Consider the following 56,724-nt stretch of genomic DNA (forward strand, 5'->3'; position numbering starts at 1 on the left):
TGCTGTCGTGATGGAAGTCGGGATCCAGGACCGCGTCACTGTCGGAAGCGGGCACCGGGTGGTGATCCGGGAGGGCGGCGCGGGCGGAGCGCAGCACCTGCTGGGCGTCGCCGGCCGGGCGCACCACGATCACCGTCTCGTCGTGGATGCGCACCTGGTGCGCCGGAAGGGTTTCGAGCCCGGCGGCTCGAAGGATCTTGTCCGCCACGTCACGGTAGCTGCCGGCGGTGAGGCTCGACGGACGCCCGCTAACCTCCGGTGACCGATGACGGCTGTGGCGTGGACTGGTCGCCGTGGTCGATCAGCGCTTCCGCGAGCTGGTTGCGGGAGGTGATGCCGAGCTTCGGGAAGATGCGGTACAGGTGTGAACCGACCGTCCGGTGCGACAGGAACAACCTCTGGCCGATGTCGCGGTTGGACAGTCCTTGCGCGGCCAGCTCGGCGATCTGGGACTCCTGCGGCGAGAGCAGCTCGCGCGGCTTCGCGGTGGGCCGCCAGCCGCGTTCGCCGGTCGCTCGCAGTTCCTGATCGGCGCGCTGCGCCCAGGTGTGGGCACCCACCGCGTCGAAGGTCGTCCGGGCCGCCCGCAGAGGTTCGCGTGACTGCACGACGCGTCGTTGCCGGCGCAGCCACAAGCCGTAGGCCAGCTGGGCCCGCGCGCGATGCCAGGGCAGTCCGGAGCCCGCACCGGACAGGGCGGTGTGGAACAGCGACTCGGCCGACGCGCGGTCGGCGAGCACGGCCCGGGAGTACTCCAGGGCGATGGTCGATCCCGTCGAGGGCGACGCGCCGGCCAGGCGCTCCAACGAGCTCAGCGCCGAGCGCGCCTCCTCCCGGCGACCGGTACGGACCGCAGCGTCCGACAGGTAGCTGAGCGTCCACATCTGCTGCATCCGCTGGAAGGCGGGATCGGCCGGGACGAACACCCGGTGCAGCTCGCTGAACGCCTGCTCGGGGCGGTTGTCGCCCAGTTCGGCCAGGCCCCGGGTGAGCTGGACGCCGGCCAGCAGGGACGACGTGGCGTTGGGCGTACGCAGGGCCGCACGCTCGGCCTCCAGGAGCAGGTCGTGCCGGTTGGCGCCGCCCTTGGCCACCGCGTCGACGAGGGCGACGGCGATCCGTGCGGTCGCGGCCCACATGGACTGACCGGTCTCGTCGGCGAGCCGCATGGCCTCGTCGGCGGACCGGGCCACGTCGAAGACGCCGAGGTAGATCTCGGCCCAGGCGCGTACGGCCAGGGCTTCGGCCAGCAGGCTCATCCGGCCCTGAGCGCGCAGCTCCTGGATGGGCGTGGACAGGAAAGCGACGGCACGGCGGAAATCGCCGGTGCAGAACGCGGCAATGCCCAGCAGGCCGGCCAGGTCCGGGCGTCCGCCCGCGTCGGCGGGCCAGCGCGCGAGCTGCTCGATGACCGCCGGCCCCTGCTCGTGGGACTCGGACAACGCGTAGATGGCCAGCAATCGCGGGTCGTCGACCGGTACGCCGGTCTGCTGGGCGGCCAGGACGATCTCGTGCCGCAGTTGTGCGCCGGGATCGCGCCACCACACTCTGCGGGCGGCGCCCACGAGCAGCTGCATGGCAAGTTCGATGTCCCGGGTACGCGTGGCCTGCGTCGCCATGTCGACCAGGCGACGCACTTCGGCCGGCTCGCCGGTGGAGCCGTCGTGGAAGACGCCCTCCAGCCAGGTCAGCCGGGACTGGTCCCGGTCCCGCAGCGTCATGGCGCTGACCTGCTGTTTTATCTGCTCGACGTGGTCGTACCGGCCCAGTTCGAACCCGAGCTCGGCGGCGCTGAGCAGCCGGGCGGCCTGGGCTTGCGGGTCCGGGCTGAGCGCGGCCGCCCGTTCGAGCCAGGCGGCTGCGACAGCGACGGCCCCGCGGCCCTGCGCGTGGTCGGCGGCCTCCTCGAGCTCGGCGGCGATCTCTTCGTCCCGTCCCGACACCGAGGAGGCCCGGTGCCACATCGCGCGGTCCGGGTACCGGGCCAGGACGCGGGCGATGGCCGCGTGCGCCTGCCTGCGGGTGGCGAGCGGCATGGCGTGCCGGAGGGCCGAACCGACCAGGGGGTGGGTGATGCGGTACCGCTCGCCGACCATGGTCAGCAGCCCGTGAGTGAACGCCGGCCGGGCCATGACCACGTCCACCGGCGATCCGTGCAGGATGCGGGCGGCGTCGAGGACGTCGTCGAGGTCGTCGCCGTCGTCGACCGCGGCGATCGTCAGCACCGCCCGGACGGCCGGGTCGAGATCCTCGGCCCTCGCGGCGAACGCGTGTTCCAGCCGCGTGGTCATCGGCAGGTCCTCGTCGCCCGCCGTGGCCGCGTACCGACCCGACTGCAGAGCGGCGGCGAACTCCAGCAGGGCCAGCGGATTGCCCCGGGCCTGGCGCAGCACCCGGTCACGCATCACCGACGGCAGCTGGGGGGCCCGCGCGTCCAGCAACGCGCCCGAGGCAGCCTCGTCGATGCCCGCCAGCTCGATGCGCTCGATCGCGGGCCCGTCGGCGAGCGGCGCCGATCCGGGCCGGGAGGCGCACAGCATGCTCACCGGTTCACCGGCGATCCGGCGGGCGACGAAGGCCAGCGCGTCGATGGACGGCTGATCCATCCAGTGCAGGTCGTCCAGGCACACCAGGACCGGCTGCCGCCCCGCCGAGTCGACGACGAGCTCCAGCACCGCCAGGAAGGCGAAGAACGGGTTGACGTCGCGCGAGTCGCTCATGGCGAAGCACGCCAGCAGGGCGTCGCGCTGCGTCGCCGGCAGCCGGTCGGCGCGCGGCAGCAACGGGCGGAGCAGCTGGTGCAGGCTGGCGAACGGCAGGTGCGTCTCCGACTGGTTGCCCCGGGCGGTGAGCACCGTGAAGCCCAGCGTCCGCGCCTGTTCGGCCACCTCGGCCTGCAGGGCACTCTTGCCGACCCCGGGGTCACCGACGAGCCAGATGGTGCGCCCGCCGACGTCGCTGCCGGCCAGCGACGCGAGGAGGAAACGCAGCTCGTCGTCCCGCCCGACCAGCGGCTCCCCCGGCGTTGTCCTCACCCGGTAGAGCATTCAGCCGGTGGCGCCCCATGTCCAGCTACTACCGGCGGCGTCCTTGCGCGCCGCGGGGACGCCGCCGGCGAAACCTCACAGGTTCTGCTGTTTCAGCCAGGTCAGTGCCGTCTCGGCGACCTCCCGCCAGCCGGAGTCGATGGTGAGGGAGTGTGCCTTGTCGGGGAAGTCGACGATGTCGGTGACGGCGTGCGAGTGGCGGTACTGCTTGAGGGTCGCCCGCACCACGGTCTCGGGCACGGTGTGGTCCTTGCCCCCGGCGATCAGCAGGAGCGGCCCACGGGACTCGTTGCCGGTGTCGACCTTGGCCGGCGAGTGCGGGTTGAAGTTGGCCGCGGCCGCCTCGAACAGTGGCTTGCCGGGGGCGGGAATCGACCACCGGTCGTACAGCTCGCGGGACTCCTGCTCGGTGACGGCGTTGCCGAACGCGTACCGGAATTGCTCGGGGGTGAGGGAGACCGCCCGGCTCTTGTTGGCCGGGTTGCCCAGCACGGGAAGGCCGGACCGCAGGGCCGACAGCGGCAGCGGCAGCACGCCCTTGATCTGGGCGGCGTCGACAGCGACCGCGGCGGCGCCGAGGTCGAGGCCGAGCAGCTTCTGGGCGATCATGCCGCCGAAGGAGTGCCCGATCAGGACCGGCTTGGTGGCGAGACCGCCGATGATGCCCGCGTAGTGCTCGACAACGTCGTCGATGCCGTGACCGGCCAGGGCGTCCGGGTTCTCCCGGGTCTGCTCGACCGTCGCGGCGTCACCCGGCCAGCCCGGTGCCGTGGCTTCGTAGCCGCGCTCGTTGAACAACTCGATCCAGGGCTGCCACGACGACGCATGCAGCCAGAGGCCATGGATGAAGACAACCGGAACGCTCATGGCGGCCAGTCTCCGCGACGCCGGACCGGCAGGCTTCAGTCATTCGACTGCATCCGGCTCCCCTTGACAGCACGGCGCAGGATATCGATTATCAATACATCGTTTATCGATAAGGAGATGGGTCATGGCCGAGCGCCGCCCGTTCACCCGCATCCGCGGCTTCCTCTGGGTCCTGATACTGACCGACCTCGTGGCCGTTCTGGGCCAGGTCCTCCAGCTCGACGGGCCGGCCACCCGCCGCTTCGATGTGCTGCCGTCGGCCCTGCCGGTCGGGCAACCGTCCACCGAGCTGCGGATCCAGGCCGTGAGCGTGTCGATCCAGGACCCGACCGGCTACCAGACCGTGCTCGACCTGCTCACCGGTCCGCTCCCGCTCGCGGTCGGCACACTGCCGATCATCTGGTACGCCCTGCGCCTGATCGACCGCATCACCGACACCCAGCCGTTCACCCGGTCCACCGCGACCGGCCTGCGCCGCCTCGGCGTGGTCGTCCTGATCGCCGGGGCCGCCTCCGAGATCGTCCGTGCCGTCGCCGCCTACCTGCTGGCGGCCACCGTGGTGCCGCCCGGCGCGCGGATGGTGCTGGTCGACTACACCCTCAGTGTCTGGTGGGTGATGCTCGGCCTGCTGCTGCTGGCTTTCGCCCAGATCATCGGGTACGGCCGGGGTCTGCGCGCCGAGCTCGACACGGTCATCTGATGCCACCCGAGGAACACCACCGCGTCGTCCTGCACCTCGACGCCCTGCTCGCTCGCCAGGGCCTGACCCTCACCGAGCTCGCCGACCGGGTGGGCCTGACCCTGGCCAACCTGTCGATCCTCAAGAACGGCCGGGCCAAGGCGATCCGGTTCAGCACACTGACGGCCCTCTGCGACGCCCTCGACTGCCAGCCCGGCGACCTGCTCGAGGTCAGCGACCGGACCGGCAGCCGCACGTAGCCTCCCCCGCGCTACGCAGATTTGCGTACGCGCAACGCCCGCCCCACGCGGATGCCGTCCCGGCCGTGGCCGACGAGGCTGGCGGTGAAGCGCGAGAGCGACCCGAGGGAGACGGCGACATGAGCAGCAACAGTCCCATCCGTTCCACCGTCAAGCCGCTGCGGACAGCGCTCGCGGCCGGCCTGATCGCGGCGGCCGCCGGCGTCCTGACCCAGTTCCTGGTCGGTGTGCCCGGCTTCCCCAAGATCCCGCCCGGCCCGATCATCCTGGGCGCGGCCGCGATCCTGGTCCTGGCCCTGACCGCCCGGCGCTGGACACTGCTCGTCGGCACGTTCGCGGCTCTGTTCGTGTTCGTCGGCGGCCTGATCGAGGGCTCGGTCTGGGGCCGCCTCGGCAACCCGGGCGCGTCCGACGTCTGGATCGGCGTCGTCCTGCAGTGGACCGGGCTGGTCATCGCCCTGGTCGCCGGGACGGCGGCGATCCGGCAGGCTTACACCCGCCCAGCTGAACGCACTGACAGTCAAGGCTCGCGGGCGGGCCGAACGCGGTGATCTGCGTGTTCAGGCGGGCACCGCCCTCTTCGGCGGGCGCCCCGGCCCCCCAGTCCGACCTCCTGGAGACGGTGGCCACCCCCGGAGGCCGACCACCTGACGTACCGGGTCCGCCGTTGCAGGCCGCCGGGCCGGCGGCGGGCCGGAACACCCGGTGGCGCCCGGGCCCGCGCTTATAGTTACTCGATGATCAAGGCGCGCGTACTGCTCGGCATCGACGCGGGTCAGACGGTCACCAAGGCGGCTCTGTACACCCTTGAGGGGGACGAGGTCGCGGCCGCGAGCCGAGGCGCGCGCGTGGACAGTCCGCATCCGCGGTGGGCCGAACGCGACATGGACGAACTGTGGCAGCAGGTGTGCGAGGTCGTCGGCGCGGTGATCGCGAAGGCCGGCCCGGGCTACGAGGTGGCCGGTGTCGGGGTGTGCGGGCACAACGATGGTCTCTACGCCGTCGACGAACACCTGCGTCCGGTACGGCCCGCCATCCTGGCGATGGACTCGCGGGCGCACCGGGAGTCCACGCGGTTGGGTCAGGCCGGAACGGGGGCGGCGGCGCTGGCGCTGACGGGCCAGCAGCCGTCGCTCGTGTCGCCCGCGTCTGTCCTCTCCTGGCTGCGAGAGCACGAACCCGGGGCGTACGAACGCACCCGCTGGACGCTGTTCTGCAAGGACTGGATCCGGCTGCGGCTCACCGGCGAGGTGGCCACCGACGTCACCGAGGCGAGTGCGGCCTTCACCGATCTCGCGACCCGGCGCTGGAGCCGGGCGGCCCTGCAGTTGTTCGGCCTGGCCGACGCCGAGGAGAAACTGCCGGTCATCCTCGACAGTGAGCACATCGCCGGCCGGATCACCGGCGAGGCCGCCCGGGCCACCGGACTCGCCGCGGGCACTCCGGTGATCACCGGAGTGCACGATGTCGATGCCGCCGCCGCGGGTGTCGACGCGCTCTCGCCGGGATCGGCGAGTCTGGTGCTCGGCACGTACTCGATCAACCAGGTGGTGTCCGATCGCCCGCTGCCGGATCCCCGCTGGCAGGCCCGGTCGTTCGTCCGTCCCGGCCGATGGCTGCACATGTCGACCTCGCCCGCCGGGGCCAGTTGTCTGGACTGGGCGATGCGCCGCCTCGGGCCGTCGCGGCCGGACGGCGAACCGGATCCCCGGGCCGCCATCGCCGAGGCGATGACCCGGTTCGAGCAGCCGGACCTCCCGCTGTTCCTGCCCTTCCTGTACGGCTCGCCGCACGGCCCGGATCTGCAGGGCACGTGGCTCGGCCTGCGCGGCCGGCACGACCGCGCCGACCTGCTGGCCGCGGTCCTGGAGGGCGTCGCGTTCAACCACCGGACCCACATGGGCCCGCTGAGCGAGGCCTTCGACCTGCGGCGACCGGTACGGGTGTGCGGTGGCGGAGCGCGCAGTGCAGCGTGGACCCAGATCCTCGCCGACGTGCTGGACCTGCCGGTGGAGGTCACCGATTCCGGCGAGGCGGGCGCCCGCGGCGTCGCGATGCTGGCCGGCGTGGGCGTCGGCGAGTTCGCGGACCTGGACGACGCGGCCCGGCGCTGGGTGAAGGTCGTCCGCGCTCAGCAACCGCGGGCGTCACACGCCGCCGTGCGGGCCGGGCGCTACCGCCGCTACCGGCACGCGGTGGATCTGCTGAGCGCTCTGGACGCCCCGCACCCCGGCGACGGCTGATCACCGTCGCACGTCGACCACGGTCTTGAGCACCGACGGATCGACGGCTCCCATCGTCAGGGCCTGTTCGGACTCGGCGAGGGCCACCCGGGCTCCGACGAGAGCGTCCAGATCGATGCGGCCCGCCGCGACCAGCGAGATCGCGGCCGGATAGGTGTGGGCGTACCGGAAGGTGCCGGTGACCGTCAGCTCCCGGTTCTGGATCGCCTGCACGGGCAGCGACGCCGAGCTCGACGGGCCCATCCCGACCAGGACCGCCCGGCCGAGCGGCTGCAGCGCGGTGATCCCCGCGCTGACGACATCCGGTACGCCGCTGCACTCCAACAGCACCTCAGGACCGAAAGACGCGTACGGGATCCCGGCGCGGCCGTCGATGACGTCGTCCACGCCGAACCGGCCGGCGACCTCCAGCCGGGCGGGGTCCACGTCCGCGATGCCGACCCAGCCGGCGCCGGCCGCCCGCGCCACCAACGCGGCCAGGACCCCGATCGGGCCGGCACCGGTGACCAGCACCCGGGAACCCATCCCGACGCCCGCCCGCCGGTTCGCCCAGATGCCCACCGACAGCGGCTCGATCAGGGCGGCCGCGTCGTCACTCAAGGCGTCCGGAACGGGATGCGCGAACGCCGCGTGCACGCTCAGGTACCGCACCAGCGCACCGTCGACCGGCGGCGTGGCCAGGAACTGCACGTCCGGGCACAGGTTGTACGCCCCCTGCCGGCATTGCTCGCAGCGGCCGCACGGCACGCCCGGCTCGACCGACACGCGCTGACCCACCTCGAGGGTCGTCACCGCTGACCCCCGGTCGACCACGGTGCCGCCCGCCTCATGGCCGAGGATCATCGGATCCACGACGACGTGGTCACCGATCCGGCCGTGCCGGTAGTAGTGCACGTCCGAGCCGCAGATGCCGACCGAACGCACCTCGACCAGCACCTCGTCGGGGCCCGGCACCGGCATCGGTCGGGCGGAGATGCGCAGGTCCCCGGCGGCGTGGAGTACGGCCGCCATGTTGCCTTCCGATACCGCTGTCATATCCCGAGGATGGCCCTCGCAACCTCACAGGTCCAGCGGTCGTGGGCGGGCTGACCAGCGGCGGTGCCCGGGCCGGGCCGTGGCTCAGCCGCTTTTGCCCGTCCGCCGCGGCCCGCCGGCCGACGTGGCCCCGGCCCCCGCAGCGCCGTTGCCGCACTGGGCGCGCCCGAGCCGGCACCGAGGGCGTTCGCGCCTGCCACCGGCAGCCCGGCCGGCACGGTGTTCCGCCCTGAGCCCGGCCGTGAACGAAATTGACCGGCCGGCCATGGGTGTACCGGCAGGGCATCCCAGCCGGACCCGGCTCGCCGTACCGTCAGGACATGGACAACCGAGCCGAGGTCCGCGAATTCCTCACCACGCGGCGCGCGAAGATCAGTCCCGGGCAGGCCGGTCTGCCCTCCTCCGGGCAGCGCCGCGTGCCCGGGCTGCGCCGCAGCGAGGTCGCGGCCCTGGCCGGGATGAGCGTCGAGTACTACGCCAAGCTCGAACGCGGCACCCTCGCCGGGGTCTCCCCCGGTGTCCTCGACGCGATCGCCCGCACCCTGCGGCTCGACGACGCCGAACGTGCCCACCTGCTGCGCCTGGCCCACGAGGCCAACGGCAGCAACGCCGTCCTGCGCCCGCATCGCCGGCCCGGGCCGGGACAGCAGCTCCGGCCCAGCCTGCAATGGTCACTGGACGCCATCACCGCCGGCCCGGCCATCGTCGTCAACAATCGTCAGGACCTGCTCGCCGCCAACCACCTCGGCCGCGCCATGTACGGCGACGTCTACGCCGATCCCACCCGGCCACCGAACTTCGCCCTGTTCACCTTCCTCGACAGTGCGGCCCGGCGCTTCTACCCGAACTTCGACCTCGCCGCCGACATGACCGTCGCGAACCTGCGCACCGCGGCCGGCAAGGACCCCCACGACAAGGGTTTGCACGACCTCGTCGGTGAGCTGTCCACCCGCAGCGACGACTTCCGGCGCCGCTGGGGCGCTCACAACGTGCGCACCCACGGGACCGGCGTGAAGACCTTCCACCACCACGCCGTCGGCGACCTCGAACTCGCCTACGAGAGCATGGACCTGCGCGCCGACCCCGGCCTGACCATGACCCTGTACGCCGCGCAGCCCGGCTCCCCCACCGAGGACACTCTGCGCCTGCTGGCCTCCTGGGCCGCCACCCACCGGGCCCCGGCCTCCGGCGAGCGGCTCACCAACCGCTGACCCGAGGCGGCCGGTGCCGCAGCGGTGGCCGCCCGGGGGCGCACGATCAGCCCGCCCGGACGTCCACAGTCGCGGTGACGGCACCCTCCATGCCGGCGATCCGGCCGGCGGCGTCGCCGTCCAGGTGACCGAGAATCACGATGCCGGGGTAGTACGACTGATCGCCGTAGTAGAGGACAAGATCGTTGCCGGGTGCGTAGTAGCCGACATCGCCGACATCCGGGTCGGCACCGTCCGGCTGGCCGTCCAGCGACAGCGGCGACGGCAGCGGGCCGGTCTTCTCCACCGAGCCGTGATCGGTCATCGCGATGGTCAGCGGCAGCTGGGCGATCAGGTCACGACCGGCCGCACTGTCCCGGATCGTGGCCGCGAAGCGCTGGTCGCCGATGACGATACTGATCTTCATCTGCTCCTCCTGAGGGGATGCGGCGGCCGGGCCGCTGGGCCGGGGCGTCGCCGGGGCGGTGGCTGATGCGTTCACCGGGGTGTCCGCGGACCGGTCGGGGCCACCGCAGCCGGCGACGATCGTCACCAGCGCTGCGCGGACGGCCGTGCGGGAGGCCGGCATGACATCTCCGTTCGTCGGTCGGGGCGTGCGCAACGGTCACGCGTTTCGAGGAACTCGTCGACCGCCGGCGCGAACCGGTGCAGCACGGGCGGCGACTCGGCTATGGGCGCAGGAGGGCCTTGACGGCGCGGCGCTCGTCCATGGCCTGGTAGCCCTCGGCGGCCCGGTCGAGGGGCAGGTCGAGGTCGAACACCTTGCCCGGGTCGATGGTGCGGTCGCCGATCATCTCCATCAGGTCGGGCAGGAAGCGGCGTACGGGGGCCGGGCCGCCGTGCAGGTGCACCAGCGCGCCGAACAACTCCAGGCCCGGCAGCGCGACATCGTGGGTGACGCCGACGAAGCCGACGTGGCCGCCGGGCCGGGCTGAGTGAATGGCCTGCATCATCGACTCCTGGGTGCCGACGGCCTCGACCACCGAGTGCGCGCCGAGCCCGCCGGTCAGCTCCTTGATCCGCTCGATGCCCTCGTCGCCGCGCTCGGTGACGATGTCGGTGGCACCGAAGTCACGGGCCAGCTTCTGCCGCGGCTCGTGCCGGCTCATGGCGATGATCCGCTCGGCGCCGAGCTGCCTGGCCGCCAGCACCGCGAGCAAGCCCACGGCGCCGTCACCGACCACCGCGACGGTCTTCCCGGGACCGGCCTCGGCCGCGACCGCGGCGAACCAGCCGGTGCCCAGCACATCGGAGGCGGCCAGGTAGCCAGGGATGAGGTCGGCCGGCGGCACCTCGGGGGTGGCGACCAGGGTGCCGTCGGCGAGCGGGATCCGCGCGTACTGCGCCTGGGTGCCGACCGTGCCCATCAGGACGCGGTGGACGCAGCCGGACTGGTAACCGGCCCGGCAGATCTCGCACGTGTTGTCCGAGGCCCAGAACGAGCCGACGACGAACTGGCCCGGCCGCAGCGTGGTGACCTCGCTGCCGACCTCCTCGACGATGCCGACGTACTCGTGGCCCATCGGGGTCGCGCCGTCGAGCTTCTCGATACCCCGGTACGGCCACAGGTCGGAGCCGCACACGCAGGCCGCCGACACCTTGATGACGGCGTCGGTGGGCTGCTCGATCCGCGGGTCCGGACGGTCCTCGACACGGACATCCCCCGGTCCGTGCATGACGACACCACGCATGATGATCTTCTCCTCGGTCTCGTTGTTCGTCGTCCGAGCCGCGACGAGTCAGCTCGGTGCATCGGCCGGCCGGGCCAGCACAAGGAGTCCGACCATGGACAGGACAGCGCCGCCGACCATGAGCAGCGCCATCGGTACCGCGGTGTGTTCGCCGCCGAGCCCGGCGAGCGGGGCGATGGTTCCGGCGGCCACCCACTGGACGAAGCCGAGAACCGCCGAACCCGTACCGGGATGCTCGGGCACCTCGGCCGAAGCCAGGGCACCGCCGTTGGCGATCATCAGGCCCTGGGCCGTCATGAGCACGAAGAAGCAGCCGGCCGCCAGCAACAGCGGCGTACCGAACCACACCGCGCCGGCCAGCATCACGACACCGGCCGCCAGGGCGGCGAGCTGCCCGGCGAGGATGACCTTACGGGTGGCGACCCGGCCGGCCAGCCGGGCCGCGACCAGGGCGGCGACGGTCATCCCGGCGGCATTGGCCGCGAAGTCGGCCGAGTACGCGATCGGCGACATCCCGTTCATCGACTGCAGCACGAACGCCGAGGTGGCCACGTAGGCGAACAACGCCGCCATGGCCGAGCCGGTGACCAGCAGATAGCCGACGTAACGACGGTTGGCCAGCACCTGGCGCCCGGCGACGGCGAACGCGCGCAGACCGCCGCTGTGCCGCTGCTCCGGCGGCAGCGACTCCGGGACGGCGACCAGCACCGCGACCAGCATCGCCACGGTCAGGGCCGCGACGGTCCAGAACGACACCCGCCAGTGCGACAGCTGCAGGATGACCGCGCCCAGCAACGGCCCGGCGATCGGCGCGACACCACCGACCCCGGCCACGACGTTCAGCACCCGGACCAGCCGGGCACCGGTCGCCAGGTCCACGATGATCGCCCGGCCTATCACCATCGCCCAGCCACCGGCGAAGCCCTGCATAAGCCGCGCCAACATCATCACAGCGATCGACGGGGTGAGCGCGCAGACGATCGAGGCGAGGGTCATCACCACGAGAGCGACGAGCAGCGGCCGGCGCCGGCCGCGCTGATCCGACACCGGGCCGCCGATCAACTGGCCCAGGGCCATGCCGACGAAGAACGTGGTCAGGGTCAGCTGCACCTGCGTCGCCGACGCGGACAGCTCGTCGGCCACCTGCGGGAACGCCGGCACGTACATGTCGGTGGCCAGCGGTGCGATGGCGGTCAGGAAGATCACCGTGCCGATCAGCCCGGCGGTGAGCGCGGGCCGGCGACGGGCGAGGGGCTGTTCGGGTACGGAGGTCAGCGCAAGCACCCGACCAGCACACCTCGCCCCGGCGCGGCGAGGAAGTCACGGACGAGGGGTGTACGGGCAGTACACCGCTGTCCGCCTGCGCGGCGGGTCGCCGGCTCCCGGTACCGTGCTTCCCGTGATCGAGCCCGGGATGGAGATCAACGCGGATCTGGTCCGCGAGCTGCTGCGGGAGCAGCACCCGGACCTGGCCGACCGTCCCATCCGCGAGGTGGCGGGCGGCTGGGGCAACCAGATGTGGCGCCTCGGGGACGACCTGGCCGTCCGGATGCAGCGGATGGACACGAGCCCCGATCCGCAGCTCAAGGAGCGCCGCTGGCTGCCGGTGCTGGGCCCACGCCTGCCGCTTCCGATCCCGGCGCCGGTACGCGACGGATCGCCGTCCGAGCGCTTCGCCAAGCTGTGGACCGTCATGACCTGGGTCGAGGGCACCCCCTGGACGAGGGGACGATCGTCCGGGGCGACCATGCGGCCGACACGTTGGCGGCGTTCCTCGCCGCGCTGCACGTGGAGGCGCCCGCCGACGCGCCGGGTGCCTCGGACTTCGGCGCCCACCCCAAGGACTCCGCGGGCGGGTTCGAGTATTTCCTGGGCGCCGTGGACCTCGACTTCTTCGGTTTTGCCGAGGGTGACATCCGGGCCGTGTGGGAGGACGCGGCGGCGACCCCCGAGTGGCCGGGACCACGGGTATGGGTGCACGGGGACCTGCATCCCGCGAACGTCGTCGTCGCCGACGGCACGCTGGCGGGCATCGTCGACTTCGGTGCGCTCTTCGCCGGCGATCCGGCCTGGGACCTCGGGGCCGCTTGGCTGCTGTTGCCCGAGGGAGGCGCTTCGCGGTTCTTCGACAGCTACGCCCGCGCGGACGAGCCGACGGTCCGGCGGGCCCGCGGCCTGGCTGCCCTGAAGAGCCTGTTCCTGATGCTGATGGGCCAGAACGGGGACCGCGGCCTGCCCGGCGGCAAGCCGAACTGGGGACCCGCGGGCCGGTCGGCCCTGGACCGTGTCCTGAAGGGCCTCTGACCGGGCTAGGCGTCGAGGTGCACCGTCTCGGCGGACTGGCCGGGGCGGATGGTGAACGGGGTTCCGGACACCGAGTAGTCGCCGAAGAAGCCGCGGACCACGACCGTGCCGTCGGAACCGGTCCGCATCTCGGTCGGTGGCAGCCACCACTGTCCCTTGATGAGGCCCTCCAGCGCGTCGTACGAGGGCTTGCGGCTGCCGTCCGCGAGCACCAGCCCGACCGGCGCGCCCAGCCAGGCGCCGTCGTCGGTGAGCCCCCAGTAGTTGATCGATGCCACGGCGGGGTGGGCCATCAGCGACCGGTAGTGCCGGACGATCTCGTCGGCCTGGCGGGCCTCCCCCTCGGGCGTCGTCGGCCAGTCCGGGATCTGGTAGTCGTTGAGGTCGACGATCTCGGACGGCATCAGGTGCCCGGACACCAGGGTGCTCTCGGTCAGGTGCAGCGGCAGGCCGTAGCGGGCGAACCGGTCGAGCATGCCCCGCATGTACTCCTCGCCGCGGTACCCCTGGTGCATGTGGGTCTGCAGCCCGATCGCGTCGATCCGGATGCCGGCTTCGAGCACCCCTTCGATCAGGCACTCGTACGCCGAACTGAGGTCGAAGTCGTTGAGCACCAGGGTGACCGCCGGACTGGCCGCGCGGGCCTCCTCGAACGCCATCCGCACCATGGCGATGCGCCCTCTGGCCCGGGCCAGCCGCGTGATGGCGTTGTCCCCGTTCGCGAAGACCGGCATGATCACGGCCTCGTTGATGGCGTCCCAGAGGTCGATCACGCCGGCGAATCCACCGACGAGCTCGCGGATCCGGGTGCGCTGCAACCGTTCCACCTCACCGAGGTCCAGGTCGAGCAGCCACGGCGGCTGCACCGTGTGCCAGACCAGCGGGTGACCCTTGACGGTGACGCCGCGGTCGGCGAGCCAGTGTGCGGTGCTCGTCAGCCGTTCGACGTCGGTCGTGCCCGGCCGCGGCTCGTAAGGTCCCCAGTAGAACGGCAGGGTCGCGGTGTTGAACAGGTTGAGCCACAAGTCGCCCAGCCGGTCCAGGGTCAGGGCCGTCGCGCCGCCGAAGGCCGGGCCGGCCGCGTCGGGTGGCGGGCCTCCGACGAGGCTGACGAAGTCGAATCCTATGTTGCCGAAAGGGAACGCGTGCCGCTGCTGGGCCACGGTGACGACCCGGTCGCTGAGCGGCCTCCGGTCCGGCCCGAGCACGGTGAGGGTCACCTCGCCGATCCGGTGCGGCATGTCCTCGTCAGGCATTGTCCGTTCCTTCCCGGTCCTCGGCGAGCTGCTTGATGTGGGCCGCGCGCTGCTCGAGCAGTCGCCGCAGATACGGCGAGAGCACCAGCCGGGTCACCAGAACCCCGAGCGGACCGAACGGCGCGGTGACCGTCATGCGGTCTGTCATCTGGGTCCACCCGCCGCCGAGATCCTCGAAACCGTGCTCGTGGACGAGAGTACGGAAGGGACCGCGGACCTGCTCGTCGACGAACCGACGCGGCGGATCGTGCGCGGTGATGCGGCTGGTCATGGACCAGATGATGCCGAAGTGACGCGCTCGGAACGTGACCTCGTCCCCGAGCCGGACCTCGCGCCTGCCCGTGCTCGTCGTAGCCGTCTCCCGGCTCGCGGCCAGGGAAGCGGCGTGGACGTCCATGTCCAGTTCCAGCTCGAAGACCACCTCGGCATCCGCATGGATGTCCGTCGTGACCTCGATGAGTGCGGGCATCGGCGTCAGGACGTGACGTCGACCAGGACCTTGCCGACCATGCCCTGCTCCACCGCCCGGTGCGCGTCGGCGGTGCGGGCGAGCGGGAAACGGACCAGCGGCAGGCCGTGCTCCTCCCCGACCGGCAGGACGCCGTCGTTCACCGCGGCGGCGACGTCCTCGGCGGCCGCCGTCAGCGCCTCCGGTCCGACCGTGTAGAGCACGAGGAACTGGAAGCGCGTGTTCAGCGTCATGTTCTGCCGTACGTCGAGCTGGACCGGTTTGCCGCCGTCGTTGGCGTACGTCGAGATCGTGCCCCGGGTGCGCAGCACGGCCAGGTCCAGGGCGAGGTTCGCGCCCAGCGCGACCTCGGCGACGATGTCGACGCCGTCCGGGGCGATCTCCCGGATGCTCGCGGCCGGATCACCCTCGCGGTAGTTGATCACGTGGTGGGCGCCGGCCGCGGTGGCCAGCCGGGCCTTCTCCGGTCCGCTGATCGTGCTGATGACGGTGGCGCCGGCCCACCGGGCGAGCTGGATGACCGCATGCCCGACCGCACCGGCCCCGCCCGCGGCGAGCACCACCTTGCCGTCGAGCGCTCCGGGCCGCAGGCGCCGCGGCCCGTCCTCGGCGACGGTCAGGGCCCGGTGCGCGGTGAGAGCCGGTACGCCGAGCGAGGCGCCGACGTCGAACCCGACCGCGTCCGGCAGTGGCACGGCCTGCGCGGCGGGGACGACGGTGAACTCGGCGGCGGTGCCGGTCGGGCGCCCGGCCGTGGCCATGTACAGCCAGACGCGCTGCCCGGCCCGGCCCGGGTCGACGCCCGCGCCGACCGCCTCGATCACTCCGGCGCCGTCCAGGTGCGGCGTGACCTCGGGGAACTGCAGTGAGTTGGTGGCACCCGAGCGGGTCTTCCAGTCGGTCGGATTGACGCCGGACACCGCGACCCGGACGCGTACCTCGCCCGGGCCGGGGCTGGGCAGGTCGCGCTCGGCGAGCTGAAGAACGTCGGGATCGCCGGTGGCGCCGTACACGATGGCTTTCATGCCGTGATTCTCCCAGGCCGGGCGGTGCGGATGCCCGTCAGAACGACGTCCAGATAGCGCCGCGTCAGCGGGGCGCGCTCGTCCGGGGTCGCGTGCACGGTGGCGGCGAAGACGACGCCGCACATCAGGCGGACGACGTCGTCGTGGGTGACGTCGGGGCTGACGACTCCCGCGGCCTGGGCGCGGTCGAGCAGGTGGCCGGTCGCCGCGGTCAGGCGGGTGACCAATGCGGTGGTCTCCGGCAGGGCGTGCGCCGTGGCGGCGAAAACGGGCTGGATGGAGGCGTCCCGCAGCTGGGCGTCGATGCCCGCGAGCAGGAAGCCGGCGAACGCCTCCCACGCCTCGTCGGCGGCGGCGCGGTCGGCCCGGGCGACGAGCTCTTCCAGGCCGGGACGGGCGAGCGTCTCGAGCAGGGCCTCCGGGGTCGGGAAGTGGCGGTAGACGGTGGCCACCCCGATCGAAGCCGCGCGGGCGACGTCGTTGAGCCGCAGGGACTCGCCGTCGTCCACGAAGCGCCGGGCCGTGTCGACGATGTGCTGCCAGTTGCGGGCCGCGTCCTTGCGGATCCGGGTGGTCGTCACGTGACCAGGATAACGGATACCTCATCCACTTCATGCTACGGTGAAGCGGATAGATCATCCGTACGTGTGGGGGGCCTGCTCATGACCATCACCAGGGGCGAGATCGACGTGGCGGGCCGGCCCCGCACGTACACGCTGGTCACTCCGCCCGGCGGCGACCACGACCGCCTCCTGCTGGTTTTCCACGGCTCCACGCAGAACGCCGGCGTGTTCCGCACCTTCACCGGCAACGCGTTCGACCAGGTGGGCGACGCCGCTGTCGCGTACCTCGACGGTTTCCGGGGCAACTGGAACGACTCCCGCAAGGCCAGCCGTTTCCCGGCCCGGGTGCAGAACATCGACGACGTGGCGTTCGCCGAGACGGCCGTCAAACAGCTCGGCGACGGCCGCCCCGTCTATGCGGCGGGCTTCTCCAACGGCGGCGGCCTGGTGATCCGGCTCCTGCACGAGCGGCCCGATCTGCTCGACGGTGGCGTCGTCATCGCGGCCCAGCAGCCCGCGCCGGACAACTTCGTGCTGCCCGGCCTGCCGGTGGTGCCGAAGCCGGTGCTGTTCTTCCACGGCACGAAGGACCGGATCGTGCCGTACGGCGGCGGGCAGATGGCCGCCTGGGCGCGGTTCGCTTTCAAGGTCGGCGGCACGATGCTGTCCGCACCGGAGACCGCCGCGTACTTCGCTGCCCGCAACGGCATCACCGCCGCCCCGGTCACCGTCGACCTGCCGGCGCGGGCCGGGCGGCCGGGCCGGACCTCGGTGAGCCGGACCGACTACCGCCAGGACGGGCACGCACCGGTCACCCTCTACACCGTCCACGGCGGAGGGCACACCATTCCCGGCGCCACGCCCTCACCGAGACTGATGGGCCGGACCGCCACGGACGTGTACGTGACCGAAGCGATCGCGGAGTTCTTCGCCTTCGGCCGGTGACGCGGCAAACGAGTGGACATGAACCCCTCTCGAGGTTCTACCGTCGGGCCATGACCGCGATCACGGGCCACCGCCGTACGTTCTTCCACCTGCTGGCGAGCACGCTGCTGGTGTCGGTGGTGAACTACACCGTCTGGTTCGCGGTGACCTTCTGGGTGTACCTGCAGACCCGCTCGGTCTTCGCCACGGGTCTGGTGGCCGCCGTGTTCCTCGTGCTCACCGCGCTGACCGGCATCTGGTTCGGCAGCCTGGTCGACCACCACGCGAAGAAGACGATGATGCAGGTCTCCGCGGCCGTCTCGCTCCTGCTGTACGCGGCCGCCTTCGCCCTGTATCTGGTGACACCCCCGGCCTCGTTCACCGAGGCGGGCAGCGTCACGTTGTGGGCGTTCGTCCTGCTGCTCATGGTGGGCGTCATCGCGGGCAGCATCCGCACGATCGCGCTGCCGACGCTGGTGACCGTGCTGATCGACGAGGATGCCCGGGACCGGGCCAACGGGCTCGTCGGCACGACGTCGGGCACCTCGTTCCTGGTCACCTCGGTGATCAGCGGCCTCCTGGTGGCGATCGACGGCATGGTCTGGGTGCTCGTGCCGGCCCTGGTCGTCCTGGTCCTCGCCCTGGTCCACCTGGCCGTGGTGCCGGTGCCCGCCCCGGCGGTGGACGTGCCCGCCGGCGAGGAACGCCGCGTCGACCTGCGCGGGACGATCCGCGTGGTGGCCGAGGTGCCCGGCCTGCCCGCGCTGATCCTGTTCTCCGCGTTCAACAATCTGCTCGGCGGCGTCTTCATGGCGCTGCTGGACGCGTACGGGCTGTCTCTCGTCTCGGTGCAGGCGTGGGGACTGTTGTGGGGCGTGCTGAGCACCGGGTTCATCGTGGGCGGGCTGCTCATCGCGCGTACCGGGCTGAGCCGTAACCCGGTCCGGTTGCTGCTGCTGGTCAACGTCACCCTGTGGACCGTGACGCTGGTGTTCCCGTTGCGTTCCTCGGTCTGGCTGATGGCGGCGGGCCTGTACGTCTACATGCTGGCCGTACCGTTCGCCGAGGCGGCCGAGCAGACCATCCTGCAGAAGGTGGTGCCGTACGAGCGGCAGGGCCGGGTCTTCGGCTTCGCGCAGAGCGTGGAGCAGGCCGCCTCCCCGCTGACCGCGTTCCTCATCGCGCCGGTGGCCCAGTTCGTGGTCATCCCGTTCATGACCGACGGCGCCGGGGCCCGGACGATCGGCAGCTGGTTCGGCACGGGCGCCGATCGCGGGCTCGCGCTGGTGTTCGTGCTCACCGGGGTGGTCGGCCTGATCGCCACCGTGGCCGCACTGGGCAGCCGGCCGTACCGGCGGCTCAGCGCCCGGTACGCGCAGGAGCCGGCGCCCGCCGCGCCCGGGACCGCGGTGGCCGGGTGAGCCGCCCGGCTCAGTCGAGCAACCCGACACGGTGGGCGAACAGCGCCGCCTGCACCCTGTTGTCGCAGCCCAGCTTGAGCAGGATCCGGCTGACGTGGGTTTTCACGGTGCTCTCGGAGATGACGAGACGCTCGCTGATGCCGGTGTTGGACAATCCCTGAGCCAGCAGTCTCAGCACCTCACGCTCCCGGTCGCTGAGCCCGTCCAGGCGGGCCGCCGCCGCTTCACCCGGCGGGGAGGGGCGCAGTCGCCGGAGCTGGGTGACAGCCCGGCGGGTCACCGGTGGGGACAGGAACATCTCGCCGGCCGCGACCGCCCGCAGGGCCGGTGCCAGTTCGTCGGCGGCCGAGCTCTTGAGGACGAAGCCGGCCGCGCCGCCCGCGATCGCCTCGTCGATGTAGTCCACCTCACCGAACGTCGTCAGCATGAGGACCGCGGCCTTCGAACTGCGGGAGATCTCCCGCAGTGCCGCCAGGCCGTCCAGCGCGGGCATCTTGATGTCCAGCAGGACGACGTCCGGACGGTGCCGGATCGTCAGGTCACGGGCCTGGACGCCGTCGGTGGCCTCGGCGACGACCTCGACGCCGGGGATGCCGCCGAGGACCAGGCGGATGCCGCCGCGGGTCAGCTCGTCGTCGTCGGCGATCACGACGCGCAGCGGGGCCGGGTCAATCGACATCGTCGAGCGTCTCCTTCGAGATGAGGGCTCCCGCTCGGAAGCAGAAACGGTATCCCTCGCCGTCCTGGCGTCGCAGCGCGGGAGCGGCCCGGTACACCAGGCAGTCGGCGCCGGGCGGCACCGGCCTGCCGGCTGAGCCGGGGCCGAGCCGGGCGGTCTTGTCCGGCAGCTTCTTCCGTACGGCCGTTGCCGCGTCACCGATCCGCAGCTCGTCGTACGTCGCCCGGCTGACGCTCTGTTGCCGGAGACCGATCCACAGGCCACCGGCGCACAACGCGATCACCAGCACCACGGTGAGCAGGGCGGCCGCGGTCCAGACCCGGCGGCGCTGGTCGACGCGACGCAGGTCCTCGCCGAATTCCTCGACCGGGGCCGCTTTCACGCTGCGGGGTTCCGCGCCCGCCGGGCCGGTACCGGAAAGCGGAAGCGTGGCGGCGATCCGGAACCCGCCGCCCGGTTCGGCGCCGTGGTACAGCACGCCACCGGCGATCCGCACGCGCTCGGCCAGGCCGTACAGGCCCTGGCCGCTGGTGGCGCCGCGGTGCGGGCGACCCGCGTCGTTGACGACCTCCAGGATCAGCGCGTCGTCCTCGTACCGGACGGCCGCTCGGATGGCGCTGCCTTGGGCGTGCCGCAAGGCGTTGGTGATGCCCTCCTGCAGCGTGCGGTACGCCGCCTGATCGATCATGGCCGGGACGGGGACGGCCGCACCCGAGCGGTCGAGCTCGATCCGCGCGCCGGCCGCCCGGGCGTCGGTGACCAGCTTCTCGACGTCGGCGAGCGTGGCGCGCTGCCGGGGCTCGTCCTCGGTGGACTCCTCGCGCAGCACCGCGAGGATGTCCCCCAGCTCGTCCATCGCGGAGGTGGCGGTGGCGTGCAGCAACCGCAACGTCTCCGGGGACGGTTCCGGTGCGGAACGCAGAGCGCCGGTGTACAGGGATATCAGCGTCAGCCGGTGGCCCAGCGAGTCGTGCATCTCCCGGGCGATCCGGGCCGCCTCGCGGACCCGGGCCCGCTCGGCGACGATCTGCTGCTGTTCGCTGAGGTGCACGGTCCGCTCATGCATGAGCACGAGGATTCGCCGGCGCTGGGCGGAGAGCCGGGCGAGCGTCGCCGGGAACACGATGACGACGATGAACAGACCGGCCGTGAACAGGACCTGGGGCAGACTGAACGCCCGCAGTTGGAGCAGGCCCCCGCCGATCTGGCAGGCGAGCACCGCGGTAAGGGTGGCGGCCAGTCGCCCTGCCCCGCGGATCCGGTATCCGGCGGAGTATCCGAGGCCGAAGAGCAGCACCATGTCCGACCGGCCGGCCCCGCTGCCGACAGCCGCCGAGACGATCAGGACGGCCCCGGGGAACCGGCGCCGCCCGGCGACCAGCGCGGCGTCGAGCACGGCGTAACCGGCAAGCTGCGCGGGCGGGACGTCACGGAGCAACGACAGACCAGCCGTCACGCCCGCGAGCGCGACGGCCAGCACGATCTCGTACGCGACCCGGCCCGGTCCGGCCGCCCGTACCGCTGCCCACCCCGACGCCACCGCCGCTGCCGGACGCCTCATGCGCCGTCGATCCTGATCTGTTTCTTCTCGGTGAGCTTGCCGCCGGCGAAACAGAACCGGAAGAGCGGACGGTTCTTGCTCTCGGTCAGCGGCTTGAGCGCGTAGTAGGCGCAGGTCGCGCCGGCGGGTTTGCCCTGCCGGGTGGGATCGTCGCCGTAGATGGTCTCCTCGTCGTCGTCCAGCGGTGTCGGCAGCGCATCGCGCACCGTGGTCTCCGCGGTCCCGACCGCCTGCGCGTCGAACTGCTGCTGCGTGATGGACGACCTGCTGATCTCCCGCCCCACGTCCAGGGCCCGGTAGCCGAACCAGCCGCCGACGCCGCACACCAGCACGACCACGCCGGCGATGATCAGAAGGACCTTGCGCATGTCTGTCTCCTCGTTCCGTCGGATGGGTCCAGGATTCCGAGAAGGCGACCAGGGTTCGACGGCCCATTGAATGATCTTCGATCGCCGTCGATGGTACGAAAGTGCCACTACGCCCGCCGCGCCCGGCCGCCGGCGCACCGGGCGGGGTAGACATTGGCGGAAATCAATATATTCTGGGAGCGCTCCCAGGTCTGTGTCCGTCACTCTGCTCGAGGAGCCGACATGTCGCGACGACTCGCACTGGTCCTGTCCGCGCTTCTGCTGACCTCGGTGTCGGTGCCGGGCATCGCCGCGGCCGGCCCCGCCCACACCCGGGTGGCGCCCCTCGCCGAGCTGACCGTGGTGTCCGAACAGGTGGCTTCCGGCCTGCGGCGCCCGATCGCGATCACCGGGCTGCCCGACGGCCGGATGCTGATCGCCGAGAAGGACGGCACCGTCCGCGCCTACCACCCCGACACGGGCCTGGCAGCCGAGCCGGTGCTCGACCTGACCGCCCGGATCGACACGTCGGACAACGAGCGCGGCCTGCTCGGCATCACGCCGGCGCCGAACTTCGCGCGGACCGGGATCCTCTACGTCGCCTACACGAGCCTGCCGGCCGGCACGCTGACCCTGGCCCGGGTGCCCCTCAGCGCCCCGGAGCGACTCCAGGTGTTGCTCACCCAGGAGCACTCCGAGTACGGCAACCACAACGGCGGGCAGGTGGCGTTCGGCCGCGACGGCTACCTCTACTGGTCGCTCGGCGACGGCGGGCACGCGAACGACCCGTTCAAGGCCGGCCAGGACCTCGGCACTCTGCTCGGCAAGATCGTACGGATCGACGTGAACCGCGCCTGCGGGGCGAAGCCCTACTGTGTGCCGTTCGACAACCCGTTCGTCCGTACGGCGGGCGCGCGGCCGGAGATCTGGGTCTACGGGCTGCGCAACCCGTGGCGGTTCTCCATCGACCCGGCCGACAACTCGCTGTGGATCGGCGACGTCGGCCAGGGCCTGGTCGAGGAGGTCGACCACATCCGCCCGTCGCAGCGGGGCGCGAACCTCGGCTGGTCCTGCCGGGAGGGCACCCCGGTCTTCGATCCGCAGCAGTGCACGCCCGGCGGGAAGTACACCGACCCGGTCTTCGAGTACGAGCACTTCATGACGGAGAGCTGCTCGGTGACCGGCGGCGTGGTGTACCGAGGGTCCCGGACCCCCGAGGCCCGGGGCACCTACATCGCGAGCGACTACTGCTCGACCCTCGCGTTCGCCGTGCGTCCCCAGCCCGGGGGCGGCTACGAGTCCGCCACGATCGGGCGCTTCCCGACCCAGCCGACCGCGTTCGGCACCGACGTGCACGGCGAGCTGTACGTGCTCAGCGACCTCCCGGGTTGGCTCAACCGGGTGCGTTTCGAGCGCGTCCAGCCACCGTCCAGCGCGGTGGCGAACCGCTGAATCGCGCTATCGGGCCGGAGCGGGTGACGCGGTGGCCGGTTCCTCGGTCACCTTGTCCGCCGAGCGGGGGATCAGGCCGGCCAGCACCACCATGACCACGGACACCAGCAGCATGGCGATGAAGATGCGGTGCACGGCGTCGGTCAGCCGGGCCGGGTCGACGGCGCCGCGGCCGACCACCGCGTTGGCCATCGCGCCGAAGACCGCTACGCCCAGGGCGCTGCCCAGTGAGCGGAGGAAGATGTTGTTCGCGGTCACCACGCCGCGCTCGGTCCAGCCGACGCTGGACTGCGCGGCGATCAGCGTGGGCGCCGCGGTCAGACCCATGCCCAGGCCGATGACCAGGCAGTAGGCGCCGACCTCGACGACCGAGGACTGCCGGTCGAGCAGCAGCAACAGCGCGACCCCGCCGACGACCAGCGTCGAGCCGATCAGGGCGCAGCCGCGGAAGCCGATGCGCAGGTACACCTTGCCGGCCTGGCTGGCCGAGATGGGCCAGCCGATGGTGAGGGCGCCCAGGGCGAGACCGGCGACCAGCGGGCCGGCCCCGAGGGCTTCCTGGGCGTACACGGGAATGTAGGAGCTGAGGCCGAGCAGGATCGCCCCGACGCCGACCGACAGGAAGCCGCTGCTGACCAGCAGCCGGCGGCGGAAGATCCACAGCGGGAGCACCGGGTCGGGCGCGGAGCGCTCGACGAAGCCGAACGTGACCAGCAGGGCCACGCCGAGGCCGAGGATCGCGATGCTGACCGGTGAGGCCCAGGACCAGGCCTGACCGCCCTCGAGCACGCCCAGGATCAGCAGAGTGAGACCGGCGGCGAGGAGGCCGGCGCCGCGGTAGTCGACGGCCGGGCGCTTCCGCTCGACCCGCTCGTGGAAACGGCGCCAGATCGCGGCCCCGGCCAGCAGGCAGATGGGGATGTTGACGAAGAAGATCCAACGCCACGACACCCACTCGGAGAACACCCCACCCAGGGTGGGCCCGACCACCGACGCGATGCCCCAGACACTGGCCACGTACCCCTGGACCTTGGCCCGCTCGCGGACCGAGTAGAGGTCGCCGATGATCGTGATGGTGGTCGGCATGATCGCCCCGGCGCCGAGGCCCTGGAGCACCCGGAAGACGATCAGCGGCAGAATGCTCCAGGCCACGCCGCACAGGATCGAGCTGACCAGGAACAACCCGATCCCCCAGAGGATCACCGGCTTGCGGCCGAACAGGTCGTTGAGCTTGCCGTAGATCGGCACCGACACGGCCTGGGCCAGCAGATAGACGGAGAAGAGCCAGGGGAACTCGGTGAAGCCGCCGATGTCGTCGACGATCGACGGCACCGCGGTGGCGATGATCGTCGAGTCGATGGCGATGAGCCCGGTGGAGAGCATCACCGCGAGCAGGACCGGGCCGCGTTCGGAGCGCAGCCCCACATTGTTCTCCGTCACCCTGCCTACCTACCCCGCGCGAGTCGTCATCACGCGGCGGACGGGAGAAGGAGTGCGAGATCACCCCGGCGACAGGGCGGAAGGCCGGAGTGCCGGGGGTGGCGGACGCCCGTCCGGTGTGTCAAGTTGGAGCCTTCCGACCGTTTCCTGGGAGCCAGAATGTCGTCGATCGACCTGCAGCCGGACCGACCGCACTCGGCCCGGATCTACGACTACCTGCTCGGCGGCAAGGACAACTTCGAGGCCGACCGGGCGGCGGCCGGCGAGATGCTGAAGCACACGCCGAACCTGGCCATCTCGATGAGGGCCAACCGCCGGTTCATGGGCAAGGTGGGGACCTACCTGGCGACCCAGGGTATTCGCCAGTTCCTGGACGTGGGGACCGGTCTGCCCACTCAGCCCAACCTGCACGAGACCGTGCAGGGCATCGCCTCGGACGCGTCGGTCGTGTACGTGGACAACGACCCCCTCGTGCTCGCGCACGCCCGGGCGCTGCTCACTCCGGTGGGCACCGGCCGGGTCGCCTACCTGGACGCGGACCTGCGCCGGCCCGACGACATCCTCAGCTCACCGGACGTCGCCGCCTTCGACCTGACCAGACCGGTCGCGCTCACGTTGATCGCCGTGCTGCAGCACATCACCGACGACGAGCAGGCCCGCGACATCATCACCCGCTTGACGCAGCCGCTGGCCCCCGGCAGCGCCCTGGCGATCTCCAGCGTGACCGTCGAGAACGACCCGGACGGCGGTCCGGGCACCGTGCGGACCTACAACCAGAACGGTGTGCCGGTGGTGGCCCGCAACCGCGCCGGGGTGGAAGCGCTCTTCGCCGGGTTCGAGCTCGTCGAGCCCGGGGTGGTGCCGGTGCACCACTGGCACCCCGCCGAGGAGGACAAGCACGTCAGTGACAAGGACGTCTACATGTACGGCGCAGTCGCCCTCAAACGCTGACCCGCCGGTTCAGGCCTGCTCCCGGCTGCACCACCAGCTCGTACGCCCGCCGACGGTGCTCTTGACCATGGGCGCGCCGTCGCGGGGGCAATGACCTCCCGGTACGCGGAACGGGATGATCCCCAGGGTGTGCACCCCGCCGTCCTTGATCGCCGAGCGGACCGCCCGGCGCGTGGCCCGCAGCAGGCGGTCGACGTCGTCGGCGGTGAGCTTGTCGACCCGGCGCCCCGGGTTGACGCGCGCCGACCACAGGATCTGATCGGCCAGCAGGTTCCCGATCCCGGCGATCGCCTCCTGGTCGAGCAGGCGCGCCTTGACCGGCGCGGTGCCGGACGCGAGCGCCGTGCGGAACTCGGCCGGGGTCATCGTGGCCGCGTCCGGCCCCAGCGAGGCGATCGGCGGGTCCAGGCGTACGCGGCCGAGCCGGCGGGGGTCGACCAGCATCAGCCGGCCACCGTCGGCGAACGTCAGCGAGAAGCGGCCCCACCGGTAGTCGCCGAGCCGGCGGCGGCCCTCCCAGTAGTCACCGCCGTCGATCTCGGAGCCGTCCGGGTCGGCGATCACGATCTTGCCGGACATGCCCAGGTGGATGCCGAGCTCCGGGCCGTCGTCGCCGGCATCGCACCACATGCTCTTGCCCCGGCGGTGCGCCGCGGTCAGGGTCCGCCCGACCAGCGCGTCGCGGATCTGGCCCGGCAGGTGCGGACGGCACACGTACGTGTCGGAGTCGTCCACGCCGACGATCTCGCGGCGCAGGCCGGCGCGCTCGATGACCGCCCGCGCCGATTCGACTTCCGGCAGCTCCGGCATGGCTTCTCCCCGATCGGTGGACGCGGGAGCCGCCCGGGCTGTTCGCCCGGGCTGCCTCCTGTGTACGGCAACTACCCTCAGGCCGCCGCGACCATGCCGGTGGACACGGGCTCCAGCGCCGAGCCGAGGATCTCCCGGACGTCGGAGACGATGTGTACGGTCAGCGCCTTCAGCACGTCGGCCGGCACCTCGTCGAGGTCGGGCTCGTTGCGCTGCGGCAGGTACACCTCGGTCAGGCCGGCCCGCTGCGCGGCGAGCAGCTTCTGCTTCACGCCGCCGATGGGCAGGACCCGGCCGGTCAGCGACACCTCGCCGGTCATGCCGACCTCGGCGCGCACGTTGCGGCCGAGCAGCAGCGAGACCAGCGCGGTCGTCATGGTGACACCGGCGGACGGCCCGTCCTTGGGCACCGCGCCGGCGGGCACGTGCAGGTGGATCGGGTGGTCCAGCTGCTCCGGGGAGATGCCGAACTCCTCGGCGTGCGCCCGCACGTAGGAGAGGGCGATCTGCGCCGACTCCTTCATCACGTCGCCGAGCTGGCCGGTGACCGACAGCCCGCCCTTGTCGCCGGGCAGCAGCGACGCCTCGATGTAGAGCACGTCGCCACCCATTCCGGTGACGGCCAGGCCGGTGGCCACGCCGGGGACCGCGGTCCGCTCGGAGGACTCCGGCAGGAACCGGGGCCGCCCGATCAGGTCCTTGAGGTCGGCGGGACCGATGGTGACGGGCAGGTCCTTGAGGGCGGCCTTGCGGAACGTCTTGGCCAGCAGGCGCTCGAACGACCGTACGCCGGCCTCCCGGGTGTAGTTGGCCGCGATCTCCCGCAGAGCGTCCTCGGTGACCGTCACCTCGCCGGGCGACAGTGCGGCGCGCTCCAACTGCCGGGGCACCAGGAAGTCGCGGGCGATGGCGACCTTGTCGCTCTCGGTGTAGCCGTCGATCGAGATGAGCTCCATCCGGTCGAACAACGCCTGCGGGATCGTCTCCAGCACGTTCGCGGTCGCGATGAACAGCACGTCGGACAGGTCCAGGTCCAGGTCGAGGTAGTGGTCGCGGAAGGTGTGGTTCTGCGCCGGGTCCAGCACCTCCAGCAGCGCCGCGGCGGGGTCGCCGCGGTAGTCGCTGCCGACCTTGTCGACCTCGTCGAGCAGCACGACCGGGTTCATCGAGCCGGCTTCCCGGACGGCCCGCACGATGCGGCCGGGCAGCGCCCCGACATAGGTACGCCGGTGGCCGCGGATCTCGGCCTCGTCGCGGACACCGCCGAGGGCGACCCGGACGAACTTACGGCCGAGCGTCCGCGCGACCGACTCACCCAGCGACGTCTTGCCGACCCCGGGCGGCCCGGCCAGCAGGATCACCGCGCCGGAGCCGCGGCCGCCGACGACCGACAGGCCCCGGGACTCGCGGCGGGCCCGGACACCGAGGTATTCCACGATGCGTTCCTTGACCTCGTCCAGCCCGTGGTGGTCGGCGTCGAGGACGGCCCGGGCAGCGTCGAGGTCCACGGCGTCCTCGGTGCGGACGTTCCAGGGCAGCTCCAGGACGGTGTCGAGCCAGGTCCGGATCCATCCCGCCTCCGGATTCTGCTCGCCGCCGCGCTCCAGCTTGCCGACCTCGCGCAGCGCCGCCTCGCGGACGTTCTCCGGCAGCTCGGCCGACTCGACCCGGGCGCGGTAGTCGTCGCTGCCGTCGGCCTCACCCTCGCCCAGCTCCTTGCGGATGGCCTTGAGCTGCTCCCGCAGCAGGTACTCGCGGTTGCGCTTCTCGACCGACTCACGGACGTCGCTGTCGATCTTGTCGCTGACCTCGGACTCGGCCAGGAAGTCGCCGGTCCACTCGATCAGCAACCGCAGCCGGGCCTCCACATCGGCGGTCTCCAGCAGCTCGCGCTTGCGGTCGTTGGACAGGTACGGCGCCCAGCCGGCGGTGTCGGCCAGGTCGCCGGGGTCGTCGATGGCACTGACCGAATCGATGACCTGCCATGCCTCACGGCGCTGCAACACCGTGACGACCAGCTGCTTGTACTCGGCGGCGAGCTCACGGGCGTGCTCGGTGGTCGCGCCGGCGGTGACCGGTTCGACCTCGACCCACAGGGCCGCGCCGGGGCCGGTCACCCCGCCGCCGATCTTGGCGCGTACGCCCGTACGCAGGACAGCGGCGGGCGACCCGGCGCGGGACTTGCCGACCTGCTGGAGGCTCGCCACGACGCCGTGGGTCGCGTAGCGGTCCTCGAGGCGCGGGGCGATGAGCAGTTCGGAGCCGGCCGAGGTGCGGGCCGCGTCGACAGCGGCCTGCGCGGCCTCGTCCAGCTCGATCGGGACGACCATGCCGGGGAGCAGGACGATGTCGTCAAGGAACAACACGGGGAGTCGCTTGCTGGTCACTCGGTACCTCCGAGAAGTTGAGTATGTTGCGCTCAACCTCGGGGCCGTTCCCGATCTTCCGCTGTTCACTGCAGGCGAACATCACTCCGTACTGGATTCATCCCATAATCCCATGTTCCACTGGTCCGGTGTCCACCACCACCACGCACGCCCCGGCCCGGCTGGCCCGGGGCATCCTGCTCGCCGTCGCCCTGACCGCCCTCAACCTGCGCACGGCCGTGACCGGATTCAGCGTGCTGACCGGGGACGCCGCCGCGGATCTGCACTTCGGGCCGCTGGTCGCCGGGGCCATCGGCACGATCGTGACCGCCTGCTTCGCGGTGGCCGCGTTCGCCGCCCCGCCGCTGGCCCGCCGGCTCGGCCTGGAACGCACCGCCGCGCTCGCCGTCACCGCCACCACCCTCGGCATCCTGCTGCGTGCCGTCGCGTGGTCCCCAGCCGTCATGATCGTCGCCACCGTCATCGCCTTCGCCGGGGTCGGCGCGTCCAACGTCATCCTGATCCCGATCGTGAAGCAGCACTTCCCGGAGCGGCTGCACGGCGTCAGCACCATGTACATGGTGCTGCTGCAGGTCGGCCAGCTCGCCGCGCCGCTGCTCGCGCTGCCGCTGGCCCACGCGTACGGCTGGCGTACGGCAGCCGGCGCCTGGGCCGCGGTGACCGCCGTGGCGGCGGTGCTGTGGTTCGTCGCGGTTCCCCGGTCGCGTACCCGGACCGAGCCGGCCCCGGCCGCGGTCCCCGCGCCGGCGCGTGTCTCCTGGCGCACCCCGCTCGTGCTGGGCCTGATCGGTCTGATGGCGATGACCACGCTCCACGTCTACACGCTGGTGACCTGGTTCCCGGCGATGCTGCAGGACGCCGGGCTGAGCGCGACGGCGAGTGCGCTGCTGCTGTCCTGGTTCGCCGGGCTCGGCCTGATCGCGGCCTTCGTGGTGCCGCCGCTGACCAAGCGCCTGCGCAACAGCTATCCGATCGTCGTGGTGTGCGTCGCGCTGATGGGTCTCGGCTACGGGGGCATGCTGGTGGCGCCGGCGGCCGGCGCGTTCGTCTGGGCGACCGCCTTCGGCTTCGGCGTGAGCACCTTCCCGCTCTGCCTGACCCTGATCGGCGCCCGCGCGGCCGACCCGCAGAGCGCCTCCCGGCTGTCCGGCCTGGTCCAGGGCGTCGGCTACGGCATCGGCTGCGTCGGCCCGCTGAGCCTCGGCGCGATCAACCAGCTCAGCGACGGCTGGGACTCGACGTACGTGCTGCTGGCGGCCACCCTGCTGATCACCCTCGGCGCCGGCTGGGCCGCGTGCCGGCCGGTTCCCGCGCCCGCCGATTAGGCTGCACCCCGTGTCCCGACCGAGTTTTGATCGCGCCGCCCTCAGCACCCGCGTGACCGACCTCTTCCGGTCCCAGGTCACCGACGGCACCTGGCCGCTGGGCAGCAAGATCCCGACCGAATCCGAGCTGGTCGAGTGGAGCGGCGCCGGGCGCAACACGGTCCGCGAGGCGATCGGCTCCCTGGTGCAGGCCGGCATCCTGCGGCGCGAGCAGGGCCGCGGCACCTTCGTGGTGTCGACGTCCGACCTGCGCTCGTCGGTGTCCCGCCGGGTCGCGGCCACCTCCCGCCGGGACAGTCTGGAGCTGCGGCTGGCCCTCGACGCCGCGGCCGCCCGGATCGCCGCGGTCCGCCGCACCGAGGCCGACACCCAGCGCCTGGTCACGCTCCTGCACGAGCGGCAACACGCCTGGGCCGATGGCGATGCGCACCAGCGGGTGCGCGCCGACTCCGCCCTGCACCGCGCGGTGGTCGGGGCCACCCACAACGCGCTGATGCAGGAGGTCTACGAAGGACTGCTCGGCGTGTTCGAGGAGGTGCAGCTGCACGACGTGGCCGGGGAGACGGACGTCCTGGCCCAGCTGCACGCCGACCTGGTCGAAGCAATCGTCGACGGCGACTCCGAACGCGCGGCGGCCACCATGTCGACATTGCTGCAGCCGATGATCGAGGGCGCGGAGCCGGCCACCCCGGCCTGACAACGGGGCCGCGCATCGACCGGCACTGGTCTCACTGCCCCGCCGCACCGGCGCGCTTGCGCTTGGCCCAGGGGGTCATGCCACCCGATTTGTACACCGACAGCGTGGTGGCGCCGGCCAGCAGCACGACGTAGACGATCATGCAGACGACCAGCCGCATACCCGGGCCCCCCGTCCGGGCGGCCGGGTCGGCGGCGGTGCGCTCGATCAGGTCGGTGATCCAGCGTTCCTGGGCGAAGCCGGCCGCCAGCGGGATGCTCAGGGCGATGACGAATTTGGTCAGCACCCACCAGTGGCGGGTCAGCCCCCATTTCGTGAACAGAGCCACCACCAGGCCGCTGAGCAGGGACAGCAGCACGATCGGGATCACCAGTCCGAGGTCGAAGATGTGCATGACCCGGTAGGCGTGGTGCCGCAGCGCCGGATCGTCGGCGGACAGCCCGATCAGGCTCAACGCGGTCATCGACAGAGACAGGCCGAGCCACGCCACCGAGACGCCGACGTGCAGGGTGAGGAAGAACCTGCGCGGTGCCGGTCCGAGTCGCGGGAACACCGGCTTCATCGCGATCGCGACGGCGGCCGAGATGATCATGCCGAGCAGCACGATGCTGGACGGGATGCTCAGGACGAACTGGATCGGCACCAGCGCGGTGTGCAGCGCGATGACCTGCCGTCGGGTGGGCGGGCGGCCGAAACGCAGGGCCAGCGTCAGGCTGGCCGCCCCGCCCAGCGCCGAGACGACGACGGCCGCGTTGACCAGCAACCCGTCACCGGCGGTCAGCGGCAGCAGGATCACTGCCACCACCGCGTAACCGCTGTAGGCAGCCAGCAGCGCCCGAGTGAGGCGCGAGCGGTCCGGTTGCGCTGCAGTCGGCATGGCTGACTCCCTGACTCGTACGGGCAGCGGTCGGCACCACGCTAGGAACCAGCCGTGCACCGCCGCGTCCGGGAAAAGTCGTCGCCGGGTCCGTCGAAGGATGGCTGCCACCGGCGCCGGCCTACCTCTTTCGGACGACTCCACCGACCGGCCGGCTGCCTAGACTCGGGCTCATGAGTACCGCAGCAGCGGCCCGGTCGGCGTGGCTCGGCCGGTCCTGGCCGCGGCGCGACCGAGCCGTCGACGTCCTGCTCGCCGCGGTGTGCGCGGTCAGCACCGCGGGACCGGCGATGGACTCCACTCTGTTCGGCGGCTCGCCGTACCTGCCGTGGCATCCGCCGCCTCCGGTCACCATCGGCCTCGGCGTGCTGGTCGGCGCCGCGACCCTCTCCCGGCGCCACCGGCCTCTCCTGCTGGTTGCTGCCGCCACGGTGGCGTGGGTGGTCGCTGCGGCCTACCCCGCCGTGATCACCGGCCAGTACAGCCTGGGTGTCCACCAACGGTCGCGGCGTATCGTCGCGGCCGCCACCGCCGTCGTGATCGTCGTGGTCGCGGTGCCGTTCCGGCGGCAGGGACTCGACTCGATCATCCCGCTCAGCATCGCCGTGTGCCTGGCCCCCACCCTGCTCGGACTGTGGGCGGCTGCCCGGCGCGACCTGGTGGCCGGCCTGCGTGAGCGGGCCGACCGGGCCGAGCGTGAACGCCGGCTGCTGGCCGAGCAGGTCCGCGCCGAGGAACGCACCCGGATCGCCTACGACATGCACGACGTGGTCGCCCACCGGGTCAGCCTGATGGTGCTGCACGCCACCGCACTGGAGGTGGCCGCCGACGCCGAACGCCCCGTGCTCGCCCGCCGGATCCGCTCGATCGGCCGGGACGCCCTCGCCGAGCTCCGCGACCTGGTGGGAGTGCTGCGCACCGGCGAATCCGCCGCCCCGCTGGCGCCCCAGCCGACCCTGGCCGACGTGCCCCGCCTGGCCGAACAGTCCCGGGCCACCGGCACTCCCGTCACCGTCGCATGGGACGGCCGACCCCGCTCTTTACCGTCCATGGTCGACCAGGCCGGCTACCGGGTGGTCCAGGAGGCGCTCACCAACGTGCACAGACATGCCGGCACCGCTGACACCCGGATCCACATCCGGTACGAGCCCGGCGCCCTGCGCGTGACCGTCCACAACGGGCCACCCGCTCAAGCCGTGGCGCCGGCCCTGCCACCCGGTGGGCACGGGCTGGTCGGGCTGCGGGAACGTGTCCACCTCGTCGGAGGCCACCTGACCGCCGGTCCCACCCGCGAGGGCGGCTACGAACTCACCGCCACCATGCCCGTCCCCCCGCCGGACCTCCGATGATCCGGGTTCTCGTCGTCGACGACGAGTGGATGGTCCGGGCCATGCTGCGCACCATCCTGCAGGCCGCCGACGACATCAGCGTCGTCGCCGAGGCCGCCGACGGCACCGGCGCCGTCGACCAGGCCCGCCGGCACCACCCGGACGTGGCGCTGGTCGACATCCGCATGCCCCGCACCGACGGGCTCAGCGCCACCACGACACTCGGCCGGCTGCCCCGCCCGCCGAAGGTCGTCGTCCTGACCACGTTCGACCTCGACGAATACGTCCGCACCGCCCTGCGTAACGGCGCCGTCGGCTTTCTGCTCAAGGACGCCACCGGCGAGGAGATGATCGCCGCGGTGCGAGCCGCCCACGCCGGCGACGCCATGATCTCCCCCCGCATCACCCGGCGCCTGCTCGAGACCTTCGCCCGTGACAGCGAACCCGGCACCGGCACCACCGAGCCGGCCCAGGCCGAAGCTCAACAGCGGCTGCGCGCACTCACCCACAAGGAACTCGAAGTCCTGCAGGCTCTTGCCGGTGGGCTGACCAACGCCGGCATCGCCCGCCGGCTCCTCCTCAGCGAAGCCACCGTCAAGACCCACATCAGCCGGATCCTCACCAAACTCGAACTCACCAACCGCGTCCAGGCCGCCATCCTCGCCCATCGCGCCGGCCTCAGCCAGTGACCGGCCGCTGCGCTGCCGCGGCGCGCGTGTCCGCCCACCGGACCGGGGTCAACGGCCTTGCGCGTCCTCCGCGGCGTGCCGGGGCGCCGCGCCCGGCTCGGCCGTTCCCCGGCGGCCCTGCGCGACCATGCCCACCAGCTTGGCCGCATTGGAGCGACGGGCGCTCCCGGCCGGCGTGGCGACCGGCGCGGCCACCGGGACGGCCATCTCGCGCGGGAGCGTCACCGTCGCGATGACGCCGCGGTGCGGCGAGGGCCGGAGGACCACCCCGATCCCCCACTGGGCGGCCAGGAACCCGACGACGAAGAGACCGAGCCGCGCGCTCTTGGCCGGGTCGAACTCCTGCGGCTCGGCCAGCCGGCGATTGGTCTCGTCCAGGACCGACCGGGACATCCCCAGGCCCTGGTCCCCGATCTCGATCGTGACGCCGTCCGGGACCCGTTGGGCCGACACTCGCACCGGGGTGTCCGGCGGGGAGAACGTCGTACCGTTCTCCAGCAGCTCGGCCAGCAGATGCCCGAGGTCGGTCACGGCCGGCTCCGGCACTTCCGCGTCCGCCAGCGGGCCGATCTCGATCCGTTCCGCGTGTTCCACCTCGCCCGCCGCCCGGGTGACGACCCGGGCCAGCGGCTCAGGGCCGAACCCGCGCCGGCTGCGCGCGGAGCCCGCGAGAATCACGAGGTGTTCGGCGTGCCGGCGCAGCTGGACGGCCAGCTGCTCGACCCGGGCCGTCGCCCGTTCGCCGGCGGCGTCCCCGGCCGGCGCCTGGGCGAGGGCCTGGAGCTGCCGATCGACCAGCGTCTGGTTGCGGCGGGCGATGTTGACCAGCGCCTTGTTCATGTCGTAGCGCAGCGCGGCCTCGCCGGCCGCGGAGTCGATCGCGCTCTGCTGCACCTCGCTCAGCGCGGCTCCGACGTCGGCGATCTCGTCGTCGCCCAGGGACAGGCGCAGCGGGTCGCCGTCGACGTCGATCTGCTCCCCGGCCCGCACCCGCATGACCATCTCGGGCAGTCTCCGATGGGCCAGCTCGTTCGCCGCTGTGCGCAGGACCGACAGCCGGCGTACGACGGAGCCGCCGATGCGGACCGACAGGAGCAACGACGCCAAGATCGCGATCAGGCCCAGCATGCCGGAAAGGCCGAACCGGAACAGGATCCGGTCGCGTTCCGCGTCGGCGAATTCCGCGGCCTTGCCGTAGCCGGTGGCCAGGAAGTCGTACAGCTGACGGACCGCCGGGATGAAGGTCGCCTTCCACTCGGCCCGCGTGGTCGACACCGGTCCGCCGAAACCCTCGTCCCCGAGGATGCGGTCCTCGGCCGCCCGCAACGCCACGAAGTTGGGGCCGCTGAGCATGCTCTTGAAGGCGGCCTGGTCCGGCGCCGGCAGCGTGGAGCCGGCGACCGGGATCTGGAAGCGCAACGCCCCGACGATCTCGGTCAGCTGGCGGTGTTCCCCGGCGTCGAAACGGCCCGCCGCGGTCACGCCGGTCAGCAGGGCGTCCTCCTGATGGAGCAGCTCGCCGGTCCGGCGCATGGCCACCGAGGTACGCATGACCCGTTCCACCAGGGGATCGCTGGAGACGGCAGCCGCGGTGGAGACGCTGAAGGCGTAGCTGATGATGCCGTTGTACCCGCTCACGGCCACGGCCCGGGTGATGCTCCCGGCGTCGACCTGGGTGCGCAGCAGGACCAGGGAGTCGCGGGCCGCGAGCATGTCCGCGATCCGGGCCCTGGTGATGCCGGCCGAGATGTCGCTGCCCCGGAAGCGCCGGGAAAGGTCGCGGAACTCGGCGACCGCCGCGTCGGTCGCCGCCCGTTGCGCGCGGAGCCCGGCGACGTCCCCGCCGGGTACCGCCAGGACCTCGACGGACATGCTGCGCTCGGCCTGCAGCGCCGCCACCATCTTGTCGCACGGCAAGCTGACGTTGTCCTGGGTGTAGTTGGTGTTCCGCAGCGCCGCCGCGTCGGCAAACGACGCGTTGACATCCACGATCCACAGCGCGGTCAACGCCGCCACGGGCACCAGCAGCACCAGGATGATCTTCGAACGGATGGACCTCGGTTTACGCCCCACGAGACCTCATTCATGGCAGTTCCTCGTGCCCGTGGATCAGGTGGACGTCCCCGGGCCTCCATCTGGGATCGCTCCCATGTGAGTACTCGGTGGAGCGGGGCCTGGTTCAGAATCCGCCGAAGGTGCCCCTAAAGACGGCCGATCCTGCCCGTACGACGCCTCCCCGGCTGTCGGTCCGTTCGTGATCGGCCGGACTGAACCGTTTCAGGCCGCCTCATCGCTTCGCCAGCCCAGCTTGGGGGACGAATGCGCACCGGGATGCCCCACGAACAGGGTGCAGTCCATGTCGTCGCGGCTCTCCACGGCCAGGTCGTGGTGCGCCGGACACCAGGTGTACGGGTTGATCTCGGACGCGCTCAGCGTCCACTGCACCCACCACATAGTCTCCTCGACCTGCTGGCCGAGGGCGGCGTGCGAACCCGTATGGCCGCGTTCGAGCTCACAGCCCAGCTCGGACTGCACGCTCGGCGCCGGCACCGGGAGCTCGCCGAAGAAGGCAAGCTGTGCCGCGTCCAGGGTGATGCGGGCGGGGCAGGTCACCAGATCTTCGCTGTCCATAGACATGCATCCATTGTTGCCCCCGGCAACGCCTTTCCACACCTGTCAACTGAACCGGTTTTGTTGATCGCGACCGGCTCAGGCCTTGATCACCTCGTAGAGGGCGGTCCACCCGTCGGTGCCGTGGCCGGCGGCGACAGCCCGGTCGTAGTGCGACCTGACCGCCGCCGGCAGCTCGCGGTCGACGCCGGCCTCGTCGCTGGTCCGCACGATGTGCTCGGCCGTGGCCCCCATCATCAGGACAGTGCTGAGGTCACCCGGGTGGTGCCCGGCCGCGATCCGGGCCGCCAGGTCGGCGCCGCTGCCGATCATCGCCGGGACGTCGATGAGCATCTTCATCGCGTCGGGCAGGAAATCAGCCGCCGGGACGCCGGCCGCGGTAACCATGGCTGTGGAGTTCAGCAGGCCGGACAGCGTGGTGAGGAAGACGTTCAGCTGGGCCTGGTAGAACAGTTGGGCCAGTCCCGGGTCGGCGCCGAGGTGGCGCGGATCGCCGATCAGGCGCAGTGCCGGTTCGTGGGCGGCGAGGACCTCGCCGGGGCCGCTGTAGTAGACGTACGCGCCGCGTCCGCCGAGCATCGGGGGCGGCACCATGACGCCGCCGGTGACGAACTGCGCGCGGTGGCCGGCCGCCCAGGTCGCGGCCTCCCGGGACGCGCCGGGCGTGTCGGAGCTGAGGTTGATGAGGTCCCGGCCGGTCAGGAAGTCCGGCTCCCGGCCCAGGATCTGGTACATCGCCTCGTAGTCGGTGAGGCTGAGAATGGTGAGCGGGCTCGCGGTCACCGCCTCCGCCGGGGTGGCCGCCCGGGAGGCACCGGCTTCGACCAGGTCATCGGCGCGGGCGGGCGTACGGTTCCACACGGTGACCGGGTGGCCGCCCCGCAGCAGGACGCCGGCCATGGCCCGGCCCATCGGGCCGAGGCCGATCACGGTGACAGGTTCCCGGCTCATCGAGTGGTCCTCAGTTCCTCGAAGATCCGGGCGGTGCCGAGGTCGCCGTGACCCGCGCCGATCTGCCGGCGGACGAGGTCGTGCACGGGTTGCAGCACCTCGGTCGAGACACCCTGGCCGGCGCTCCCGCGCAGCAGGGCGGCCAGAGCCGCCTCGGTGAACCGCAGACTCTGGCCCGCGCCGGCGTAGTCACCGGCGTCCACCGTCGCCGCGTAGCCGGCGAAGCCGCCGGTCATGGCGGCCAGGAACGGTGCCTGCCGCCGGGCGAACTCGGCCGCCGAGATGCCTTCGGCGGCGAGCATCGCCGCGCCGCGCAGGAAGCCGGCGACCATCGTGTACATGCCGGTGAGCATCGCCATGTCGTGGAGCGCGGCGAGCCCCGCGTCGGCACCGAAGAAGGTGCTCTCGCCCCACCGGTCGAGCAGGTCGCGGTGCTCGGTGAGGACGGCTTCCGCGCCGGCGTAGAAGATGGCCGATCCGGGGCCGCCGATCATGCCGGGGACGGCCAGGATCGCACCGTCGAGGTAGGCGACGCCGTGGCCGGCGGCCCACGCGGCGAGCTCCCGCGATTCGGCGGGTGTGGTCGTGGTCAGGTTGATCACGGCACGCCCGGTCAGCGCGGCGGCCACGGGGTCCAGGACGTCGTGGACCGAGCGATGATCGAACAGGCAGACGACGACCGGGCCGTCGCCGGTCATGGCCTTCTCGACGGTGTCGGCGACGATCGCGCCGCGGCCGGCCAGAGGCTGTGCCCGCTGTGGGTCGCGGTTCCACACAACCGCGGGAAGGCCGGCGTCCAGCAGTGTCGCGGCCAGGGCTGTGCCCATCGCGCCCGTGCCCAGGAATGTGGTCATGGGTAACGATGGTTTGCCCGTACAGCCGGGGCGGCAAGTACCCACTATTTTGTTCGGTACTTACCCGAAGGTGAGTGTGGAGGTGGCGATGGCAGCCGGCGCGAGGCGTGGACCGTACATCTGTGGCATCGATGCCGGGATGGACGTGGTGACCGGTAAGTGGAAGTCGTTGATCCTGTGGGAGCTCAGCACCTACGGCGTCCGGCGCTTCGGTGAGCTGCGGCGAGGGCTGCCGGGGGTGAGCGAGAAGATGCTCGTCCAGCACCTGCGGGAGATGGAGGAGGACGGGCTGGTCCACCGGGAGATCTACCGTGAGGTGCCGCCCCGCGTGGAGTATTCGCTGACTCCGGACGGCATCTCCCTCAACGAGGCCCTCGGGGCACTCGGCGCCTGGGGTCGGCAGCGGGTCGAGCGCCTCGCCGCTGAGGGCAGCCTCGTCGAGGGCGGCAACCCGCAGCCCGGGCCCGCAGCAGAGTTCTGACATGATCGATGCGATGACGGGGAGCCTGTTCGCGGTCAGTGATCTGCACGTCTCGTACCCGAGGAACAGGAAGATCGCCGGCCGGCTGCGCCCGGAGTCGCCGGACGACTGGCTCATCGTGGCCGGTGACGTCGGCGAGGTCTTCGCCGACGTCGAGCAGACGCTGGCCGGGCTGCGGGACCGCTTCGCCACGGTGATCTGGGCGCCCGGCAACCACGAGCTGTGGACGCACCCGAACGATCCGGTGCAGCTGCGCGGTGTGGAACGCTACGACGCGCTGATCCGGATGTGCCGGGACAACGGCGTGCTCACCCCCGAGGACGAGTATCCGGTCTGGACGGGTCCGGGCGGACCGGTCACCGTGGCGCCGCTCTTCCTGCTCTACGACTACTCGTTCCGGGTGCCCGGGGTCACCGGCAAGGAGGAGTCGCTGCGCCGGGCGTACGAGGCCGGCGTGGTCTGCACCGACGAGATGATGCTGCACCCGGCGCCCTTCCCGGACCGGGAGTCGTGGTGCTGGGACCGGGTGGCGCGGACCCGCGAGCGGCTGGACACCATCGACCCGGCGATGTCCACAGTGCTGGTCAGCCACTGGCCGCTGGTACGCGAGCCGACCGACGTCCTGCGCTATCCCGACTTCGCGCAGTGGTGCGGCACCGAGCTGACCGCGGACTGGCACCGGCGGTACCGCGCGACCGTGGCGGTCTACGGCCATCTGCACATTCCGCGGACAACCTACTACGACGGCGTCCGCTTCGAAGAGGTGTCGCTCGGTTACCCACGGGAGTGGGTCCGTAAGGGCACTCCCCCGCGGCCGCTGCGCCGGATCCTCGGCGACGGGTCATAGGTACGCCCAGCTCGCTGCCTTGATCGCGGTCAAATCCACTGTGTACCGCCTACGCTCCTAAGACTCATTCCGGACCGATTCTGTGCACTTTATTTCCGGTGATTTGTCTCATCTTGATCCGCCCACGCTGAAAGAGCAGATTGGCACGATCTGAGCTCGACGGCGTGACAGCGGAGGAGACGAGTCATTGATCAGCTCTGACGAAGAGGCCCGGACCCTGCCGGAGATGTTCGCCGCGCAGGTCGCACGCGCCGGCAGCGACCCGGCTGTGGTCGCCGACGACGCCACGGTGTCCTTTCGGGAGCTGGACGAGCGGTCGAACCGGCTGGCCCGGGTCCTTCTCACCCAGGGCGTCGGTCCCGAGGTCGCGGTCGGGCTGGTGCTGAACCGGTCGATCGAGTTCGTGGTCGCGGCGCTGGCCGTGGTGAAGGCCGGCGGCCACTACGTCCCCGTGGACGCCGCCTACCCGGCCGCGCGGGCGGGGTTCATGTTGTCGGACGCCCGGGTGCGGTGCGTGGTGACCACGACCGCCACCCGGGCCGCGGCGACTGCGGGGGTCACGGAGCTGGTGCTGGACGATCCCAAGACCGCCGACGAGATCGCCTCGAACGACGCCGGCATCGTCCGGGACGCGCAGCGGCACACCCCGCTGCAGCCGGACCACGCGGCCTACGTGATCTTCACCTCGGGCTCGACCGGCCGGCCCAAGGGCGTGGTGGTGACCCATCGCGGCGTGACGAACCTGGCGACGGCCCAGCGGACCCTGCTCGGGCTGGGCCCGGGCAAGCGGCGCCTGCAGTTCGCCTCGGTCAGCTTCGACGCGTCGGTGTCCGAGCTGTGGTCGACCCTGCTGTCCGGCGCGACGCTGGTCGTCGCGGACGGGTCGCGGCTGGTGCCCGGTCGCGCGCTGGCCGAGCTGGTGGAGAGCCGCGGCGTCACCCACGTGACGTTGCCGCCGTCCCTGCTGTCCGCCGTGGAGACCGGTGGTGGGCTGCCGGACGGCGTGACGCTGGTCGTCGCCGGCGAGGCCTGCCCGCCCGCCATGGTGGCCCGCTGGTCCCGGAACAGGCTGATGCTCAATGCCTACGGGCCGACCGAGACGACGGTCGCCGCCACCGTCAGTGAGCCCCTCGGTGCGGAGGGGACGCCCCCGATCGGCCGGCCGATCCCCAACGTCCGGGCCTATGTGCTCGACGACCACCTGCGAGAGGCCGCAACCGGCGAGCTCTACCTGGCCGGCGCCGGCGTGGCCCGCGGCTATGCCGGCCGGCCGGCCCTGACGGCCCAGCGGTTCGTGGCCGACCCGTTCGGGCCGCCCGGGGAGCGGATGTACCGGACCGGGGACGTGGTGCGCCGGCTTCCCGACGGCCAGCTGGAATTCGTCGGCCGCGCGGACGCCCAGGTGAAGATCCGCGGCGTCCGGGTCGAGCCCGGCGAGGTGGAGGCCGCGCTGATGGGCCTGACCGGCGTCGATCAGGCGGTGGTGCTGGTGCACGGCACGGGCGCGGATCGGCGGCTGACGGCGTACGTGGTCACCGAGGCCGGCCACCGTGACGTGGGCAAGCTGCGGCGACGTCTCGCGGCGGTGGTCCCGGACCATCTCGTGCCGTCGGTGTTCGTGCTGATGGACGCGTTGCCGGTGACCGGGAACGGCAAGGTGGACCGCGAGGCGCTGCCCGATCCCGGCACCACCGCGGACGAGCGGGAGTACGCGGCGCCGGTGGGCGCCGTGGAACAGACGCTGGCCCGGCTGTGGGAGGAGATCCTCGGCGTGCCCCGGGTCGGCCGCAACGACGAGTTCTACGCCCTGGGCGGGCACTCGCTGATGGCGACGCAGCTGGTGAACCGGGTGCGGTCGGTGCTGAAGGTCGAACTGCCGGTCCGGGACCTCTTCGAGACCTCGAACCTGGCCGAGCTGGCCCGGCGGGTGTCGGTCCTCAAGGGCGGGACCCGCCCCGTGCTGCGCCGTCGCACCCGCCCCGCGGTGGTGCCGCTGTCCTACCCGCAGCAGCGGCTGTGGCTCACCGCGCAGCTGCGCGCGAACGACACGGCGTACCACATCCCGGTCGTGGTCCGGCTGACCGGCGAGCTCGACATCGCCGCCCTGCACGCGGCCGTCACCGACGTGGTCCGGCGGCACGAGCCCCTGCGTACGGTGTTCCCGCTGCTGGACGGCGAGCCCCAGCAACGGGTCGTGCCGATGGCCGACGTCGGTCCGCTGCTGGTCCGCGGCGAGGTCGAGGCCACCGAGCTGAGCCGGGCCGTGGACGGGCTGGTCCAGCGCCGCTTCGACCTGACCCGGGACCTGCCGTTCCGGGCGCACCTGCTCACGGTGGGACCCGGCGACCATGCCCTGGTCCTGCTGCTGCACCACATCGCGGCCGACGGTTCCTCCATGGAGCCGCTGATGCGCGACTTCAGCGAGGCGTACGAGCAGCGCCGCGCGGGCCGGGCACCGCAGTGGACCGAGCTGCTGGTGCAGTACGCGGACTTCGCCCTGTGGCAGCGCGACGCGGTGAAGGTCGCCCGTGACCAGGTGGCGTACTGGACCGAGCTGCTGCGCGGGGTGCCCGACGAGTTGCCGCTGCCCACCGACCGGGTCCGGCCGGCTGTGGGCACGTACCGCGGCGGATCGGTGCCGTTGAAGGTGCCGGTCGAGGTGCACGAGAGCCTCGTGGCCCTGGCCCGCCGCAACGGCGCGAGCGTCTTCATGGTGGTCCAGTCGGCGGTGGCGGCGCTGCTGTCCCGGCTGGGCGCGGGCGCCGACATCCCGCTCGGCTGGCCGGTCGCGGGGCGGGTCGACGAGGCCCTCGACGATCTGGTCGGCTTCTTCGTCAACACCCTGGTGCTGCGGGCCGACCTGACCGGCGATCCGTCGTTCGAGGAACTGCTGACCAGGGTGCGCGAGCAGGACCTGGCCGCGTTCAGCAACCAGGACGTGCCGTTCGAGAGCGTGGTCGAGGTGCTCAACCCGCCCCGGGTGCCCGGCCGGCACCCGCTGTTCCAGGTCATGGTGGCGTTGCAGGTCGGCCGGACCGCGGTGCTCGACCTGACCGGCGTCGACATGAAACGCGTCGCGGTCGGTTCCGGGTCGGCCAAGTTCGACCTGAGCTTCCAGTTCGTGGAGTTCTCGGACGCCGGCGGACGGCCCGCCGGGATGGGCGGTGAGCTGACCTTCGCCGCCGACCTGTTCGACCGGGACACCGCCAAGCGCATGATCGAGCTGCTCGGCCGGCTGCTGGCCGCCGCCGTGGCGGATCCCGGTAAGCCGATCGCCCGGCTGCCGCTGCTGAGCGCGGACGAGCGCCGGGTGGCCGAGCAGGCGAGCGCCGGCGCCGTCCGGGACCGGACCGGACCGTGGATCCACCAGCTCGTCGAGGGCCACGCCCGGGCCACACCGGCCGCGCCCGCCGTACGGTTCGAGGGGCGGACCCTGCCGTACGAGGAGCTCAACCGCCGGGCGAACCAGCTGGCCCACCGCCTGATCCGGGCCGGCGCCGGACCGGACGTGCTGATCGGCATCAGCATGGAACGTGGCTTCGACCTGGTGATCACCGTGCTCGCCGTGCTGAAGACGGGCGGCGCGTTCGTCCCCCTCGACCCCGACCTGCCCGCCGCCCGCCGGGCACTGATGATCGCCGACCTGGGCACCGCCGTGGTGCTCACCCACGGGCCGGTGCGGCCGCGGCTGCCCGAGGACCCCGGACTGCTGCTGTGCCTCGATGAGCAGGCCACGGCCCTGTCGGCGGAGCCGGAGCACGACCCCGAGGTCGCGGTGACCGCCGAGGACACCGCCTACGTCCTCTACACCTCCGGCACCACCGGGACGCCGAAGGGCGTGGTGAACGTCCGGGGCGCGATCGGCAACCGGTTCGCCTGGATGACCGAGAAGTTCGCGCTGACGCCGGGCGACCGCGTGCTGCAGAAGTCCCCGGTCACCTTCGACACCTCGGTCTGGGAGCTGCTCTGGCCGCTGACCTGCGGGGCGACTGTCGTGATGGCCCGGCCCGACGGGCACCGCGACAGCGGCTACCTCGTCGAGGTCATCCGCGACGAAGAGGTCTGCCTGGCCGACTTCGTGCCGTCGATGCTGGAGATGTTCCTGGCCGAGGCCGGCGCCGAGCGGTGCACCAGCCTGCGCCACGTCATCGCCGGCGGCGAGGCGCTGCCGCTGGGCCTGCGCAGCCGCTTCTTCCAGGCGCTGCCCACCACCGAGCTCCACAACCTGTACGGGCCGACCGAAACGGCGATCGGCGTGACCAGCTGGGACTGCCGGCCGGACGACGACGGCCGCACGGTTCCCATCGGCCGCCCGATCCCCGGTGCCCGGGTCTATGTGCTCGGTGCCGACGCCGAGCATCTGCCGCCCGGCGTGCCCGGTGAGATCTGCATCGCGGGACGTCCGCTGGCCCGCGGCTACCTCAACCGGCCCGGTCTGACCGCGGAACGGTTCGTGGCGGACCCGTTCGTGCCCGGCGAACGGATGTACCGCACCGGCGACCGGGGGCTGCGCCGCGCCGACGGCGCGATCGAGTTCCTCGGCCGGCAGGACGACCAGGTCAAGATCCGCGGCGTGCGGGTCGAGCTGGGTGAGGTCGAGGCCGCCGCGGCGGCGCTTCCGGGGGTACGCCGGGCCGCGGTCACGGTACGCGGAACCGGCGTCGACGCCCGCTTGATCGCCTACGTGGTGGCCGGCCCCGCGACGGACGTGGCGATGTTGCGCCGGGAGATGGCAGCCGCCGTACCCGATCATCTCGTGCCGTCGGTGTTCGTGGTGCTGGACGCGCTGCCGCTGACCGGGCACGGCAAGGTGGACCGGGCCGCCCTGCCGGACCCGGGCGACGCGGCCGAGCGGGCCTACGTCGAGCCGGCCGGCGCCGTCGAGCAGACCCTGGCCGGGTTGTGGGCGCAGATCCTCGGCGTGCCCCGCGCGGGCCGCGACGACAACTTCTTCGTCCTGGGCGGGCACTCGCTGCTGGCCATGCAGCTGGTCAACCAGGTCCGCTCGGTGCTGCGCGTGGATCTGCCTTTCCGGGCGGTCTTCGAGAGCGCGACGCTGGCCGACCTGGCCGGCCTGATCGAGGGTCTGCCCACGCTCGCGGCGCCCAGCGGCTCCGCGGAGACCGAGCAGCGGATGCGCCGGCTGGTCGCCGACGCGCTGGAGGTCGGCCAGGTGGCCGCCGAGGACAACATCTTCGACCTCGGCGGGGGCCGGGAGACCGTGGAGCGGCTGAGCCGGGCCATCGAGGCGGAGTTCGGCGTACCGGTCAACCCGCTCGTGGTCGCCGCCGTGCCGACCGCACGGAACCTGGCCGGCTGGGTCGCGGCCGGCCCGGACGACGCGGCGCTGGACGTGCTGGTGCCGCTGCGGCCGCACACCGGGACCACCTCACTGTTCTGCGTCCATCCGCTCGGCGGCCTGAGCTGGCTCTACTACCCGCTGGTCAACGCCGTGCCGGCGGAGGTCGGGGTGTACGGCGTCCAGGCGCGCGGCCTGCGCCCCGGTGACGCCATGCCGGACAGCCTGACCGCGATGGCCGCCGACTACGTCCAGCAGATCCGCGCCGTCCAGCCGGAGGGTCCCTACCACCTGCTGGGCCTGTGCGCCGGCGGCGAGATCGTCCACGAGATGGCCGTGCAGCTGCAGCGGGACGGGCAGCGGGTGCAGCTGCTGGCGATGCTCGATTCCCGGCCCACCCCGCACCGCCGGGCGACCCAGGTGGCCCGGCTGAACGCGGTCGCCCGGCACTTCGACCTGGACGTGCCCACCGATCAGCGGCACCTGCTGACCGGTGACGCCCTCTACGACCAGCTGCGGCAGCGCCAGGGCCCCTACTCGTTCCTGATGCGGCAGAAGGGACGGGCCATCGTCGACTTCTACGAAAACATGATCAAGCTCGTGGACAACCACGAGTTCGGCCTGTTCGACGGCGACGTCCTGTTCGTCGAGGCGGCCGCCGCGCGAACCCCCGAGCAGTACTTCTCCCCGATGTGGCAGCGGTACGTCACCGGCCACATCGACGTCCTGGTCCTGAAATACCTGCACCGGCAGCTGGCCCGGGCGGAGGTGCTGGAAATGATCGGCGCCCGGGTGGCCGAGCACCTCGACCGCTCCCCCAGCGCGCCGACGACCACCGGAAGGCCGGCCGAATGAGCAACCCCTTCGAACGCGACGACACCCCGTACCTGGTGCTGGTCAACCACGAGAACCAGCACTCGCTGTGGCCGGGGACGATCGACGTGCCGGCGGGCTGGCGGACCGTGTCCGGCCCGGACACCCGCGACGCCTGCCTGAGCCACATCGAGCGTGTGTGGACCGACATCCGTCCCGCCGGCCTGGCCGGGCCGGTGTGATGCCGGCCGCCCGGTCCGGCCTGCTCTTCCTCTGGGGAACGCCGCGGTCCCGGTCGACCGCGTTCCTGCGGATGATGCTCGAACGCGGGGACCACGAGGTCTACCACGAACCGTTCTCCAGCATCGTCGTGCAGGGCCACGTGACGATCGGCGACGCCACCGCCACCAGCCACGCCGAACTGCTGAAACTGCTCGACGAACGGGCGCGTGACCGGCGGGTCTTCGTCAAGGAGACGACCGAGTACGACTACCTCGGCCACGGCGGCGAGGACATCCCGGCCACCGGCCGGCACACCTTCATCATCCGCGACCCCCGCTCGGTGATCGCCTCGCACCACGCGATGAACCCGGACATGGTCTGCGCCGAGGTCGGCTACGGCCACCAGGCCGAACTCGCCCGCCGGGTCCATGAGGTGTCCGGGGCCGTACCGCACGTCGTCGAGGCCGAGACGCTGATCGCGGCGCCGCGCGAGGTCATCCGGCGCTACTGCGAGCACGCCGGGATACCGTTCCTGCCCTCGGCGCTGTCCTGGCAGCCGGGCGACCACCGGGTCTGGAGCCGGACCCGGCCGTGGCACCGCGACGTCGCGAACAGCTCCGGCTTCACCGAGCCGCAGCGCACGTACGCGGACACGGTGGACAACCACCCGAAGCTGGCCGAGTGCTACCGGTGCCACCTGCCGCACTACGAGTTCCTGCGGGCGTGGGCGGCCCGTTAACCTCAGCTCATCCCGTACGGAAAAGGTTGTGCTCTTTGCCAGACGTCTCGCTGCGCCGCATCGCCCGGCTGTTCAAGGCGCACCGCCTGCGGCTCGCCGTGGTGACCCTGCTCATCATGGCGTCCTCCGTGCTGGGCATGGCCTCCCCCTTCCTGCTGCGTGAGGTCATCGACCGCGCGCTGCCGCGGCAGGACGTCACCCTGCTGGTCTGGCTGGTCACCGGCATGGTGGCCGTCGCCGCGGTGACCTCCGCGCTCGGCGTCGTCCAGACGTGGATGTCGGCCACGGTCGGTCAGCGGGTCGTGCACCGGCTGCGCATCGACGTCTTCACCCACCTGCAGCGGCAATCGGTGGCGTTCTTCACCCGGACCCGCACCGGCGAGATCCAGTCGCGCATCACCAACGACATCGGCGGCGTGCAGTCGGTGGTCACCTCGACCGCCGCGTCGATCACCTCCAATCTGACCACCGCGGTGGCCAGTGGCGTCGCCATGGTCGCGCTGTCCTGGCAGCTCTCCCTGGTGTCGCTGATCGTGCTGCCGCCGGCGCTGCACCTGAGCCGCCGGGTCGCGAAGATGCGCAAGGAGATCACCGCCCTGCGCCAGAGCGAGCTCGCCGACCTCAACGTGACCATCGAGGAGGGCCTGTCGATCAGCGGGGCCCAGCTGAGCAAGACCATGGGCGCCGGCGCCGCGCTGGTCGAGCGGTTCAGCCTGTCCTCGACCCGCCTCATCGACCTGCAGATGCGCTCGCAGCTGGCCGGCCGGTGGCGGATGGCCACGATGAGCATCATCTTCGCCGCCATCCCGGCGGTCATCTACCTCAGCGCCGGGCTACCCCCGACCGCCGGCACGCTCAGTATCGGCACCCTGGTCGCCTTCACCACCCTGCAGGCCGGACTGTTCCGGCCGCTGATGGGCCTGCTCAACGTCGGCGTCTCACTGAGCACCTCGAAGGTGCTGTTCGGGCGCATCTTCGAATACCTGGACCTGCCGATCGAGGTGGACGATCCGGCCCGGCCGGTCGCGCTGCCCGACCCGGTCCGCGGCCACCTGCGCTTCGAGAACGTGACCTTCCGCTACCCCGGCAGCAGCACGGCCGCGATCGACGACGTCTGCCTGGACGTGCCGGCCGGCACCTCCCTGGCGCTGGTCGGCGAGACCGGCTCCGGCAAGACCACCATCGGCGCGCTGATCGTGCGGTTCCACGACCCGGCCGCCGGCCGGATCACCATCGACGGCATCGACCTGCGCGACCTGCGCCTGGCCGACCTGGCCGCGGTGGTCGGGCTGGTCAGCCAGGAGACCTACCTGCTGCACACCACGGTCCGCGAAAACCTGCGGTACGCCCGCCCGGACGCGACCGACGCCCAGATCGAGCAGGCCGCCCGCGCCGCCCAGATCCACGACGTGATCGCCGGGCTGCCCGACGGCTACGACACCGTCGTCGGCTCGCGCGGGCACCGCTTCTCCGGCGGTGAGAAGCAGCGCATCGCGATCGCCCGGACGCTGCTGCGCGACCCCCGCATCCTCGTGCTGGACGAGGCCACCAGCGCCCTGGACACCTCCACCGAACGCGCTGTGCAGCGCGCCTTCGACGAACTGGCCCGCGGCCGGACCACGGTGACGATCGCGCACCGGCTGTCGACCGTGCGCAACGCCGACCAGATCGCCGTCGTCGACCACGGCCGCATCCTCGAACAGGGCACCCACGACACCCTGGTGTCGGTCGGCGGCCGGTACGCCGCCCTCACGGCGTGAGATCAGAGCTCATCCAGCAGCAGTACGCCGTCGGCGGAGTAGAAGTACTCGCGGACGTGCCGCGCCCAGTCCTCGATGCCCGGGTCCTCCGAGTGCGACAACCACTCGGAGAGGTGGGCGTGCTCGTCGGCGTACCCGTTCGCCGAGAGCCATCGCAGCGTCTCCTGCCGGCCCGCCCCGAAGATGGCCTGGGCGTCGAAGCCGATACCCAGATCCATGTCGCCGGTGCGGAACTTCGCGGCGTACAGGCGGGGCGCGTCGGCGGGATCGCCGATCAGGAACAGCAGGAAGGCGGCCAGGTAGATCTGCTCGAACTCGTCGCTCCCGCCGTAGTCCGCGCCTTCGCGCCAGGTCCTTTCGAGGTCGAAGATCTCCCGCAGCAGTGCGTGACGGGGACGGGGGTCCTCGACATCCACCGTCCGGAGCGCTTCCCGGCGCCGGGCCGGACTCGACAGATCCACAGACGCAGACACGCGTGCACAGTAACCGGGCGAGGCGTCAGGAGCGCAGGAGCCGGTCGAGGAACGGATTGCTGAACACCCGGGCCGGATCCAGCCGGTCCAGGGTCGAAACGGCAGCGTCCCAGCCCGGGCCGAACGAGGACGGCACGGCCCGGTCGAGCACGTCGGGATCGCTCCAGGCCGCCTGGTCGGTGTAGGCCCACCCCTTCGACCACTCCACCCGCGTGCCCGGGTGAGCGGCCAGGAGATACCGCTCCACCTCCCGGTAGAACCGGTCGGCGCCGGCTGTACCGGGCAACGTCAGCACATCGAACCAGACCGCCACCTGCCCCGCCGGCCCGGTGGCATCCGGCCGCAACGCCGACAGGGCCGGTGCCTGCGCGCCGGGGACGGCCACCTCGGCCGGGTCGTCGACGCCGGTCACCCGGATCTCCACCGCCCCGTTGACCGGGAAACTGCCCCGGGACGCATGGGCCAGCAGCTGTGCGGTGTAGAACTCGGTGAACGCGTGCACGACGGCCTGCACGCCGGCTCGTGGGACCCGTACCGCGTAGCCGTTGGCGTGCACGTGCAGAGTCGTCGGGCGCACGTACAGCTGGAGGTTCTTGGCCGCGCCCCACAGGTCGGCCGAGGCGGTGGCGCGGAGCCCGGCCGCGGTGGCCGCGTACTGCGCCTGGCCGAGCGCCGGGGCCAGCTCGTACTGCCCGGCCAGGATGCGCCCGGCCAGGTCGGCCACCGGCGACGGGACATTGTCACTGAACGGATAGTTGTAGGGCCCGGTGACCGGGCGCGACGCCGGCGGACGCTGCGGGCTGACGCTCCACACCTTCAGCCAGGGGCGGGCGGTGAACGCGAACCAGATGGCTTCCACCCGTCCGGTCGCCGCGAGGAAGCTCTCCAGGGTGCGTCCCCCGGCGCCGGGCGCCGCGAAGAGCTCCGCCGCCGGGATGTCGACCCTGCTCACGCAGCGCAGTCGCGCGAGCGGCCCGGCGAGCAGCGTGATCTCGGTGAGGAACGCCCGTCCGAGGTTGGTCAGCAGCGCCGCGCAGTCCGGGTCGGTCCGCTCGAAGGATCGCGTGACGTAGGCGCCGACGCCCGGGTCCCACACCACCGCGGTCAGCCGCAGGACCAGGTTGCTCAGCGACCCGTAGGTGGTGCCCGGCGGCCGGACCTCCCCGTCGGCCGGCACGGCGGTGCCGTGGGCGTCCACCGCCAGGGCGCCGCCGACCGACAAGTCACCGGGCGCCGGGGTGGCGGTCAGGCCGTAGCCGGCCGATTCCAGGAAGCCGAGCAGCGTCTCCAGGGCGGCGCCCGGCTGGACCCGGACGGTCACGGAGCCCGGCTCGGCACCCGGGCCGCCGAGCTCCATCCCGTCGAGGCGGCGGGTGTCGACGAGCACGACGCGGCTCGCGCAATCGGTGCCGGCGGTCAGGGTCAGCGGCGCCCAGCCGTGCCGGAAGCCCTGCGGCCGCAACGCGAACCCGTGCCGACGGGCCCAGTTGGCCAACGTCACCACGTCCTGCGGGGTACGGGCGACCGCGGTCCAGACGTCGTCGGCGCGCAGCTCGCCGGCCCAGTTGCGGTAGCTCTGCCGGTAGTGCTCCACGCCCGCCGGGAAGTCCGGGGGAACCGGGCAGCCGGCGTCGGCCGCCGCAGCCCCGGGGACCGGCATCCAGACCAGAGCCAGCGCGCCGGCCGAAGCGGTCAGCATCCGGCGGCGGGGCAACGGCTGCGTCATCCGACCATCGTGTGCTCGCCTGCCGGCATCCGCACGTCGATCTAGCCGCGGTTCAGCCGGGGTGGCGCGGCTACGGCGCGACGCTGCCGGTCAGGGCCCGGCCGTAGGCCTCGAGGGCCAGGTACGGGTTCAGCTGCGGGTGCCGGCTCGCGACCGACACGTCCAGCCAGAACCGGCGCAGCGCGCTGGTCGTGCGGAACCCGCTCGCGCCGTGCAGGTCGAGCATGCGTTCGAGCGCGGCCCGGCAGTCGGCGCCCGCGTCGGCGCGGTCCTGAGCCATGCGGCTGCTCTGCTCGTCGGTGATCGTGGAGTCCGCGTCGACGGCGGTGGCCAGCGCCAGCAGGGTCCGCTCCGCCCGCTGCGTCAGCATGGCGGCCTCGGCCAGCCGGTGCCGGGCCCCGGGCGAGTCGCCCATCCGGGTGTACGAGGTGAAGAACGGCTTGCGGTCCGAGGCGAACACGGCCCGGACCACGTCGAGGGCACCGAAGGTCGCGCCCACGACCGGTGCGAGCACACCGAGGCCCCACAGCTGCAACGTCCTGGTGTCGGGCGGGTAGTGCAGCGGCGGGCCCGACACCACCCGCGCCGAGGGGATCAGCACGTTGTCGGCGACGACCGTGTGGCTTCCGGTCCCGCGCATGCCCGCCGCCTGCCAGGTGCGGTCGATGGTCAGGTCGGTCATGGGGAGCACCGTGATGGCGAAGGCGTCGTCGACCATGGCCCCGAGACAGGCCCACCGGGCGTCCTCGCACCCGGACAGGTAGTCCCACCGGCCGGTCAGCCGAACCCCGTCCGGGCCGATCGTGCCCCGTCCCGCCGGTACGCCGGCCGCGCAGAAGAAGCCGCCGTAGGCCAGTGGTGTGCCCAGACGGAAGGCGCCCGCGGACCGGACGGCCGCCAGGCCGGCCGGGGTGGGCCGCATCCGTTCCTCGGTCGCCGCCGCGTTCTTCCGGAGAATGTCGATCACTCTGAAACCGTGCCAGCGGAGCGGGGTGGCGACCATAATCGTGCGGCTCTGCTCGGCTTCCACGTCGTCCTGCGCGGCACCGGCTGGCTCGTCACCGAGTCGGGCAGCCCGCTCCTGCTCCGGGCCGGCGATGTGGTGCTCGTGCCGTACGGGAAAGCGCACGGCCTCAGCCACACCGGCCAGGACACGATCCACCGGCTGGCCCCGCTGGAACTTCCGGCCGCCCGCTCCGGCCACGGGCCGGCGGATTTCGAGGTCATCCTGGGCTGTTACCGGCTGGACCACAGCCAGCTGCACCGCTTCCTGCGCGACCTACCCCCGGTCATCGTCACGCCGCTGGACCCGCACCGGCATCCGGAGCGGCGTGCGCTCATCGACCTGCTCACCGCGGAGGTCTCGCGGGACCTTCCCGGCACCGGGGTGACCCGGCCGGCGCTGGTCGGCCTGGTCCTGGTCGACGCCTTGCGGCACGTCGCCGATCAGAGCCGGCCGGGCGAGCATGACGCCGGTATCGCGGCCACGCTCAGGGAGATCCACGCCGAACCCCACCAGCGGTGGACCGTCCAGCGGCTGGGCGAGATCGCCGGCATGTCACGCAGCGTCTTCAAGCGCAGGTTCACGGCCCAGGTCGGCCGGCCCCCGATGACCTACCTGATCGAGTGGCGGCTCAACCGCGGTGCGCGGCTGCTGCGCGAGACGAAGGCTCCGCTGGCGACGATCGCCCGCCAGGTCGGCTACTCCAGCGAGTACGCCTTCGCCAACGCGTTCCGGCGCAGGTTCGGCGTCGCACCGGGCCGGTTCCGCACCCGGATGACCTCCTGACATCGCGGCGTGAGCTGCCCCTCTTTGCCCTGCTGCATCTGATGGATCTCCTACTATGCTGGCCAGGTGTCCGGCGACTCTGTGCAGCTTCACGGCCGCAAGGATGAGCTTCGTGAGCTGGACCGCCTCTGCGAGACCGTCCGAGCCGGTCAGAGTGCCGCGTTGGTCATCCGCGGCGAGGCCGGGCTGGGAAAGACCGCTCTGCTGCGCTATGTGGCCCGGCGAGCGCTCCCGCACTTCCGGGTCGCCCAGATCGCCGGGGTCGAGTCCGAGGTCGAGCTGGCGTACGCCGGCCTGCACCACCTCTGCGCCCCGATGCTGGGCCAGCTCAAGGCCCTTCCGGAGCCCCAGCGGTCAGCGTTGCGCACCGCGTTCGGACTCGCCGGTGGCCCCGCACCGGATCGTTTCCTCGTGGGTCTGGCCACCCTGAGCCTGCTCGCCGAGGTGGCCGGCCGGCGGCCGCTGATGTGCCTGGTCGACGACGCGCAATGGCTGGACGGGGCGTCGAGCGAGATCCTCGGTTTCGTCGCCCGCCGGCTCGCCGCGGAGTCGGTGGCCATGGTGTTCACCGTTCGTGACGACGGACCGGGAGCGGACCGGCGTCAGCTGGCCGGCCTGCCGGTGATGGCGCTCGGCGGCGTGTCCGGTGCGGACGCGCGGGCCCTGCTGTCCACCGTGGTGCCGGGCCGGCTCGACCCGCGCGTGCTGGACCGGGTCGTGGCCGAAACCAGCGGTAACCCCCTGGCCATGCTGGAGCTGCCCCGCGGCATGAGCACCGCGGAGCTCGCCGCCGGGTTCGGGCTGCCGACGGCCGGCGGGACGGCTGCGGGCCTGGAGAGCCACTACGCCGGACGGATCCGGGCGCTCCCCGCACCGACGCAGCGGCTCATGCTGGTGGCTGCCTGCGACAGCACCGGGGACGCCACGACCGTCTGGCGCGCCGCGACCCGCCTCGGCATCGGCTTCGACGCGGCCTGGCCCGAGGTGACCGACGGCCTGTTCGAGGTCGGCGCCCAGGTCCGGTTCCGGCACCCCCTGGTCCGGTCAGCGGTCTACCGATCCGCGTCGGTGGAGGAACGCCGCGCGGCCCACGAGGCGCTGGCGCACGCTCTCGACGCCGTCGCCGACGCGGATCGCCGCGCCTGGCACCGCGCCCAGGCCAGCTCCGGTCCCGACGAGGAAGTCGCGGTGGAGCTCGAGCGAAGTGCGGACCGGGCCCAGGCCCGCGGCGGGTTCGCCGCGGCCGCCGCGTTACTGGAACGCTCAGCGGGCCTGACCCTCGAGCCGGCCGTACGGTTCGAGCGCCGGCTGGCGGCGGTACGGATGCACCTTCGCGCCGGCGCGTTCGACACCGCGCTGGCCCTGCTGGCGGCGGCCGAGTCGGAGGAGCCGGACGAACTGGCCGGGGCGCGCATCGCGCTGTTGCGCGGGCAGGTGGCGTCGGCCTCGGATGCCGGCGGCGATGCGCCCCTTCAGCTGGTCAACGCGGCCGGGCGCCTGGAACGCCTGGACACGGCCCTGTCGCGCCGGACCTATTCGGACGCCTGGAATGCCGCGATGTTCGCCGGGCATCTCGCCAAGCCCGGCGGCGGACTGCTCGAGGTGGCCCGGGCGGGCCGGGCCGGTCCGCAGCCGGATGTTCCGCTGCGCCCGTTCGGCCGCATCCTGGAAGCGCTGCTCGTGCTGGCCACCGACGGCCGGGCGGCCGCCGAGCCGATGGTCCGCGAGGCCCTGGGCGCCCTGCTCGTCAGTGACCTTCCCGTCGAGAACTGGCTGCACCACGGAGCCCTGGCCGCGACGGCTGCGGCGGCGGTCTGGGACCTGGAGAGCTGGAGCGCGGTGAACGGCCGGCAGGCCCGGCTCGCCCGTGAGCTGGGCGCGCTGGCCGTGCTGCCCAGTCCCCTGAGCGGGCTGGCCCTCGTCGCGACGTGGCGGGGCGACTTCGAGGCGGCCGCCCGGCTGACGGCCGAGCACGACGCGGTCACGGAGGCGACGGGAACCCGGATCGCGCCGTACGGGGCCATGCTGCTCGCCGGCTATCGGGGGCCGACCGAGAGCGCGTCCGCCCTGCTCGCGGCGACCACCGAGGACGCGATCAGCCGCGGTGAGGGGCTCGGTGTGGACCACGCCCGATGGTGCACCGCGATCCTGCACAACAGTGCGGGACGGTATCCGGAGGCGATGGCGGCTGCTCAACCGGCCGACCCGAAGGCGCCCGGGCTGCTGGTCGGCGCCTGGATGCTGCCCGAGCGCATCGAGGCCGCGGTGCGCTGCGGGGAACGAGACGTGGCCGTCGCGGCGCTGGAGGAGTTCGAGTCCACGGCGAACCCCGGTGCGCACGGCTGGGGCCGGGGCATCGCGGCGCGTTCGCGGGCCATGCTCAGCGACGGTGACACGGCCGACCGCCTGTTCCGGGAGGCGATCGACCAGCTGGGCCGGGCCGGGGTCCGCAGCGAGCTGGCCCGCGCCCACCTGGTGTACGGCGAATGGCTGCGCCGCGAGAACCGCCGGGGCGAGGCCCGGGAACACCTGCGGACCGCTCACGACATGTTCATGGCGGTGTCGGCCGACGGCTTCACCGAACGGGCCCGCCGGGAACTGCTCGCGACCGGGGAGCACGTGCGTCGCCGGCAGGTCGCCGACCGTACGGAATTGACCCCGCAGGAGGAGCACATCGCGCGACTGGCCCGGGACGGCCGGACCAACCCGGAGATCGCGGGGGAACTGTTCATCAGCGCCCGCACGGTGGAGTGGCACCTGCGCAAGGTGTTCACCAAGCTCGAGATCACCTCGCGGCGCGGGCTCCGGGACGCCCTGCCGAGTCGTGCCCCGGCGCGAGGGCCGGCGTGACAGCGATCCGGCCGGGCCTCCGCCGGGTCGTCCTGCTCCTGGCACTGTTGACCATGCCGTGGACCGCCGGGTGCGGCGGCTCCCAGCAGAGCCGGACCACGGCCGTTTCCTTCGCGGGCGTCCGGGACCAGGGCGCCACCGGGTACGCCGTGGCCGAGCTGGAAGGGCTCTACGCGCAGCAGGGGCTGACCTTCTCGCCCACCTGGGCGACGTCCGGAACGGTGATCCTGCAAGGACTGGTGAGCGGGGACTTCGACGTGGCCAACCTCGGCCCGGCGCAGCTCTACGGGGCCATCAGCAACGGCGCCTGTGGCCGGGTGCTCCGCCCGACCCAGGGCGCGGCCTACGGGGTGATCGCGCAGACCGGCCTCCACCTCGACACCACCCGGCCCTACCCCGCGGTTCTCACCCAGCTGCGGGGAAAGGCCGTCGGGGTCGCTGCCCGCGGCGCTTCGCAGGAGCTCGTGCTCCGGTCATTGCTGACCAGGGCCGGTCTGGACCCGGACACCGACGTCAGATGGGTGGCGATCGGTGGGGGCGCGGCCGCCGCCGCGGCTTTCGCCTCGGGGCAGGTGGACGTGTCGATGTCGTACCCGCAGCTGGAGGTCAATCTCAAGGCCGGTGGCACCGCCTTCGACAAGCTGGTGGACCTCGCCGGCCCGGACACTCCGCTGGGCGAGTTCTGGCAGTCGGTCGCCGTCGCCAATTGCGGCTGGGCCGACGACCATCCCGACACGGTCCTGAAGTTCTGTCACGCCCTCAATCAGGGCTTCACGGCACTCGAGCAGCAGCCGGACGCCGGGCCGGAGACGTTCGCCCACCTCGGCCTCGGCGCGGACCCTGACCAGGCGAGAAGCCTGTGGAACCAGTACAAGACCCCGGTCGTGGACATCCCTGCTCTCAACGAGGAGAACTGGCGCCATCAGGCAGCGTTCACCCCCGACCGTACGACGCCGGATTTCTCCGAGTATGTGGTCGACGGCTGCGCGACGGCATGATCGGGCCGTGTGGCTGTGGCGGGTCGCGGTGCCGCCCGCCGGGATCGCGCTGTGGTATCTCGTCCACCAGCTCGGCGTCATCAGCCCGGTCCTGCTGCCCAGCCCAGGTGCCGTGTGGGACGCGGGGCTGCAGCTGCACCACTCCGGCGTGCTCTGGCCGAACCTGTGGTCGACGATCACCGCGGCCCTCGGGGCACTCACGTTGTCGGCCGTTATCGGCATCCCGCTCGGTGTCCTGCTCGGCATGCTGCCCCGGACGTGGGCCGTGCTGGCGCCGTACCTCAACGCGGTCAACAGCATGCCCCGCATCGCCCTCGCGCCGGTGTTCCTGGTCGCGTTCGGCATCGGGCAGAGCTCCAAGATCGCCCTCGGGTTCAGCATCGCCTTCTTCGTCTTCCTGATGAACGCGCGCAGCGGCGTGCTCAGCACCGACGACGATCACCTCAAGGTGTGTCTCGTCCTGGGTGCGTCCCGGTCACAGCTGTTCCGCAAGCTGTACGTGCCCGTCGCCCTCCCGGCCATCGTCACGGCGCTGCGGCTGGGCACGGTCTTCGCGCTGCTCGGCGTGGTCGGCTCCGAGATCATCGCCTCCCGGGCGGGCGTGGGCCAGCTGATCACGACGTACTCGGCCACGCTGTCGATGGCCCCGGTCTACGCGCTCCTGATGATCCTCGCGATCTTCACCTCGGTCCTGACCATGCTCGTCGGCGCGCTGGAAGGCGCCTTGCTCGGGTGGCAGCGCGCCGATCGTGC

The 56,724-nt window shown here is 72.1% G+C and carries 49 protein-coding genes and 1 pseudogene (2 of these 50 cut by a window edge); 26 read left to right on the top strand and 24 right to left on the bottom strand.

Annotated features, from left to right (window positions below; translation table 11 throughout):
* A protein-coding gene (locus tag ACWEOZ_RS27620; protein WP_451913573.1) for a hypothetical protein crosses the window boundary here: on the top strand, positions 1-262 show its 3' portion. Its footprint begins 143 nt before the window's first position; only the last 262 of its 405 coding nucleotides appear in the window; the start codon falls outside the window, past its left edge; it ends in the stop codon at positions 260-262.
* On the opposite strand, the gene ACWEOZ_RS27625 is transcribed toward ACWEOZ_RS27620, so the two are convergent.
* Together ACWEOZ_RS27625 and ACWEOZ_RS27630 are read right to left on the bottom strand one after the other, a co-directional pair.
* Positions 249-3,035, bottom strand: coding sequence for an AAA family ATPase (locus ACWEOZ_RS27625; protein WP_451913574.1), 2,787 nt, complete (start codon positions 3,033-3,035; stop codon positions 249-251). The two genes, ACWEOZ_RS27620 and ACWEOZ_RS27625, sit on opposite strands and share 14 nt — an antisense overlap.
* An 87-nt stretch (positions 3,036-3,122) precedes the next feature.
* On the bottom strand, positions 3,123-3,914 hold the full coding sequence (locus ACWEOZ_RS27630) for an alpha/beta hydrolase (RefSeq protein ID WP_451913575.1): 792 nt from the start codon (positions 3,912-3,914) through the stop codon (positions 3,123-3,125).
* A gap of 124 nt (positions 3,915-4,038) precedes the next feature.
* On the opposite strand from ACWEOZ_RS27630, the gene ACWEOZ_RS27635 reads away from it, so the two are divergent.
* The 4 genes from ACWEOZ_RS27635 to ACWEOZ_RS27650 all read left to right on the top strand — a co-directional run bounded on the left by ACWEOZ_RS27635 (position 4,039) and on the right by ACWEOZ_RS27650 (position 7,096).
* Positions 4,039-4,614, top strand: coding sequence for a DUF2975 domain-containing protein (locus ACWEOZ_RS27635; RefSeq protein WP_451913576.1), 576 nt, complete (start codon positions 4,039-4,041; stop codon positions 4,612-4,614).
* Complete coding sequence (locus ACWEOZ_RS27640) at positions 4,614-4,853, top strand: helix-turn-helix domain-containing protein (protein WP_451913577.1); 240 nt, start codon at positions 4,614-4,616, stop codon at positions 4,851-4,853. Before ACWEOZ_RS27635 ends, ACWEOZ_RS27640 begins: the two co-directional genes overlap by 1 nt.
* Positions 4,854-4,972: 119 nt before the next feature.
* Entirely contained in the window at positions 4,973-5,404 is a 432-nt protein-coding gene (locus ACWEOZ_RS27645) for a hypothetical protein (protein WP_451913578.1), read from the top strand.
* Between the two features lie 186 nt (positions 5,405-5,590).
* Positions 5,591-7,096, top strand: a complete 1,506-nt coding sequence (locus ACWEOZ_RS27650; RefSeq protein ID WP_451913579.1) for an FGGY-family carbohydrate kinase — start codon at positions 5,591-5,593, stop codon at positions 7,094-7,096.
* On the opposite strand, the gene ACWEOZ_RS27655 is transcribed toward ACWEOZ_RS27650, so the two are convergent.
* Positions 7,097-8,107, bottom strand: a complete 1,011-nt coding sequence (locus tag ACWEOZ_RS27655; protein ID WP_451913580.1) for an NAD(P)-dependent alcohol dehydrogenase — start codon at positions 8,105-8,107, stop codon at positions 7,097-7,099.
* 344 nt (positions 8,108-8,451) lie between these two features.
* Between ACWEOZ_RS27655 and ACWEOZ_RS27660 the strand changes: the two genes are divergently transcribed.
* A complete protein-coding gene (locus ACWEOZ_RS27660) occupies positions 8,452-9,342 on the top strand; it encodes a helix-turn-helix transcriptional regulator (protein WP_451913581.1) in 891 nt (296 codons plus the stop codon).
* Positions 9,343-9,388: 46 nt separating this feature from the next.
* Here ACWEOZ_RS27660 and ACWEOZ_RS27665 read toward each other — a convergent pair whose 3' ends face one another.
* The 3 genes from ACWEOZ_RS27665 to ACWEOZ_RS27675 all read right to left on the bottom strand — a co-directional run bounded on the left by ACWEOZ_RS27665 (position 9,389) and on the right by ACWEOZ_RS27675 (position 12,317).
* Positions 9,389-9,910: a cyclophilin-like fold protein gene (locus tag ACWEOZ_RS27665; RefSeq protein ID WP_451913582.1), complete on the bottom strand. Its 522-nt coding sequence runs from the start codon at positions 9,908-9,910 to the stop codon at positions 9,389-9,391.
* A gap of 100 nt (positions 9,911-10,010) precedes the next feature.
* Complete coding sequence (locus ACWEOZ_RS27670) at positions 10,011-11,033, bottom strand: zinc-dependent alcohol dehydrogenase family protein (RefSeq protein ID WP_451913583.1); 1,023 nt, start codon at positions 11,031-11,033, stop codon at positions 10,011-10,013.
* 48 nt (positions 11,034-11,081) lie between these two features.
* On the bottom strand, positions 11,082-12,317 hold the full coding sequence (locus ACWEOZ_RS27675) for a multidrug effflux MFS transporter (RefSeq protein WP_451913584.1): 1,236 nt from the start codon (positions 12,315-12,317) through the stop codon (positions 11,082-11,084).
* A 232-nt stretch (positions 12,318-12,549) separates the two neighbouring features.
* On the opposite strand from ACWEOZ_RS27675, the pseudogene ACWEOZ_RS27680 reads away from it, so the two are divergent.
* Both ACWEOZ_RS27680 and ACWEOZ_RS27685 read left to right on the top strand, forming a co-directional pair.
* A pseudogene (locus ACWEOZ_RS27680) lies at positions 12,550-12,699 on the top strand (phosphotransferase); the annotation flags it as partial.
* 17 nt (positions 12,700-12,716) lie between these two features.
* Positions 12,717-13,337: a phosphotransferase gene (locus ACWEOZ_RS27685; RefSeq protein ID WP_451913585.1), complete on the top strand. Its 621-nt coding sequence runs from the start codon at positions 12,717-12,719 to the stop codon at positions 13,335-13,337.
* A gap of 5 nt (positions 13,338-13,342) precedes the next feature.
* Here the strand turns inward: ACWEOZ_RS27685 and ACWEOZ_RS27690 are convergent, their stop codons facing one another.
* The 4 genes from ACWEOZ_RS27690 to ACWEOZ_RS27705 are packed head-to-tail and all read right to left on the bottom strand — an operon-like array spanning position 13,343 to position 16,668.
* Entirely contained in the window at positions 13,343-14,593 is a 1,251-nt protein-coding gene (locus ACWEOZ_RS27690) for an endo-1,4-beta-xylanase (protein ID WP_451913586.1), read from the bottom strand.
* Positions 14,586-15,062, bottom strand: coding sequence for an SRPBCC family protein (locus ACWEOZ_RS27695; protein ID WP_451913587.1), 477 nt, complete (start codon positions 15,060-15,062; stop codon positions 14,586-14,588). Before ACWEOZ_RS27695 ends, ACWEOZ_RS27690 begins: the two co-directional genes overlap by 8 nt.
* A 5-nt stretch (positions 15,063-15,067) precedes the next feature.
* A complete protein-coding gene (locus ACWEOZ_RS27700; protein ID WP_451913588.1) occupies positions 15,068-16,087 on the bottom strand; it encodes an NADPH:quinone reductase in 1,020 nt (339 codons plus the stop codon).
* A complete protein-coding gene (locus tag ACWEOZ_RS27705; RefSeq protein ID WP_451913589.1) occupies positions 16,084-16,668 on the bottom strand; it encodes a TetR/AcrR family transcriptional regulator in 585 nt (194 codons plus the stop codon). The genes ACWEOZ_RS27700 and ACWEOZ_RS27705 overlap by 4 nt, the downstream gene beginning before the upstream one ends.
* A gap of 81 nt (positions 16,669-16,749) precedes the next feature.
* Between ACWEOZ_RS27705 and ACWEOZ_RS27710 the strand changes: the two genes are divergently transcribed.
* Together ACWEOZ_RS27710 and ACWEOZ_RS27715 are read left to right on the top strand one after the other, a co-directional pair.
* Positions 16,750-17,595 carry an alpha/beta hydrolase family esterase gene (locus ACWEOZ_RS27710; RefSeq protein ID WP_451913590.1) on the top strand — a complete coding sequence of 282 codons (846 nt, stop codon included), beginning with the start codon at positions 16,750-16,752 and terminating at the stop codon, positions 17,593-17,595.
* Positions 17,596-17,645: 50 nt separating this feature from the next.
* Positions 17,646-18,995 (top strand): MFS transporter, encoded by a 1,350-nt coding sequence (locus ACWEOZ_RS27715; protein ID WP_451913591.1) that lies wholly within the window; start codon positions 17,646-17,648, stop codon positions 18,993-18,995.
* Between the two features lie 10 nt (positions 18,996-19,005).
* Here the strand turns inward: ACWEOZ_RS27715 and ACWEOZ_RS27720 are convergent, their stop codons facing one another.
* From ACWEOZ_RS27720 to ACWEOZ_RS27730, 3 genes are read right to left on the bottom strand one after another with little or no spacing between them, the layout of a single operon-like run.
* Complete coding sequence (locus ACWEOZ_RS27720; protein ID WP_451913592.1) at positions 19,006-19,674, bottom strand: response regulator; 669 nt, start codon at positions 19,672-19,674, stop codon at positions 19,006-19,008.
* Complete coding sequence (locus ACWEOZ_RS27725) at positions 19,664-21,235, bottom strand: sensor histidine kinase (RefSeq protein WP_451913593.1); 1,572 nt, start codon at positions 21,233-21,235, stop codon at positions 19,664-19,666. Before ACWEOZ_RS27725 ends, ACWEOZ_RS27720 begins: the two co-directional genes overlap by 11 nt.
* Positions 21,232-21,603: a hypothetical protein gene (locus ACWEOZ_RS27730; RefSeq protein WP_451913594.1), complete on the bottom strand. Its 372-nt coding sequence runs from the start codon at positions 21,601-21,603 to the stop codon at positions 21,232-21,234. Before ACWEOZ_RS27730 ends, ACWEOZ_RS27725 begins: the two co-directional genes overlap by 4 nt.
* A gap of 222 nt (positions 21,604-21,825) precedes the next feature.
* On the opposite strand from ACWEOZ_RS27730, the gene ACWEOZ_RS27735 reads away from it, so the two are divergent.
* Positions 21,826-23,034, top strand: coding sequence for a PQQ-dependent sugar dehydrogenase (locus ACWEOZ_RS27735; protein ID WP_451913595.1), 1,209 nt, complete (start codon positions 21,826-21,828; stop codon positions 23,032-23,034).
* Positions 23,035-23,040: 6 nt separating this feature from the next.
* Here ACWEOZ_RS27735 and ACWEOZ_RS27740 read toward each other — a convergent pair whose 3' ends face one another.
* A complete protein-coding gene (locus ACWEOZ_RS27740) occupies positions 23,041-24,474 on the bottom strand; it encodes an MFS transporter (protein ID WP_451913596.1) in 1,434 nt (477 codons plus the stop codon).
* Between the two features lie 159 nt (positions 24,475-24,633).
* On the opposite strand from ACWEOZ_RS27740, the gene ACWEOZ_RS27745 reads away from it, so the two are divergent.
* On the top strand, positions 24,634-25,425 hold the full coding sequence (locus ACWEOZ_RS27745) for an SAM-dependent methyltransferase (protein ID WP_451913597.1): 792 nt from the start codon (positions 24,634-24,636) through the stop codon (positions 25,423-25,425).
* A gap of 9 nt (positions 25,426-25,434) precedes the next feature.
* Here the strand turns inward: ACWEOZ_RS27745 and ACWEOZ_RS27750 are convergent, their stop codons facing one another.
* Both ACWEOZ_RS27750 and lon read right to left on the bottom strand, forming a co-directional pair.
* On the bottom strand, positions 25,435-26,235 hold the full coding sequence (locus ACWEOZ_RS27750; protein ID WP_451913598.1) for an Fpg/Nei family DNA glycosylase: 801 nt from the start codon (positions 26,233-26,235) through the stop codon (positions 25,435-25,437).
* A 77-nt stretch (positions 26,236-26,312) separates the two neighbouring features.
* The gene (lon, locus tag ACWEOZ_RS27755) at positions 26,313-28,565 is read right to left on the bottom strand and encodes an endopeptidase La (protein WP_451913625.1); all 2,253 of its coding nucleotides are present in this window, start codon (positions 28,563-28,565) and stop codon (positions 26,313-26,315) included.
* A 185-nt stretch (positions 28,566-28,750) separates the two neighbouring features.
* Between lon and ACWEOZ_RS27760 the strand changes: the two genes are divergently transcribed.
* Together ACWEOZ_RS27760 and ACWEOZ_RS27765 are read left to right on the top strand one after the other, a co-directional pair.
* Complete coding sequence (locus tag ACWEOZ_RS27760) at positions 28,751-29,947, top strand: MFS transporter (protein WP_451913599.1); 1,197 nt, start codon at positions 28,751-28,753, stop codon at positions 29,945-29,947.
* Positions 29,948-29,957: 10 nt separating this feature from the next.
* Entirely contained in the window at positions 29,958-30,644 is a 687-nt protein-coding gene (locus ACWEOZ_RS27765) for a FadR/GntR family transcriptional regulator (protein ID WP_451913600.1), read from the top strand.
* Between the two features lie 31 nt (positions 30,645-30,675).
* Here ACWEOZ_RS27765 and ACWEOZ_RS27770 read toward each other — a convergent pair whose 3' ends face one another.
* A complete protein-coding gene (locus ACWEOZ_RS27770; RefSeq protein ID WP_451913601.1) occupies positions 30,676-31,521 on the bottom strand; it encodes a hypothetical protein in 846 nt (281 codons plus the stop codon).
* A 173-nt stretch (positions 31,522-31,694) separates the two neighbouring features.
* Here ACWEOZ_RS27770 and ACWEOZ_RS27775 point away from each other — a divergent pair, with 173 nt between their 5' ends.
* Together ACWEOZ_RS27775 and ACWEOZ_RS27780 are read left to right on the top strand one after the other, a co-directional pair.
* Entirely contained in the window at positions 31,695-32,870 is a 1,176-nt protein-coding gene (locus ACWEOZ_RS27775) for a sensor histidine kinase (RefSeq protein WP_451913602.1), read from the top strand.
* Positions 32,867-33,538, top strand: a complete 672-nt coding sequence (locus ACWEOZ_RS27780) for a response regulator (RefSeq protein WP_451913603.1) — start codon at positions 32,867-32,869, stop codon at positions 33,536-33,538. The genes ACWEOZ_RS27775 and ACWEOZ_RS27780 overlap by 4 nt, the downstream gene beginning before the upstream one ends.
* Before the next feature lie 48 nt (positions 33,539-33,586).
* Here ACWEOZ_RS27780 and ACWEOZ_RS27785 read toward each other — a convergent pair whose 3' ends face one another.
* From ACWEOZ_RS27785 to ACWEOZ_RS27800, 4 genes are all read right to left on the bottom strand, one after another.
* A complete protein-coding gene (locus tag ACWEOZ_RS27785) occupies positions 33,587-35,611 on the bottom strand; it encodes a nitrate- and nitrite sensing domain-containing protein (protein ID WP_451913604.1) in 2,025 nt (674 codons plus the stop codon).
* A 204-nt stretch (positions 35,612-35,815) separates the two neighbouring features.
* Entirely contained in the window at positions 35,816-36,169 is a 354-nt protein-coding gene (locus ACWEOZ_RS27790) for a hypothetical protein (RefSeq protein WP_451913605.1), read from the bottom strand.
* A 78-nt stretch (positions 36,170-36,247) separates the two neighbouring features.
* Positions 36,248-37,120 (bottom strand): NAD(P)-dependent oxidoreductase, encoded by an 873-nt coding sequence (locus ACWEOZ_RS27795; protein WP_451913606.1) that lies wholly within the window; start codon positions 37,118-37,120, stop codon positions 36,248-36,250.
* Positions 37,117-37,974 (bottom strand): NAD(P)-dependent oxidoreductase, encoded by an 858-nt coding sequence (locus tag ACWEOZ_RS27800; protein WP_451913607.1) that lies wholly within the window; start codon positions 37,972-37,974, stop codon positions 37,117-37,119. The genes ACWEOZ_RS27795 and ACWEOZ_RS27800 overlap by 4 nt, the downstream gene beginning before the upstream one ends.
* Positions 37,975-38,113: 139 nt before the next feature.
* On the opposite strand from ACWEOZ_RS27800, the gene ACWEOZ_RS27805 reads away from it, so the two are divergent.
* From ACWEOZ_RS27805 to ACWEOZ_RS27830, 6 genes are all read left to right on the top strand, one after another.
* Positions 38,114-38,455, top strand: coding sequence for a winged helix-turn-helix transcriptional regulator (locus ACWEOZ_RS27805; RefSeq protein ID WP_451913608.1), 342 nt, complete (start codon positions 38,114-38,116; stop codon positions 38,453-38,455).
* Positions 38,456-38,468: 13 nt separating this feature from the next.
* The gene (locus ACWEOZ_RS27810) at positions 38,469-39,302 is read left to right on the top strand and encodes a metallophosphoesterase family protein (protein WP_451913609.1); all 834 of its coding nucleotides are present in this window, start codon (positions 38,469-38,471) and stop codon (positions 39,300-39,302) included.
* Between the two features lie 187 nt (positions 39,303-39,489).
* On the top strand, positions 39,490-45,456 hold the full coding sequence (locus ACWEOZ_RS27815) for an amino acid adenylation domain-containing protein (RefSeq protein WP_451913610.1): 5,967 nt from the start codon (positions 39,490-39,492) through the stop codon (positions 45,454-45,456).
* Complete coding sequence (locus ACWEOZ_RS27820) at positions 45,453-45,656, top strand: MbtH family protein (RefSeq protein ID WP_451913611.1); 204 nt, start codon at positions 45,453-45,455, stop codon at positions 45,654-45,656. The genes ACWEOZ_RS27815 and ACWEOZ_RS27820 overlap by 4 nt, the downstream gene beginning before the upstream one ends.
* A complete protein-coding gene (locus ACWEOZ_RS27825) occupies positions 45,656-46,375 on the top strand; it encodes a sulfotransferase-like domain-containing protein (RefSeq protein WP_451913612.1) in 720 nt (239 codons plus the stop codon). Before ACWEOZ_RS27820 ends, ACWEOZ_RS27825 begins: the two co-directional genes overlap by 1 nt.
* 35 nt (positions 46,376-46,410) lie before the next feature.
* Complete coding sequence (locus ACWEOZ_RS27830) at positions 46,411-48,135, top strand: ABC transporter ATP-binding protein (protein ID WP_451913613.1); 1,725 nt, start codon at positions 46,411-46,413, stop codon at positions 48,133-48,135.
* A gap of 2 nt (positions 48,136-48,137) precedes the next feature.
* Here the strand turns inward: ACWEOZ_RS27830 and ACWEOZ_RS27835 are convergent, their stop codons facing one another.
* The 3 genes from ACWEOZ_RS27835 to ACWEOZ_RS27845 form a co-directional block, all read right to left on the bottom strand.
* Positions 48,138-48,608 carry a hypothetical protein gene (locus tag ACWEOZ_RS27835; protein ID WP_451913614.1) on the bottom strand — a complete coding sequence of 157 codons (471 nt, stop codon included), beginning with the start codon at positions 48,606-48,608 and terminating at the stop codon, positions 48,138-48,140.
* Positions 48,609-48,633: 25 nt separating this feature from the next.
* Complete coding sequence (locus ACWEOZ_RS27840; RefSeq protein WP_451913615.1) at positions 48,634-50,334, bottom strand: cholesterol oxidase substrate-binding domain-containing protein; 1,701 nt, start codon at positions 50,332-50,334, stop codon at positions 48,634-48,636.
* Between the two features lie 70 nt (positions 50,335-50,404).
* Positions 50,405-51,301, bottom strand: a complete 897-nt coding sequence (locus ACWEOZ_RS27845; protein WP_451913616.1) for an acyl-CoA dehydrogenase family protein — start codon at positions 51,299-51,301, stop codon at positions 50,405-50,407.
* Positions 51,302-51,310: 9 nt separating this feature from the next.
* Here ACWEOZ_RS27845 and ACWEOZ_RS27850 point away from each other — a divergent pair, with 9 nt between their 5' ends.
* From ACWEOZ_RS27850 to ACWEOZ_RS27865, 4 genes are all read left to right on the top strand, one after another.
* A complete protein-coding gene (locus ACWEOZ_RS27850; protein WP_451913617.1) occupies positions 51,311-52,123 on the top strand; it encodes an AraC family transcriptional regulator in 813 nt (270 codons plus the stop codon).
* Positions 52,124-52,189: 66 nt separating this feature from the next.
* Entirely contained in the window at positions 52,190-54,973 is a 2,784-nt protein-coding gene (locus ACWEOZ_RS27855; RefSeq protein ID WP_451913618.1) for an ATP-binding protein, read from the top strand.
* On the top strand, positions 54,970-55,971 hold the full coding sequence (locus ACWEOZ_RS27860; protein ID WP_451913619.1) for an ABC transporter substrate-binding protein: 1,002 nt from the start codon (positions 54,970-54,972) through the stop codon (positions 55,969-55,971). Before ACWEOZ_RS27855 ends, ACWEOZ_RS27860 begins: the two co-directional genes overlap by 4 nt.
* 7 nt (positions 55,972-55,978) lie before the next feature.
* Positions 55,979-56,724, top strand: the 5' end (the start) of a protein-coding gene (locus ACWEOZ_RS27865) for an ATP-binding cassette domain-containing protein (RefSeq protein WP_451913620.1). 835 nt of this gene lie beyond the right edge of the window; the window shows 746 of its 1,581 coding nt (coding positions 1-746); it begins with the start codon at positions 55,979-55,981; its stop codon lies beyond the right edge, outside the window.

This window comes from Actinoplanes sp. NPDC004185 (assembly GCF_053603475.1).

What these genes read in the sequence shown, in the direction of transcription:
- ACWEOZ_RS27645 (WP_451913578.1), top strand. Translation starts at nt 4,973, where the DNA reads ATGAGCAGCAACAGTCCCATCCGTTCCACCGTCAAGCCGCTGCGGACA.
- ACWEOZ_RS27805 (WP_451913608.1), top strand. Translation starts at nt 38,114, where the DNA reads ATGGACGTGGTGACCGGTAAGTGGAAGTCGTTGATCCTGTGGGAGCTC.
- ACWEOZ_RS27800 (WP_451913607.1), bottom strand. Translation starts at nt 37,974, where the DNA reads ATGACCACATTCCTGGGCACGGGCGCGATGGGCACAGCCCTGGCCGCG.
- ACWEOZ_RS27775 (WP_451913602.1), top strand. Translation starts at nt 31,695, where the DNA reads ATGAGTACCGCAGCAGCGGCCCGGTCGGCGTGGCTCGGCCGGTCCTGG.
- ACWEOZ_RS27820 (WP_451913611.1), top strand. Translation starts at nt 45,453, where the DNA reads ATGAGCAACCCCTTCGAACGCGACGACACCCCGTACCTGGTGCTGGTC.
- ACWEOZ_RS27780 (WP_451913603.1), top strand. Translation starts at nt 32,867, where the DNA reads ATGATCCGGGTTCTCGTCGTCGACGACGAGTGGATGGTCCGGGCCATG.
- ACWEOZ_RS27635 (WP_451913576.1), top strand. Translation starts at nt 4,039, where the DNA reads ATGGCCGAGCGCCGCCCGTTCACCCGCATCCGCGGCTTCCTCTGGGTC.
- ACWEOZ_RS27750 (WP_451913598.1), bottom strand. Translation starts at nt 26,235, where the DNA reads ATGCCGGAGCTGCCGGAAGTCGAATCGGCGCGGGCGGTCATCGAGCGC.
- ACWEOZ_RS27840 (WP_451913615.1), bottom strand. Translation starts at nt 50,334, where the DNA reads ATGACGCAGCCGTTGCCCCGCCGCCGGATGCTGACCGCTTCGGCCGGC.
- ACWEOZ_RS27725 (WP_451913593.1), bottom strand. Translation starts at nt 21,235, where the DNA reads ATGAGGCGTCCGGCAGCGGCGGTGGCGTCGGGGTGGGCAGCGGTACGG.
- ACWEOZ_RS27700 (WP_451913588.1), bottom strand. Translation starts at nt 16,087, where the DNA reads ATGAAAGCCATCGTGTACGGCGCCACCGGCGATCCCGACGTTCTTCAG.
- ACWEOZ_RS27745 (WP_451913597.1), top strand. Translation starts at nt 24,634, where the DNA reads ATGTCGTCGATCGACCTGCAGCCGGACCGACCGCACTCGGCCCGGATC.
- ACWEOZ_RS27655 (WP_451913580.1), bottom strand. Translation starts at nt 8,107, where the DNA reads ATGGCGGCCGTACTCCACGCCGCCGGGGACCTGCGCATCTCCGCCCGA.
- ACWEOZ_RS27670 (WP_451913583.1), bottom strand. Translation starts at nt 11,033, where the DNA reads ATGCGTGGTGTCGTCATGCACGGACCGGGGGATGTCCGTGTCGAGGAC.
- ACWEOZ_RS27695 (WP_451913587.1), bottom strand. Translation starts at nt 15,062, where the DNA reads ATGCCCGCACTCATCGAGGTCACGACGGACATCCATGCGGATGCCGAG.
- ACWEOZ_RS27650 (WP_451913579.1), top strand. Translation starts at nt 5,591, where the DNA reads ATGATCAAGGCGCGCGTACTGCTCGGCATCGACGCGGGTCAGACGGTC.
- ACWEOZ_RS27795 (WP_451913606.1), bottom strand. Translation starts at nt 37,120, where the DNA reads ATGAGCCGGGAACCTGTCACCGTGATCGGCCTCGGCCCGATGGGCCGG.
- lon (WP_451913625.1), bottom strand. Translation starts at nt 28,565, where the DNA reads ATGGTCGTCCCGATCGAGCTGGACGAGGCCGCGCAGGCCGCTGTCGAC.
- ACWEOZ_RS27715 (WP_451913591.1), top strand. Translation starts at nt 17,646, where the DNA reads ATGACCGCGATCACGGGCCACCGCCGTACGTTCTTCCACCTGCTGGCG.
- ACWEOZ_RS27810 (WP_451913609.1), top strand. Translation starts at nt 38,469, where the DNA reads ATGACGGGGAGCCTGTTCGCGGTCAGTGATCTGCACGTCTCGTACCCG.
- ACWEOZ_RS27720 (WP_451913592.1), bottom strand. Translation starts at nt 19,674, where the DNA reads ATGTCGATTGACCCGGCCCCGCTGCGCGTCGTGATCGCCGACGACGAC.
- ACWEOZ_RS27770 (WP_451913601.1), bottom strand. Translation starts at nt 31,521, where the DNA reads ATGCCGACTGCAGCGCAACCGGACCGCTCGCGCCTCACTCGGGCGCTG.
- ACWEOZ_RS27660 (WP_451913581.1), top strand. Translation starts at nt 8,452, where the DNA reads ATGGACAACCGAGCCGAGGTCCGCGAATTCCTCACCACGCGGCGCGCG.
- ACWEOZ_RS27735 (WP_451913595.1), top strand. Translation starts at nt 21,826, where the DNA reads ATGTCGCGACGACTCGCACTGGTCCTGTCCGCGCTTCTGCTGACCTCG.
- ACWEOZ_RS27640 (WP_451913577.1), top strand. Translation starts at nt 4,614, where the DNA reads ATGCCACCCGAGGAACACCACCGCGTCGTCCTGCACCTCGACGCCCTG.
- ACWEOZ_RS27825 (WP_451913612.1), top strand. Translation starts at nt 45,656, where the DNA reads ATGCCGGCCGCCCGGTCCGGCCTGCTCTTCCTCTGGGGAACGCCGCGG.
- ACWEOZ_RS27710 (WP_451913590.1), top strand. Translation starts at nt 16,750, where the DNA reads ATGACCATCACCAGGGGCGAGATCGACGTGGCGGGCCGGCCCCGCACG.
- ACWEOZ_RS27665 (WP_451913582.1), bottom strand. Translation starts at nt 9,910, where the DNA reads ATGCCGGCCTCCCGCACGGCCGTCCGCGCAGCGCTGGTGACGATCGTC.
- ACWEOZ_RS27730 (WP_451913594.1), bottom strand. Translation starts at nt 21,603, where the DNA reads ATGCGCAAGGTCCTTCTGATCATCGCCGGCGTGGTCGTGCTGGTGTGC.
- ACWEOZ_RS27790 (WP_451913605.1), bottom strand. Translation starts at nt 36,169, where the DNA reads ATGGACAGCGAAGATCTGGTGACCTGCCCCGCCCGCATCACCCTGGAC.
- ACWEOZ_RS27630 (WP_451913575.1), bottom strand. Translation starts at nt 3,914, where the DNA reads ATGAGCGTTCCGGTTGTCTTCATCCATGGCCTCTGGCTGCATGCGTCG.
- ACWEOZ_RS27690 (WP_451913586.1), bottom strand. Translation starts at nt 14,593, where the DNA reads ATGCCTGACGAGGACATGCCGCACCGGATCGGCGAGGTGACCCTCACC.